General features: G+C 61.1%; 49 protein-coding genes, 1 tRNA gene and 2 riboswitches (2 of these 52 cut by a window edge). Of the genes, 22 read left to right on the forward strand and 28 right to left on the reverse strand.

The features are described 5' to 3' along the window. On the reverse strand, positions 1-1,579 hold the 5' portion of the coding sequence (locus P3T20_RS21280; protein WP_429287718.1) for a hypothetical protein. It extends 377 nt beyond the left edge of the window; the window shows 1,579 of its 1,956 coding nt (coding positions 1-1,579); the start codon lies at positions 1,577-1,579; its stop codon lies beyond the left edge, outside the window. Positions 1,580-2,534: 955 nt separating this feature from the next. Between P3T20_RS21280 and P3T20_RS21285 the strand changes: the two genes are divergently transcribed. Continuing rightward, positions 2,535-3,155 carry a hypothetical protein gene (locus P3T20_RS21285; RefSeq protein WP_429287719.1) on the forward strand — a complete coding sequence of 207 codons (621 nt, stop codon included), beginning with the start codon at positions 2,535-2,537 and terminating at the stop codon, positions 3,153-3,155. Positions 3,156-3,212: 57 nt separating this feature from the next. Here the strand turns inward: P3T20_RS21285 and P3T20_RS21290 are convergent, their stop codons facing one another. The 8 genes from P3T20_RS21290 to P3T20_RS21325 all read right to left on the reverse strand — a co-directional run bounded on the left by P3T20_RS21290 (position 3,213) and on the right by P3T20_RS21325 (position 14,633). After that, entirely contained in the window at positions 3,213-4,925 is a 1,713-nt protein-coding gene (locus P3T20_RS21290; RefSeq protein ID WP_429287720.1) for a thiamine pyrophosphate-binding protein, read from the reverse strand. A gap of 282 nt (positions 4,926-5,207) precedes the next feature. Then, complete coding sequence (locus P3T20_RS21295) at positions 5,208-6,596, reverse strand: L-serine ammonia-lyase (protein ID WP_074262924.1); 1,389 nt, start codon at positions 6,594-6,596, stop codon at positions 5,208-5,210. A gap of 27 nt (positions 6,597-6,623) precedes the next feature. Further along, positions 6,624-7,718: an alginate lyase family protein gene (locus tag P3T20_RS21300; protein WP_429287817.1), complete on the reverse strand. Its 1,095-nt coding sequence runs from the start codon at positions 7,716-7,718 to the stop codon at positions 6,624-6,626. 165 nt (positions 7,719-7,883) lie between these two features. Then, positions 7,884-10,814, reverse strand: a complete 2,931-nt coding sequence (gene gcvP / locus P3T20_RS21305) for an aminomethyl-transferring glycine dehydrogenase (protein ID WP_429287721.1) — start codon at positions 10,812-10,814, stop codon at positions 7,884-7,886. Positions 10,815-10,889: 75 nt separating this feature from the next. Next, positions 10,890-11,270 (reverse strand): glycine cleavage system protein GcvH, encoded by a 381-nt coding sequence (gene gcvH, locus P3T20_RS21310; RefSeq protein WP_074262921.1) that lies wholly within the window; start codon positions 11,268-11,270, stop codon positions 10,890-10,892. Between the two features lie 64 nt (positions 11,271-11,334). Next, positions 11,335-12,453, reverse strand: a complete 1,119-nt coding sequence (gene gcvT / locus P3T20_RS21315; RefSeq protein ID WP_429287722.1) for a glycine cleavage system aminomethyltransferase GcvT — start codon at positions 12,451-12,453, stop codon at positions 11,335-11,337. An 84-nt stretch (positions 12,454-12,537) separates the two neighbouring features. Continuing rightward, positions 12,538-12,699, reverse strand: a riboswitch (glycine riboswitch). A 46-nt stretch (positions 12,700-12,745) separates the two neighbouring features. Continuing rightward, positions 12,746-12,849, reverse strand: a riboswitch (glycine riboswitch). 154 nt (positions 12,850-13,003) lie between these two features. Next, complete coding sequence (locus P3T20_RS21320) at positions 13,004-13,351, reverse strand: hypothetical protein (RefSeq protein ID WP_074262919.1); 348 nt, start codon at positions 13,349-13,351, stop codon at positions 13,004-13,006. 229 nt (positions 13,352-13,580) lie between these two features. Then, the gene (locus P3T20_RS21325; RefSeq protein ID WP_429287723.1) at positions 13,581-14,633 is read right to left on the reverse strand and encodes an oxidoreductase; all 1,053 of its coding nucleotides are present in this window, start codon (positions 14,631-14,633) and stop codon (positions 13,581-13,583) included. Between the two features lie 145 nt (positions 14,634-14,778). On the opposite strand from P3T20_RS21325, the gene P3T20_RS21330 reads away from it, so the two are divergent. Beyond that, on the forward strand, positions 14,779-16,863 hold the full coding sequence (locus tag P3T20_RS21330; protein ID WP_429287724.1) for a UvrD-helicase domain-containing protein: 2,085 nt from the start codon (positions 14,779-14,781) through the stop codon (positions 16,861-16,863). Positions 16,864-16,982: 119 nt separating this feature from the next. Further along, complete coding sequence (locus P3T20_RS21335; protein ID WP_429287725.1) at positions 16,983-17,576, forward strand: hypothetical protein; 594 nt, start codon at positions 16,983-16,985, stop codon at positions 17,574-17,576. A 76-nt stretch (positions 17,577-17,652) separates the two neighbouring features. Here P3T20_RS21335 and P3T20_RS21340 read toward each other — a convergent pair whose 3' ends face one another. Beyond that, entirely contained in the window at positions 17,653-18,564 is a 912-nt protein-coding gene (locus P3T20_RS21340) for a c-type cytochrome (RefSeq protein ID WP_429287726.1), read from the reverse strand. A 286-nt stretch (positions 18,565-18,850) separates the two neighbouring features. On the opposite strand from P3T20_RS21340, the gene P3T20_RS21345 reads away from it, so the two are divergent. Continuing rightward, positions 18,851-18,926 (forward strand) — tRNA-Arg (locus tag P3T20_RS21345). 95 nt (positions 18,927-19,021) lie between these two features. Here the strand turns inward: P3T20_RS21345 and P3T20_RS21350 are convergent. Continuing rightward, positions 19,022-19,297, reverse strand: coding sequence for a BrnA antitoxin family protein (locus P3T20_RS21350; protein WP_429287818.1), 276 nt, complete (start codon positions 19,295-19,297; stop codon positions 19,022-19,024). Positions 19,298-19,632: 335 nt separating this feature from the next. Here P3T20_RS21350 and P3T20_RS21355 point away from each other — a divergent pair, with 335 nt between their 5' ends. The 3 genes from P3T20_RS21355 to P3T20_RS21365 all read left to right on the forward strand — a co-directional run bounded on the left by P3T20_RS21355 (position 19,633) and on the right by P3T20_RS21365 (position 22,074). Continuing rightward, the gene (locus tag P3T20_RS21355; protein WP_429287727.1) at positions 19,633-21,108 is read left to right on the forward strand and encodes an RAD55 family ATPase; all 1,476 of its coding nucleotides are present in this window, start codon (positions 19,633-19,635) and stop codon (positions 21,106-21,108) included. A gap of 6 nt (positions 21,109-21,114) precedes the next feature. Next, complete coding sequence (locus P3T20_RS21360; RefSeq protein WP_429287728.1) at positions 21,115-21,465, forward strand: response regulator; 351 nt, start codon at positions 21,115-21,117, stop codon at positions 21,463-21,465. Positions 21,466-21,549: 84 nt separating this feature from the next. Then, complete coding sequence (locus P3T20_RS21365; RefSeq protein ID WP_429287729.1) at positions 21,550-22,074, forward strand: response regulator; 525 nt, start codon at positions 21,550-21,552, stop codon at positions 22,072-22,074. 302 nt (positions 22,075-22,376) lie between these two features. On the opposite strand, the gene P3T20_RS21370 is transcribed toward P3T20_RS21365, so the two are convergent. The 5 genes from P3T20_RS21370 to P3T20_RS21390 all read right to left on the reverse strand — a co-directional run bounded on the left by P3T20_RS21370 (position 22,377) and on the right by P3T20_RS21390 (position 27,984). Beyond that, positions 22,377-23,117 (reverse strand): SDR family NAD(P)-dependent oxidoreductase, encoded by a 741-nt coding sequence (locus P3T20_RS21370; protein ID WP_429287730.1) that lies wholly within the window; start codon positions 23,115-23,117, stop codon positions 22,377-22,379. 452 nt (positions 23,118-23,569) lie between these two features. Beyond that, positions 23,570-24,874: an MFS transporter gene (locus tag P3T20_RS21375; protein ID WP_429287731.1), complete on the reverse strand. Its 1,305-nt coding sequence runs from the start codon at positions 24,872-24,874 to the stop codon at positions 23,570-23,572. A 26-nt stretch (positions 24,875-24,900) separates the two neighbouring features. Then, complete coding sequence (locus P3T20_RS21380; protein ID WP_429287732.1) at positions 24,901-25,662, reverse strand: enoyl-CoA hydratase; 762 nt, start codon at positions 25,660-25,662, stop codon at positions 24,901-24,903. Next, on the reverse strand, positions 25,659-26,825 hold the full coding sequence (locus tag P3T20_RS21385; RefSeq protein WP_429287733.1) for a CaiB/BaiF CoA transferase family protein: 1,167 nt from the start codon (positions 26,823-26,825) through the stop codon (positions 25,659-25,661). Before P3T20_RS21385 ends, P3T20_RS21380 begins: the two co-directional genes overlap by 4 nt. A gap of 268 nt (positions 26,826-27,093) precedes the next feature. After that, a complete protein-coding gene (locus P3T20_RS21390; RefSeq protein WP_429287819.1) occupies positions 27,094-27,984 on the reverse strand; it encodes a LysR family transcriptional regulator in 891 nt (296 codons plus the stop codon). Positions 27,985-28,217: 233 nt separating this feature from the next. Between P3T20_RS21390 and P3T20_RS21395 the strand changes: the two genes are divergently transcribed. The 4 genes from P3T20_RS21395 to P3T20_RS21410 all read left to right on the forward strand — a co-directional run bounded on the left by P3T20_RS21395 (position 28,218) and on the right by P3T20_RS21410 (position 32,327). After that, entirely contained in the window at positions 28,218-29,123 is a 906-nt protein-coding gene (locus P3T20_RS21395) for a LysR family transcriptional regulator (protein ID WP_429287734.1), read from the forward strand. Positions 29,124-29,269: 146 nt separating this feature from the next. Then, positions 29,270-30,613, forward strand: a complete 1,344-nt coding sequence (locus P3T20_RS21400; RefSeq protein WP_429287820.1) for an MFS transporter — start codon at positions 29,270-29,272, stop codon at positions 30,611-30,613. A gap of 7 nt (positions 30,614-30,620) precedes the next feature. Next, positions 30,621-31,643 (forward strand): amidohydrolase family protein, encoded by a 1,023-nt coding sequence (locus P3T20_RS21405; RefSeq protein WP_429287735.1) that lies wholly within the window; start codon positions 30,621-30,623, stop codon positions 31,641-31,643. A 12-nt stretch (positions 31,644-31,655) separates the two neighbouring features. Then, positions 31,656-32,327, forward strand: coding sequence for an RraA family protein (locus P3T20_RS21410; protein ID WP_429287736.1), 672 nt, complete (start codon positions 31,656-31,658; stop codon positions 32,325-32,327). A 124-nt stretch (positions 32,328-32,451) separates the two neighbouring features. On the opposite strand, the gene P3T20_RS21415 is transcribed toward P3T20_RS21410, so the two are convergent. Beyond that, complete coding sequence (locus P3T20_RS21415) at positions 32,452-33,384, reverse strand: HAD family hydrolase (protein ID WP_429287737.1); 933 nt, start codon at positions 33,382-33,384, stop codon at positions 32,452-32,454. On the opposite strand from P3T20_RS21415, the gene P3T20_RS21420 reads away from it, so the two are divergent. From P3T20_RS21420 to P3T20_RS21450, 7 genes are all read left to right on the forward strand, one after another. Then, on the forward strand, positions 33,383-33,526 hold the full coding sequence (locus tag P3T20_RS21420; protein WP_429287738.1) for a hypothetical protein: 144 nt from the start codon (positions 33,383-33,385) through the stop codon (positions 33,524-33,526). The genes P3T20_RS21415 and P3T20_RS21420 overlap by 2 nt on opposite strands. A 575-nt stretch (positions 33,527-34,101) precedes the next feature. Then, positions 34,102-34,896 carry a hypothetical protein gene (locus P3T20_RS21425; protein WP_074262899.1) on the forward strand — a complete coding sequence of 265 codons (795 nt, stop codon included), beginning with the start codon at positions 34,102-34,104 and terminating at the stop codon, positions 34,894-34,896. A gap of 27 nt (positions 34,897-34,923) precedes the next feature. Next, positions 34,924-36,339, forward strand: coding sequence for a DUF1254 domain-containing protein (locus tag P3T20_RS21430; protein WP_429287739.1), 1,416 nt, complete (start codon positions 34,924-34,926; stop codon positions 36,337-36,339). Between the two features lie 27 nt (positions 36,340-36,366). Continuing rightward, on the forward strand, positions 36,367-37,842 hold the full coding sequence (locus P3T20_RS21435) for a DUF1254 domain-containing protein (RefSeq protein ID WP_429287740.1): 1,476 nt from the start codon (positions 36,367-36,369) through the stop codon (positions 37,840-37,842). Positions 37,843-37,949: 107 nt separating this feature from the next. Further along, entirely contained in the window at positions 37,950-38,927 is a 978-nt protein-coding gene (locus P3T20_RS21440; RefSeq protein ID WP_429287741.1) for a SphA family protein, read from the forward strand. 265 nt (positions 38,928-39,192) lie between these two features. Beyond that, positions 39,193-40,875, forward strand: a complete 1,683-nt coding sequence (locus P3T20_RS21445; protein WP_429287742.1) for a hypothetical protein — start codon at positions 39,193-39,195, stop codon at positions 40,873-40,875. A gap of 43 nt (positions 40,876-40,918) precedes the next feature. Next, positions 40,919-41,479 (forward strand): dTDP-4-dehydrorhamnose 3,5-epimerase family protein, encoded by a 561-nt coding sequence (locus tag P3T20_RS21450; protein ID WP_429287743.1) that lies wholly within the window; start codon positions 40,919-40,921, stop codon positions 41,477-41,479. A gap of 18 nt (positions 41,480-41,497) precedes the next feature. Here P3T20_RS21450 and P3T20_RS21455 read toward each other — a convergent pair whose 3' ends face one another. The 8 genes from P3T20_RS21455 to P3T20_RS21490 form a co-directional block, all read right to left on the reverse strand. After that, positions 41,498-42,721: a class I SAM-dependent methyltransferase gene (locus P3T20_RS21455; RefSeq protein ID WP_429287744.1), complete on the reverse strand. Its 1,224-nt coding sequence runs from the start codon at positions 42,719-42,721 to the stop codon at positions 41,498-41,500. Positions 42,722-42,738: 17 nt separating this feature from the next. Beyond that, positions 42,739-43,881 carry a CDP-glucose 4,6-dehydratase gene (rfbG, locus tag P3T20_RS21460; protein WP_429287745.1) on the reverse strand — a complete coding sequence of 381 codons (1,143 nt, stop codon included), beginning with the start codon at positions 43,879-43,881 and terminating at the stop codon, positions 42,739-42,741. Further along, positions 43,866-44,642, reverse strand: coding sequence for a glucose-1-phosphate cytidylyltransferase (rfbF, locus tag P3T20_RS21465; protein ID WP_429287746.1), 777 nt, complete (start codon positions 44,640-44,642; stop codon positions 43,866-43,868). Before rfbF ends, rfbG begins: the two co-directional genes overlap by 16 nt. After that, positions 44,639-45,529, reverse strand: a complete 891-nt coding sequence (locus P3T20_RS21470) for an NAD-dependent epimerase/dehydratase family protein (RefSeq protein WP_429287747.1) — start codon at positions 45,527-45,529, stop codon at positions 44,639-44,641. The genes rfbF and P3T20_RS21470 overlap by 4 nt, the downstream gene beginning before the upstream one ends. Before the next feature lie 6 nt (positions 45,530-45,535). After that, the gene (locus tag P3T20_RS21475; RefSeq protein ID WP_429287748.1) at positions 45,536-48,409 is read right to left on the reverse strand and encodes a tetratricopeptide repeat protein; all 2,874 of its coding nucleotides are present in this window, start codon (positions 48,407-48,409) and stop codon (positions 45,536-45,538) included. Between the two features lie 256 nt (positions 48,410-48,665). After that, complete coding sequence (fliT, locus tag P3T20_RS21480; protein WP_254368724.1) at positions 48,666-48,992, reverse strand: flagellar protein FliT; 327 nt, start codon at positions 48,990-48,992, stop codon at positions 48,666-48,668. A 12-nt stretch (positions 48,993-49,004) separates the two neighbouring features. Beyond that, on the reverse strand, positions 49,005-50,531 hold the full coding sequence (fliD, locus tag P3T20_RS21485) for a flagellar filament capping protein FliD (RefSeq protein ID WP_429287749.1): 1,527 nt from the start codon (positions 50,529-50,531) through the stop codon (positions 49,005-49,007). A 174-nt stretch (positions 50,532-50,705) separates the two neighbouring features. Further along, positions 50,706-52,178, reverse strand: coding sequence for a flagellin (locus tag P3T20_RS21490; RefSeq protein ID WP_074262892.1), 1,473 nt, complete (start codon positions 52,176-52,178; stop codon positions 50,706-50,708). 279 nt (positions 52,179-52,457) lie between these two features. Here P3T20_RS21490 and P3T20_RS21495 point away from each other — a divergent pair, with 279 nt between their 5' ends. Next, positions 52,458-53,411, forward strand: coding sequence for an aldo/keto reductase (locus P3T20_RS21495; RefSeq protein WP_074262891.1), 954 nt, complete (start codon positions 52,458-52,460; stop codon positions 53,409-53,411). 237 nt (positions 53,412-53,648) lie between these two features. Next, a complete protein-coding gene (gene rpsU / locus P3T20_RS21500; protein WP_074262890.1) occupies positions 53,649-53,861 on the forward strand; it encodes a 30S ribosomal protein S21 in 213 nt (70 codons plus the stop codon). A 125-nt stretch (positions 53,862-53,986) separates the two neighbouring features. Here rpsU and P3T20_RS21505 read toward each other — a convergent pair whose 3' ends face one another. Beyond that, complete coding sequence (locus P3T20_RS21505) at positions 53,987-54,412, reverse strand: hypothetical protein (protein WP_074262889.1); 426 nt, start codon at positions 54,410-54,412, stop codon at positions 53,987-53,989. A gap of 343 nt (positions 54,413-54,755) precedes the next feature. Continuing rightward, on the reverse strand, positions 54,756-55,352 hold the full coding sequence (locus P3T20_RS21510) for a DNA-3-methyladenine glycosylase I (protein ID WP_429287750.1): 597 nt from the start codon (positions 55,350-55,352) through the stop codon (positions 54,756-54,758). Positions 55,353-55,524: 172 nt separating this feature from the next. On the opposite strand from P3T20_RS21510, the gene P3T20_RS21515 reads away from it, so the two are divergent. Both P3T20_RS21515 and P3T20_RS21520 read left to right on the forward strand, forming a co-directional pair. Continuing rightward, the gene (locus P3T20_RS21515) at positions 55,525-56,418 is read left to right on the forward strand and encodes a BadF/BadG/BcrA/BcrD ATPase family protein (RefSeq protein ID WP_429287751.1); all 894 of its coding nucleotides are present in this window, start codon (positions 55,525-55,527) and stop codon (positions 56,416-56,418) included. Between the two features lie 63 nt (positions 56,419-56,481). Continuing rightward, positions 56,482-57,300: a Cof-type HAD-IIB family hydrolase gene (locus P3T20_RS21520; RefSeq protein ID WP_429287752.1), complete on the forward strand. Its 819-nt coding sequence runs from the start codon at positions 56,482-56,484 to the stop codon at positions 57,298-57,300. Here P3T20_RS21520 and P3T20_RS21525 read toward each other — a convergent pair. Further along, on the reverse strand, positions 57,297-57,550 hold the 3' end of the coding sequence (locus P3T20_RS21525; protein ID WP_429287753.1) for a histidine phosphatase family protein. 436 nt of this gene lie beyond the right edge of the window; 254 of the gene's 690 nt are visible here — the last part of the coding sequence; its start codon lies beyond the right edge, outside the window; its stop codon occupies positions 57,297-57,299. The two genes, P3T20_RS21520 and P3T20_RS21525, sit on opposite strands and share 4 nt — an antisense overlap.

A 57,550-nucleotide genomic window follows, 5' to 3' on the forward strand; every position in this document is an offset into this window, starting at 1 on the left:
TGCCCAGCTTCGCACCACAAACCCAACCCGATGCCGTTTGTCCCGAACCCGTGCCGAGTTCGAGGCGCCACCAGGTTACTCCCTTGTCATCGACAGCTACATTTCCATCACCGAGTGAATCAAGCTCCGTGCTTGGATATGCCACCAGATCTGCATTGACTGGTGAACCCACCTGGCTCAATTGCAGCGGGAACGATTTCCAGGCCGGGAGACCGTTCGGAGAATCGAGACGGCTCAACCCCGAACGAGCAATCCAGACGGGATTCTGGTATTGCTGCGCATGACCTGCACCATTAATCCACGGCTGGACGTGAACCCAGGGCCCAGTTTTCGGGCTGGTAGAGGTGAGGGTGAGCTTGGCAAGCTGCACCGCTGCGCCAAGGTAGAGGTCGGCGTCAGTCGGCTTTGCGACAAGCTTCGCACCCGCCTGGATAACAAGGATGGTTCGATCACTTACCGGCAGTTGCGTTGCCCGTGCGCGACTTTTTTCGATGAAACTCTTTAGTGTTTCGTCGGCAAACACTTCAAGATGCAGCAACTGCCGACTCGGGACGGGCGGCAAAGGCGTCGAGGTTTCATAATCGATGTATTCCCCAAGCTGGCCCAACAATGTTCCCGCCTTCACCTGGATCGGCGTGCTCTCGGACGGCGTAATCACCGTGCCGACACCTATCGGCTCTTTCACGGCCTGCTGATCGTGCAGGTAGATCCACCCCCAGTCGTTTTCAGGTGTAACGGGTGCTGTACCAGTTGTGTCGTCATCTGGATGGACCCATGGGACATTCAGGTCGTCCGACCCAAAAACGCCACCACTCGTGGGCGAAACCATATGGCATGCGGTGATCTCCTTGATATGCCCCCACGGCCCACGCGTTTCACTGATTGTGATTTCGCTGCCTTCTGGCAGAAAGCCAACTCGCTCCCCCTGGATGTACCGGCTTTTGTTCTTTCCTACCGTCGGAGCCGTGTACACGAACGCACCGGATGCGCCACCGCCATTCTGCGTGTCTTTCACCCCGATACGGAACGCGTCCACGCCTGGCCACCAGCCTGGCCGCACAAGCTTACTGTCCGACAGATAGGTGCTCCAGTCTGCCATGTGCAGATAGAGACTAAAGAATGTCAGCGTCTCGTCGGCGGGCTGCGCCGCGTTACTACCCGGTGCAGCCGGCATCGTCATCTGGTGGCGCACCAGCACAAAGCCGGTCGAATACATGGACCAGCGACGATCCTGCGAGAAAAGCAGATGCGGATACGCATCGTCGAGCTTGAACGCGACGATATCGCCGTCGGCAATCACGCGTACGCCTTTGGACTGCTCCAGACGTGAGGCCGAGGCCGGGCCGAAATGAACGCCGCCGTGTGGGAAACCATTGACACCGAGAGGGAAGAAGCCGTCACTCATCGCGCCCAGTGCGCTGTAAAACACCTGTGGATCGGCGGCCTCCTTACCGTCCCTTGCGGGAAAGGGATAGCGCCAGGTCAGCGGCGATGCGGACTGGGGTGCAGCCGCGGGCGCAGCCGGAGTGATAGCCGGATGGTTCTGCGGGGCCGGTGGATGGCTTTGGGGGAGGGTCATTTTTCGGATTCGATGAAGTTAGCCGGAAAACCGCGAGGCATGTGCCGTCAGGTCGGGCCGATGATTCGGAGCAGGGAGCGTCGGGGCTCCCCCATCTTCTCGGTGGCCTCGAAAGATACGACTGAGAGCGTCTCTACGCTGTCTGTGCCGGGTACGTCGAGGTGATACGCCTCTCGACCCGGTAGGGCTTGCAGTGCGTCTTGCAGATCTGTCATTGACCTAGCCTCCCTGCGGTTGTTTTGAGAGGCGCGACCTGATTCAGCAGGACTGCAAACGTTAGGAGGCCGCGATGCGGAGCCTATTTAGCTCCTGAAGATTTTTACCCCGCGTGCCATCCCAATTCAATGCAGAAAAGTCTGCAAATTGATCGTTGATAGTCGAGGCGCAATTCGGCCGGCGAACAAACCTGGCCGCGCATACAGACGGTGTCCGCAAAAATATCCGCAATGCCAGCATTGCTGTCCTCTCGTCTGTTCGGATGCCGCGACTCTGGAGTCCATCGGACGGGCGTTGCCGGTTCGTCTCTCCACGCCTGGCCATTCGGATGACTCGTCGGTCGATCAAAAGTCCTCAACAATTACGATGGTGTATGAAATCGGTCACATCGACATTTCATACGATAAACGTCGTATAATTCGGGGGTGCTTTTGACGATACCAGTTAAATATTGCGAGGTTAAGCAGGCGGTCGTCGCCGCGCTTAGGTCCGGCAGGTTTCAGCATGAGTCGCGTCGTAACGTCGATGTCAAAAACCTTCTTACCATGGGGGAGGTGACGCCGCAGTTAGTGGAACGCGTCATCGTCAAGAGTGATGACACTGAATACGTATCGTCGCCGCATCACAGGTTCGCGTCGATCGATGTGCATGTCATCGCGTCAGGTGGCTGGTACGTGAAGTTTTACTTCGTCGGCGATCCAGACACCATGTTTATAAGCGTTCACCAGTGAGCAGGACCATGAACACAAAACTGTATGAAGAAGGCGAGAAGCGCAAGGCGATCTGTCACAGCTGTCAGCAGCTCGTGAGTTCGACCTTTGCGCGCCGCAATGTGCCGTTCAGTGACGGCAAGGGCGAGGTCAAGGACATCCTCGTCTCAGTTTGCGACGTGTGCGATGAAGTAGTCGCCATCCCCGCGCAGTCCACGCCGGCTATTCGCGAAACCCGTCAGAAGGAAGTGAAGGCCATCGAGGCGCAGTTGCCCGCTATTTATCTGGATATGCTTGATCTTGCTGCGTACACGATCGATAGCGCGAGCTCAACCGAGTTTCGCAAGGTTTTAATGATCTTGTATCTGCATCGGTTTGCCTCCGGCGAGTATCCTCGGGAGCGGTTGATGAGGGCGCATCGCTCAGCCGTGGCGCGCTTCAAGGAGCAGCGCGGAGCCGCGCGCAGACGCCTCTCCATGAAGGTCACGCCGCGCATCGCCGAAGACATCAAGACGCTGACTGAAGATACGGAGATGAATCAGACCGAGGTGATCAAATCCGTGATCTATCAGATTCAGATAGATGTGATCGAGGGGCGCAAGCCGGCTTTGATGAAGGAGCTCGGCGCGTTGGCTGTGATATCGGCCTAGCAGCCGTCGTCGCGAGAGCGTCGAGCGGCCGCGCCGACAGAGTCATTCGTACGTCAGCTATTTCCCTTCACCCCTTAACTTGCGCCCCTGTTCCCGAATCTGCTCCAGAGTCGCGCCAGGCGTGCTCGCTTCCTGCGGGATGCGAATCTCGATTACCGCTGCGCGTTTCGCCGCGAGCGAACGCTCGAGCGCCGGCAGGAAATCCTCGGTACGCTCCACTGTCTCGCCATGTGCGCCGAAAGATCGCGCGAACGCCGCGAAATCCGGATTGGTGAGGCCGGTGCCATGCACGCGGTTGGGATAGTGCCGCTCCTGGTGCATGCGGATCGTGCCGAAGTGGCTGTTGTTCACGACGATGAACAGCACGTGCAGGTCGTATTGCATCGCCGTCGCCAGTTCCTGAGCGGACATCATGAAGCAGCCGTCGCCGGCCAGCGCTACCACCGTGCGCTGCGGATAGAGCGATTTCGCCGCAATGGCCGCTGGCACGCCGTAGCCCATCGCGCCGCTGGTCGGTGCGAGCTGCGAACGGAAATGCCGGTAAGAGAAGTGTCGATGCAGCCACGTCGCGTAGTTGCCCGCGCCGTTGGTCACGATGGCGTCCTCGGGCAAGTGCGCGCGCAGCTGCTGAATCACCTCGCCCATTTGCACGTCGCCGGGAATCTGCCGCGGCACTCGCCACTCGAGGTAGGAGCGATGCGCCTCTTCCGCAGTTCCCGCCCATGCCGGTTTTGAGGAAGGAGGCGGCAGCGCCGCGAGAAGTGACGCGAGTTCAGGCATTCCGGAGACGATCGGCAAATCTGCCGAATACACGCGGCCCAATTCCTCCGCGCCCTGATGCACGTGAACCAAAGTCTGCCTGGTCTTCGGAATGTCCAGTAGCGTATATCCGCCGGTTGTGGCTTCACCCATTCGCGGGCCAAACACGAGCAGCAGATCCGCATCCGCGATGCGCTTGGCCAGCGCGGGATTAATGCCTAGTCCCACATCGCCTGCGTAGTTCGCATGCTCGTTATCGAGCGTGTCCTGAAAACGGAACGCGAGACCGATCGGCAACTGCCAGCTCTCGACGAAGCGCTGCAGGTCCGCGCTGGCCTCAGGTGTCCAGCCGCTACCGCCAGCAATCACCATCGGCCGCTGTGCGCCTTCGAGCAACTGCCGAAGCTGATCCATCTGTGCCGCAGACGGCGATGCCGCCACACGGTGATAAGCCGGCGCGCCTGGCACCACCGCACACGCGTCGCTCAAGACATCTTCCGGCAACGACAGCACGACAGGCCCTGGCCGTCCTGACGTCGCAGTATGGAACGCGTGACTCAGATACTCCGGAATGCGACGCGGATCATCGATCTGTGCGACCCACTTCGCCATCTGGCCGAACATGCGTCGATAGTCGATTTCCTGGAACGCCTCGCGGTCGAGATGTTCGCGCGCGCATTGGCCGATCAGCAGGATCATCGGCGTCGAGTCCTGGAACGCGGTGTGCACGCCAATCGACGCATGCGTCGCGCCGGGTCCGCGCGTGACGATTGCTACGCCGGGACGACCGGTCAGTTTGCCGACCGCTTCGGCCATATTGGCGGCGGCCGCTTCGTGTCGGCAGACAACGGTCTGGATCCGTTCAGTCTCGTCGTGCAGCGAGTCGAGCACGGCGAGAAAGCTCTCGCCCGGCACACAGAAAACACGTTCGACACCGTGCGTCAGCAGGGCATCGACTACAAGGCGCGCACCGGTAGTGGTGGCGGAAGCGGGAACATTCGTCAGCGGCATTGCGGTGAAGCCTCCAGTCGGATCTCGTCGGTCGGCTGGTCGGCCACGTGGGGCCGACGGGCTTCGACAGCTTACGCCGACTCGGCGGCCGGTGTCACTGGAAAGGGCAAGGGCAATGTCGGGCCGCTAATCGGGCTATTGGCACAAGCTGCCAAGGCAACGCCGCGCAGCACAGCAGCGGCGGCGCGTTGTAAGGGATGCGTTGGCTACGACTTGCATGAAGTCACCGAGCCGCAGCTGGTCGTATGGCCGTATGGCCGAACGAAGCAAAGCGGCCACAAATCAGCATTCGACAATGTTCACCGCCAACCCGCCGCGTGAAGTTTCCTTGTACTTGGTCTTCATATCCGCGCCGGTTTCGCGCATCGTCTTGATGACCGAGTCCAGCGAAACATAGTGGCTGCCATCGCCGCGCAATGCCATCCGCGCCGCGTTGACCGCCTTCACCGACGCCATTGCATTACGTTCGATACACGGAATCTGCACCATGCCGCCAACCGGATCGCAGGTCAGCCCGAGGTTATGTTCCATGCCGATTTCCGCGGCGTTCTCGACCTGCTCGGGCGTGCCGCCCATCACCGCCGCGAGTGCGCCGGCGGCCATCGAGCAGGCCACGCCCACTTCACCCTGGCAACCCACTTCGGCACCGGAAATCGACGCATTCAGCTTGTACAGAATGCCGATCGCTGCTGCCGTCATCAGAAAGTCGATCACGCCTTGCTGGTTCGAACCGGACATGAACCGTGTGTAGTAATGCAGAACGGCGGGGATGATGCCGGCCGCACCGTTCGTCGGCGCAGTGACGACACGACCGCCGGCGGCATTTTCTTCATTGACGGCAATTGCGTACAGATTGATCCAGTCCACCATCGACAGCGGATCACGCAACGCCAGTTCAGGATTTCCCGACAGGGAGCGATACAACTGCGGCGCACGCCGCTTCACCTGGAACGGACCTGGGAGATTGCCATCCGCATCCGGATTGCCGATGCCGCAACCGCGCGCCACGCACGACTGCATCACGTCCCAGATCTTCATCAAGCCAGCGCGCGTTTCTTCTTCGGTATGCCAAACGCGCTCGTTTTCCCACATCAGTTGCGCGATGCTCTTGCCGGTTGCCTTGCACAGCGCTAGTAGCTCATTGCCGCTGCGGAATGAATGCGGCAATTGGTCGACCGCGCTCAGCACCTTGGTATTCGGCGCCCCCGCAGTGACCACAAAGCCACCGCCGACGGACAGGTAAGTCGCCTCACGCAGCGTCTGACCTTGAGCATCGAACGCGTGCAGCTTCAATCCGTTCGGATGCTCGGCGAGCGCCTGCCGGTAGAAAGAAATGTGATCCTTCTGCACGAACGGCACCGGGTGTGTGCCAAGCAGCGGCAAAGAGCGCGAAGTGCGCACGGCTTCGAGACGCTGCGCGATCGTATCGGGATTGACGGTATCCGGCGCGTCGCCCATCAAGCCGAGCATCACGCCGCGATCGGTGCCGTGGCCCTTGCCGGTCGCGCCGAGCGAACCGTACAGATCCACCTTCACCGAAGCCGTACCCGCAAGCAGTCCGTCGCGTTCGAGCCCCTGGACGAACATCAGCGCCGCGCGCATCGGCCCGACCGTATGCGAACTGGACGGACCAATGCCGATTTTGAAAAGGTCGAACACACTGACTGCCATTACTGCTCCTGCATATAAAAAACGGGGTTAACGTGCCGGCAGCGGCAGGCACACGGCCAGCCACGCGGGCGGGGTCGGCGCGAGCCGCAGCGCGATCGGCGCATAGCGGCCATCGAGACGCGCCGCCAGGTGAAACAGTTCAGCCGCGTTCTTCGGATCCCAGTCACCCGAATAGCCGGGCAAGCCGGCTTCGCGACGCTTCGCATCGAACGGGACGTCCGAATGCACAAATTCGTCATGCGTTTTGGTGCCCAACGCGTAGGGCGTCAACCAGTTCAGCGCGGTGCCCAGCGTCGCGTCGTTGGTGGCCTTCTCCGGCAACCAGTTGCGGTTGTGACGGCGCGCGGCCAGCGCGGCGGTCACGAGCGGCTGCAGATCGTAAGTCACGTAATGCAGCGCATCGCGTTCCTTGAAGTCGATCGTCGAACCGTCCGGCTCGATGTTGTCGCCAATATGTTCGACAAACAGACGCTGCGCCGCGTTGATCATCTTGCGGTTATCGAGCGTGAAGGCGGCCATCGCAATCAGTTTGACCCGGTGGCTCTGCCAGTTATTGCGAAACGAGCCGGTTAGCGGGCGCGGTTGCGCGTCGATCTGCGCGATGTAACCGTTTCCAAGCTTCGTCAGAAACGCCATCGCTGCGTTACGCGTTTTCACCGGCAACGCGCTTGCGGTCATGTCGTAGGCGAGGATCAAGCCTTCGAAACGGGTTTCGTCGATCGGGTTGAAGCTCGGCTGATAGGTCGTGACCCAGGCGTACAGCAGGCGGTCGACCAGTTTCAGATAGCGGTCGTCACTGGTGGCGCGCCAGGCGAGCGCCGCGTCACGCAGGAGGTCCAGATCTTTCTCGGCTTCGACGCTCTGATCGTAGATCCCTTCGTGCTGTAAGGTGCCTTCGGTATGCAAGGTCGCCACCGCGTGCGCCTGATCGTTCAGATGCGCTTCCACGTTGGCGACCAGTGCCTTGACGCCCGGATCGGCGTTCGTGCGTTCGCTGGTTTGCAGCGCTGGCGCTGCACAGAAATTCATCGCTGCGCGGGCGTGCCGCACCGGCAGCATGACGGCGCCGCACACCAGCAGCAGCGTCGCGAGCGGCGTGCCCGCGGCCTGCCAGGACGGCATGCGCCGTGAATAGCTCGGGCTTTCCATCATTAGCACCTTTCGCACCATGCGACACTCCTTCGTTGGGCTGATTGGTGTGTGATGTTAGCCGTTCCCGGGCACGAACGACAGGACCGCGCGTCACCGTCAGGTGGCGCGCGGTTCAAGCCAGCGGATGCGACGCGGTTACTCGTAATCCGCGATGGGTACGCAGGAGCAGAACAGGTTGCGGTCGCCATACACGTTGTCTGCACGGCCAACCGGCGGCCAGTACTTCCTCGCAATCAGCGACGGCAGCGGATACGCAGCGGTTTCACGCGCATACGCATGCTTCCAGTCGTCCGCAATCACCACGGCCGCGGTGTGCGGTGCGTGCTTGAGCGGATTGTCTTCGCGGTCGGAGCGGCCATCTTCGACGGCGCGGATTTCCTCGCGGATCGCAATCATCGCTTCGATGAAACGGTCGAGCTCTTCCTTCGATTCCGATTCGGTCGGTTCGACCATCAGCGTGCCCGGCACCGGGAAGCTCATGGTTGGCGCGTGGAAGCCGTAGTCGGCGAGGCGCTTGGCGACGTCGTCAACGGTGATGCCGCTGGTGTCCTTGATCGGGCGCAGGTCGAGAATGCATTCGTGCGCGACCAGTCCGCCGGGGCCCGAGTACAGCACCGGATAATGCGGCGCCAGCTTGTTGGCGACGTAGTTGGCGTTGAGAATCGCGGTTTCGGTCGCAGCGGTGAGGTTTTTCGCGCCCATCATCGCGATGTACATCCACGAGATCGGCAGGATCGAAGCGGAGCCGTACGGCGCGCCCGACACGGCGCCGATGCCTTGCGGCGCACGCTCGTAACCGGATGACGTCTGGTTCGGCAGGAACTGCGCGAGGTGCGCGCCCACTGCCACCGGGCCGACGCCCGGGCCGCCGCCGCCGTGCGGAATACAGAACGTCTTGTGCAGGTTCAGGTGCGAAACGTCGCCGCCGAACTGGCCCGGCGCCGTGAGGCCGACCATTGCGTTCATGTTGGCGCCGTCCACGTACACCTGACCGCCGTGTGCATGCACGATCTCGCAGATTTCGCGCACGTTGGCTTCGAACACGCCGTGCGTCGACGGGTACGTGATCATGATCGCAGCCAGCTTGTCGGCGTGTTGCGCGGCCTTCGCCTTCAGGTCTTCAATATCGACGTTGCCTTGCGCATCGCAGGCGACCACCACGACCTGCATGCCGGCCATCTGCGCCGACGCCGGGTTCGTGCCGTGCGCCGAAGCGGGAATCAGGCAGACGCTGCGATGACCTTCGCCGCGCGAAGCGTGATAAGCGTGGATGATCAACAGACCCGCGTACTCACCTTGCGAGCCGGCGTTCGGTTGCAGTGAAACTGCTGCGTAACCGGTCGCCGCCACGAGCATCTGCTCGAGCTGATCGATCATTTCGCGGTAGCCGACAGTTTGCTCAGCCGGCGCGAACGGGTGAATCTGACCGAACTCAGGCCACGTGACCGGCAGCATTTCCGAGGTCGCGTTCAGCTTCATCGTGCAGGAGCCGAGCGGGATCATCGAGCGGTCGAGCGCCAGGTCCTTGTCGGAGAGGCTGCGCAGGTAGCGCAGCATTTCCGTTTCCGAATGATGGCGGTTGAACACATGGTGCGTGAGATACGCGCTGGTGCGTTCGAGCGCGGCCGGCACGGAGCTTTCCGCGGGCAGTTCGGCGTCGAGCGCGTCGATTTGTGGCACTTCGCTCACGAACGCCGCTTGCGCGAACACGGCCAGCAGATCGGCGAGGTCGCTGCGCTTGGTGGTTTCGTCGAGCGAGATGCCGACGCGCGTGTCGCTCACGCGGCGCAGGTTGATGCGTTTGGCGACCGCCGCGTCGTGCAGCGCCTGGGTGCAGGCGCCGGTTTCGAACGTGAGCGTGTCGAAGAATGCTTCGTTGACGAGCGTATAGCCGAGCTTTTTCGCACCGGCCGCCAGCAGCGCGGCGACGCGGTTCACACGCTGGGCAATCGTCTTCAGACCTTGCGGGCCGTGATACACCGCGTACATGCTGGCCATGATCGCGAGCAACGCCTGCGCGGTACACACGTTCGAAGTCGCCTTTTCGCGGCGGATGTGCTGTTCGCGCGTTTGCAGCGCGAGACGCAGCGCGGGCTTGCCCTGTGCGTCGACAGTGACGCCAACGAGACGGCCCGGCATTTGCCGCTTGAATTCGTCGCGCACGGCGAGATATGCCGCGTGCGGACCGCCGAAGCCGACCGGCACGCCGAAACGCTGCGTGTTGCCGACAGCCACGTCCGCGCCCCATTCGCCCGGCGGCGTGAGCAGCGTGAGCGCGAGCAGATCGGCGGCAACCACCACATAGCCGCCTGCAGCATGGACAGCTTCAGCCAGGGCACGGTAGTCGCGCACATCGCCGTTCACGCCCGGGTATTGCAGCAGCACGCCGAAGGCGTTGGCGCTCGCGGCATCCGCAGCCGGGCCAACCTTCACTTCGATGCCCACCGGCGTAGCGCGCGTCTTCACCACTTCGATGGTTTGCGGCAGCACGTCGTCGGCGACGTAGAACACGTTCGACTTCGGCTTGCCCACGCGTTGCAGCAGCGTCATCGCTTCGGCGGCGGCGGTGGCCTCGTCGAGCAGCGATGCGTTGGAGATGGCGAGGCCGGTCAGGTCGATGATCATCTGCTGGAAGTTCAGCAGCGCTTCGAGACGGCCTTGCGAGATTTCCGGCTGATACGGCGTGTAAGCCGTGTACCACGCCGGATTTTCGAGTACGTTGCGCAGGATCACCGTCGGGGTGTGCGCGTTGTAATAGCCCTGCCCGATATACGAGCGGAACACCTGGTTCTTGTCGGCCAGCTCACGCAGCGCGGCGAGCGCTTCGGCCTCGCTCTTCGGTTGCGCGAAGGGGCCGAGCGGCAGCGTTTCGGTGCGGCGGATCGTCTTCGGAATCACGGCGTCGATCAGCGCGGCGCGCGAGGCGAAGCCGAGGGCTTCGAGCATCGCCTGGCTGTCGGCCGAATCCGGGCCGATATGCCGTTCAGCGAAGGCGTCATGCACTTCGAGCGCGGCGAGCGAGAGAGGAGTGCGGTTCATCAGACGATCCGGGTGTTCGAGCTTCATGGGGTGTTCCTGGCGGTGCGGCCGTCCGCGTTCGTCGGACGCCGCACCTGACGGTTAAAGCGGGTTTGAAATAACTTACTCGCCGATCGACTTGCTGTACGCGTCGGCGTCGATCAGGCGGTCATGCGTTGCATCGGCTGCCGGCTTGATCTTGAACAGCCAGCTGTCATACGGCGTGCTGTTGACGGAGTCGGGCGTGTCGGCGACAGCCGTGTTGGCTTCGATGATTTCGCCCGAGACCGGCGCGTAGATATCGGAGGCGGCTTTCACGGATTCGATGACGGCGACGGTGTCGCCGGCGCTAACGGTCTTGCCCAGTTCCTGGACTTCGAAGAAGACGATGTCGCCGAGCGCTTCTTGCGCGTGGTCGGTAATGCCGACCGTCAGCGTGCCGTCTGCTTCGGTGCGGACCCATTCGTGCGATTCGGTGTATTTCAGATCGGCCGGGATGCTCATCGGATGCTCCTGTGCGGTGTGTACGGTAAAAACTTAAAAAGGAGGAAGCGCGCGCAACGAAAGCTTAAGCAGCAAGAACTTTGCCGTTGCGCACGAACGGCAGTTTTACCACGCTTGCGGGAAGGGCTTTGTCACGGATTTGCACGTGGACGACATCGCCGGGCTTCACGTCCTTCGGCACGCGTGCGAAGGCGATGGATTCCTGCATGGTGGGCGAGAATGTACCGCTAGTGATTTCACCTTCACCGTGCGGCGTGACGACCTTCTGATGGGCGCGCAGCACGCCGGCAGCCTTGCCGTTTTCCTTTTGCAGGATCAATCCGACGAAAGCGCACTGGCAACCGTCGGCTTCGAGCTTCGCCTTGCCGACGAAGTCGCGCGGCGAATTCAGATCCACGGTCCAGGCGAGACCGGCGTCAAGCGGCGAGACATTGTCGTCCATGTCCTGGCCGTACAGATTCATGCCGGCTTCGAGGCGCAGCGTGTCGCGCGCGCCGAGACCGGCGGGGCGCACGCCCTGACGCACCAATGCGTCCCAGAACTCGCAGACGGACGTGGAAGGCAGCACGATTTCGAAACCGTCTTCGCCGGTGTAGCCGGTGCGGGCAACCATCAACTCGCCGAACGGCGTGTTCTCGACGATGGCGGCGTTAAACGGCTTGAGGAGTTCGGTGGACGTACGGGTGGACGGCGCGACTTGCCAGACCTTTTCGCGGGCGTTCGGACCTTGCACGGCGACGATCGACAGATCGCGGCGCGGCGTGATGGTCAGGCCATAGCCGCCTTCGGCGTTGAGCTTGCCGAACCAGGCGATGTCCTTTTCTGCGGTGGCGGCATTGACCACCAGGCGGAAGTGGGTTTCGGAGAAGAAATAGACGATCAGATCGTCGATCACGCCGCCGTTCGGGTTCAGCAGGCAGGTGTAGAGCGCCTTGCCCGGCGCTTGCAGCTTGCCCACGTTGTTAGCGATTGCGTGTTCGAAAAACGCGCGGACGCGCTCACCGGTGAAATCGACCACACACATGTGCGACACGTCGAACATGCCGGCGTCGGTGCGCACCGCGTGGTGTTCGTCGATTTGCGAGCCGTAGTTGACGGGCATGTCCCAGCCGCCGAAATCGACCATGCGGGCCTTCAGCGCGCGATGGGTGGCGTTAAGCGGGGTGTGTTTGAGTTCGGTCATCAGGGCCTCAGGCAATCTCGACGGATAACAAAAAGGCCATGCGGCTTCATTCCTCGCGGCCAAAAGCCTGCGAGCGATGCCATGCATGACCCCTCTGTCCTCGATACCTGAGAGATTGCGCTGCCGGGCGGGTTCGCAAGTGCCTGCAAGCCATCACGGTGAAACGCGCGCCCCTTCGGTGGGCAGCCTGCCTGGCTCGATGATGGTCGATGCCGGTGGCTACTGCCGCTCTCCAGAGTGCGAAAAACCGGTGCCTGATGAAGCCCGGACGATGCCGGAATCAGACGGGTTCTTCGACGCAGCCGGTCCTTTTGCCTGAGAGTTTGTGGGTGTGCCCCTTCGGCGGCGCGGCCCGCAAAAAACATGGCGGCCAACGCTCTCTCCCGACGCGTGCGGCGAATGTACGCGAGGCCCCGAGGCTTGTCAAATGAAGGCTTTAGAGAGCTATGCGGCGGTGCAGCGGGCGGTGCGAGCGCCAAAAAAAAGCGCGGGGAATGACCCCCGCGCCTGTGCTTTCACAGCGAATTGCCGAACAGATTGACTGAGCGGCTTACTCGCCGATCGCGTGTGCTGCGCCGTCGAGTTCCTGGTTCAGCACGCGCTGCTCTTCACCCGACAGGCCACCACCATGCTGGGCAGACATGTCACGCGCTTCCTGACGGATCACGTCGAGGCGGTGATGCAGCGCGCCACCTTGCGGGGGCGGGTAGTAGCCTTGATTGACGTGATTGTCGATGCGGCGGCTCAGGTTGTCGGCACGACCGTAAACCTGATTCAGGCGCTGAACTGCGATTTCGTGCGGGTTAGGTCCCGGGGGCGGTGCCTGTTGCGGGACCACACAGGCGGCCAGCGAAGAAACCAGTGCCAGACTTGCCAGCGCACGGGTGAAACGTTGCATGCGTACTCTCCTTTTGTTGGTCGGAGTTAGCGCTTGAGCGCTTACTCCGGTCCCATGCAGTTGCCTGCGGTCGTCGTGGTCTTGATCGACGGTTAGATCGATATCGTGAAGCAACGGCTAGCCGCAGCCACACGATGACCTTAATTCAGAAACATATTGTAACGGAGCGTCCCTTTCGGAACTGTTAGCAGCGGTTGTCAGCATGTAAGCTGAGACTTGCGCGGCGATCTCAGCGGATTCGTTCAAAGGGCAGGCGCCGGCCTTCCTCTTCGCTGCGCGCGGCCAGTTCGATGATCGTCATGACGTCGACGGCGTCCTGAGGGCTGACCGGGAAACGCTCGCCATCGAGGATGGCTGCCGCCAGCGAGCGGTAGAAGCCGATATAGTCGCCGTCGCGGGTCGGCAGGGCGCGTTCGGTTTCCTGATTGCTCGCGTCCAGTACGCGCAGCAGACCCGCCGGGTTGCCGCCAGCAAAGCCGGCGTCACCCGGGCGCAAACCCGCTCGCAACTGATCTTCCTGGGTGTCGAGTTCACGCTTGACGTAGCTGCCGCGCGTGCCGTCGATTGCAAAGCGCGGCGGCGCGAGCGCGGTGAGGGTGGTCGCGTGCAGCACGACTTCGAGATCCGCGTAGCCCAGCTGCAGATGAACGTAGTCGGTGGCGCCCCCGCCATCGCGATGCGTTTTGACGGTGGCCGACACCGTGGCGGGCGTGCCGAAGAGCGCCAGCGCCTGGTCGATCAGATGCGGCCCGAGATCGAACAGCAGGCCGCCGCCACGCGACGCTTCCTCGCGCCAGCGCGGCCGCACATCCGGACGGAAGCGGTCGAAATGCGACTCGTAGTGGGTAATACGGCCCAGCTCACCGCTGGCGAGCAGGTCGCGAACGGTGAGGAAATCGCCGTCCCAGCGACGGTTGTGGAACGGCGCGAAGGTGAGGCCTCGCGCCAGCGCCAGGTTGGCGAGCGTGAGCGCCTCCGTGGCCGTCAGCGTGACCGGTTTGTCGACCACCACGTGCTTGCCGGCTTCGAGCGTGCGTTTGGCGAAGTCGAAGTGGGTGTCATTTGGCGTGGCAATCACCACGCATTGGATGTCGTCGAGCGCGAGCAGCGCATCGAGATCGGGCACGACTTTGGCGTGCGGATAGTCGGCCCGAGCCGGCTCGGGCTTGCTTGTCGCGATCGCAGCGACCGTGGCCCGGCCGCAGTGCTCGATCACCGGCGCGTGGAAGGTGGCGCCAGCAAAACCGTAACCCATCAATCCTGTTTTCAGCGGTGCAGACATGTGAGTTTCCTGCAAGAATGCGCGCCGCTTTGCCACCGCGGCGACGACGCGCGGCCTGTAATTGTGGCATGTCCGAGCCGTCACCGGCTTCGTGTTAGCATCCCTGCCCGCACCCTCAACCCGCAATACCCCCCGCCCAAACACGATGTCCGCTGGCCTGAATCCCGCTCAAAACGAAGCGGTGCGCTACCTCGATGGTCCCTGTCTTGTGCTTGCCGGCGCAGGCAGTGGCAAGACGCGCGTGATTACGCAGAAAATTGCGCACCTGATCGAAGTCAAAGGCTTCGAGCCGCGACATATCGCGGCCGTTACCTTCACGAACAAGGCGGCGGCGGAAATGCGCGAACGCGTCGGCAAGCTGCTCGAAGGCAAGACGCTGACCACTCCCGGCAAGGAAGGCCGCAAGGTGCCCGTCAATCAGTTGACGGTGTGTACGTTCCACTCGCTCGGCGTGCAGATTCTGCGTCAGGAGGCCGAACACGTGGGCCTGAAACCGCAGTTCTCGATCATGGATTCGGACGACTGCTTCGGCATGATCCAGGAACAGGTCGGCTCGACGGATAAGGGTTTCATCCGCAAGATCCAGTCGATCATCTCGCTGTGGAAAAACGGCCTGATCATGCCGGAAGAGGCGGTGGCGATTGCGGCGAACGAGGACGAGCACCAGGCGGCGATTGTCTACCGCAACTACGTCGCCACGCTGCACGCTTACCAGGCGGTGGATTTCGACGATCTGATCCGCCTGCCCGCCGAGCTCTTTGCGAAGAACGAAGCGGTGCGCGACCGGTGGCAGAACAAGCTGCGCTATCTGCTGATCGACGAGTACCAGGACACTAATGCGTGCCAGTACGAGCTGCTGAAGCAACTGGCCGGCCCGCGCGCTGCGTTCACGGCGGTGGGCGACGACGATCAGGCCATCTACGGCTGGCGCGGTGCAACCCTGGAAAACCTGGCGCAGCTCGGCAAGGATTTTCCGAAGCTGCATCTGGTGAAGCTGGAGCAGAACTACCGGTCGACGGTGCGGATTCTGACGGCCGCCAATAATGTGATCGCGAACAACCCGAAGCTGTTCGAGAAGAAGCTGTGGTCCGAACACGGCATGGGCGACACGATCACCGTGACGGGCTGCAACGACGAGGAGCACGAAGCGGAATCCGTGGTGTTCCGCCTGTCGGCGCACAAGTTCGAGCGGCGCGCGCAGTTCCGCGACTACGCGATCCTGTATCGCGGCAATTTCCAGGCGCGGATCTTCGAGCAGGTGCTGCGGCGCGAGCGGATTCCGTATGTACTGTCGGGCGGCCAGTCGTTCTTCGACAAGGCCGAGATCAAGGATATCTGCGCGTATCTGCGGCTGATCGCCAACGCGGACGACGATCCTGCTTTCATCCGCGCCATCACCACGCCGCGGCGCGGCGTGGGCAACACGACGCTCGAGGCGCTCGGGTCGTTCGCGGGTCAGGCGAAGGTGTCGCTGTTTGAGGCGGTGTATATGGGCGGGATCGAGGCGCGGCTGTCGGTGCGCCAGGTTGAGCCGTTGCGCACCTTCTGCGATTTCATGCAGCGCCTCACCGACCGCGCGGAAAAAGATCCGGCCACCGAGGTGCTCAACGACCTGATGGACGCGATCCACTACGAGGCCCACCTTTATGACGCGTTCGACGAGCGCCAGGCTCAGTCGAAATGGCAGAACGTGCTGGAATTCGTGGAGTGGTTGAAGCGCAAGGGCACCAAGCCCGAGCCGGAAGCGGGCTCCGAGGCGACCGGCTACGACAACGCGGACGGTCTCGCGGATACCGGCAAGAACCTGCTGGGCCTGATCCAGACGGTGGCGCTGATGTCGATGCTCGAAGGCAAAGAGGAGGATCCGGACGCGGTGCGGCTTTCGACGGTGCATGCGTCGAAGGGGCTCGAGTATCCGCACGTGTTTCTGGTGGGCGTCGAGGAAGGCATCATGCCGCACCGCGGCGGCTCGGACGACGCGCCGATCGACGACGCGCGTATCGAGGAAGAGCGCCGGCTGATGTACGTGGCGATTACGCGGGCGCAGCGCAGTTTGCATCTGAACTGGTGCAAGAAGAGAAAGCGTGCGCGGGAGACGGTGGTGTGCGAGCCGTCGCGGTTTATTCCTGAGATGGGACTGGACGAGGCGCCGCCGCCGACGGCGGAGGAAGCCCCGATGACGCCGAAGGACAGGTTGGCGAGTTTGAAGGCGTTGTTGCAGAAGCCTTGAGATTTAGGCGCGGGACGCGAGCAAGACCACGCGCGCGGCAGGTGCATCGACGCTTCCGGCGCGGTGGCACGCTACAGTGGTTCGGGCCTGCCTAACGGAGATCCGGAGATCCATCCCGCATGACAACCTTGCCGCTCGCGCGCTACCGCAGCGCGCTCGAAACCTATATCGACGCGAAGGACAACACGCGTCCTGAACGCATCGCCGAAGTCTTTGCGACGGATGCCGTCCTCACCTTTTCCCTGGCAACCTCGAATATTGCGTTTCCGGCCCGCACGGTCGGAACGGTGGCAATTGCCAGGACGCTGGTGAGCGACTTCGGCGCGCAATACGCGCAGTGCCGTACTTACTACGTATGCGATTCGCTGGAGGCAGTGGGCCACAAGATTGAAGCGCTGTCGTGGCTCGTGCTGATGCGCGAGCCTGCCGCCCGTGCTTTGCGGGTTGGGCATGGCGTGTACCGCTGGACCTTCGGTTCCGATGCGACCGCGGATGAAGGGCGCGTGACCGCCTTTCATATCCACATCGCGCGGATGGACGTGGTGTCGGATCCTGATGGGGCTCTGCTCGCGGCGCTGCAGGGTGGTCTGAGTTATCCGTGGCTTAAGCCTGCCACGCTCCGGGAGCATTTCGAGGCGCTGGCGCGGTCGACGCCTGCGCTGGCATTCGTGGGCGCTTTCGCCGCGCCGGCTGGCCCATCTAACGACTTGTGAAATTAAAAATCCCTGCCGGTGTTGCCACGGTGCAGGGATTTTTTTGCGTCGTGCCGGGCCGGCCGACGCCTACCGCTTACTTCGCTGCGCTGACCATGTAGTCGACGGCGGCCTTCACGTCGGCATCGGACGCGTTCGATCCGCCTTTAGGCGGCATCGCACCCTTGCCGTGCAGCGCGTAGTTGTAAATCGTGTCCATCGGGTCCTTGAGACGCGGTGCCCATGCCGCTTTGTCGCCGAACTTCGGGGCATTCAGCACGCCAGCGGCGTGACACGCCTGGCAAACCTGCGTGTAGAGCGCCTTGCCGGCCTGCGAGGCGTCCGCGCTTTGCGCTGCGTCTCCGCCAGGCGCTGCTGCCGGTGCGCTGGCGATCGAGGCGAGCGCGGCCGCTGCCTGGGACGCCGCTGCCGCGCCAGCGTCAGCCGGGGCGCCGGAAGCGGGTGCAGCCGCGGCGGCAGCGCCTGAGGCCGCTTGCGCTGCGGTCGGGGCCGCCGGTTGGGCAAAATTGCCGCCGGAATTGTTCGCCATATAGACGACGGCGCGGGCAATCTCGAAGTCGCTATAGTCGTCCGGGCTGGTGCCGCCGCGCGGGGGCATGGCGCCCGTGCCGGTCAAGGCGGTGTGCACGAGCGTGTCGTAGCCTTGCGCGATGCGCGGTGCCCAGTCCGTGGTATTGGTGAACTTCGGTGCGCCTGCCGCTCCGGTGGCGTGACAGGCCGAGCAGACCGCCTTGTAGACTTCCTCGCCGGTCTTGTAGACGCGCGGTGCGTTGGCGTCGCGAATGTCGACCTGGGCTAGCGGCGCAATGCGGGCGCTGACCTCGGCGTCGGAGAGACTGTCGGTACCGGCGCCGGTGCGCGTCCAGTTGTCCGCGTATATCGCGAGCAGGACGATGATGACAACTGGAATAGCAAAACCGGCAATGATGGCGGCAATGAGCTGCCCGGGTGTCTTGATCGGGGCTTCGTGATTTGGTGCTTCGCTCATGCTTGTCTCGTCTCCCGTGGGTATTGTGAGCGGTACAGCGTGACGCCAACGACCTTATTCTTTATAGCCACTGGCGATTATAGACGGAAGGTTTCAGCGGCGGCGAGGGCTGGCGGGGGGTATTCAGCGGGCGTTTACCCCTATCGGCGGTTTGGGCTGGGGGATATGGGCTGGATCGCCCGTGGCGTCTGCCGGGCGGTCGGTGGACGGGTCGGCTGAAACCGGGTATCCTCTCGGTCTCGATTTGGTGCCGGTTTCACGGTTTTACGGCGCTTTTCGTGTCAATGCGCCCGTAGCTCAATGGATAGAGTACTGCCCTCCGAAGGCAGGGGTTGCTGGTTCGATCCCAGCCGGGCGCACCAATCTTGACAGGGGTTCTCGCGAATCTGCCTGTTTCTGCTTTCCCGAACTACACCTAAATTACACCCGCTCGCTGACGTATGGCGCGGAGTGTGCGTCATACGCGGTGCGTCTTGAGCCAGTCGCGCAGCGCGTCATTCATGCGCGTTTGCCAGCCGTCGCCGCTTGCCCTGAAGCGATCGATTATCTTGGCGTCGTATCGAACCGTTACCGCGATTTTAGGGTGTGCAAGCTTTGGCCAGCCACCGCGCGGCTTCATTTGTGCGAACTGTTCATCGGTCGGCTCGAACGTATCAGGATCGTCCGTGATGCCGCGCGCTATCGCGGCTTCTTCTTCCGGTGTGTTACGAATCAATTTGGATTGATTTTTCATAGTGATCAATTCTCCCGGTTGTTGGCCTTGCGCTGAATGAAGCCGATCGACCTTTCCCATCCCTGAGTCGGTCCAGGCGACCGTCACGCTGTGATGTAAAGGTTCGTGATGCTGGACGTGTGCGCGCAAAACGTACCACTGGGCCAACGACTCGGGCTCCATCTCTCCATGCTTCGACCATCACAAACGATACCGAGAAGGTAAAATTTCGTTGCACCTTGTCGGGTGCGCTTTCCTGTCGGCGCGGCGAGTCAGGTACACGGTTTGCTTTCTATTGGGGGATTTGCTGATTCCGCGGCGGCCCCTTGTTTGAACCTTCGCAGACGATTCAAAAAATGACAACTCACACATCTCCAGCGTCGCGCCATTCGAACGTCGAAACGGGTGTACCGGGCCTCGATACCATTCTCGGCGGAGGTCTGGTCGGCGGCGCTTTGTACCTGATAGAAGGCATGGCTGGCGCGGGCAAGACGATTCTGTCGAGCCAGATCGGCTTCCATCGTGTCCTCCAGGGCGAGAAGGTGCTGTATATGACCTTGATCGCTGAATCGCACGACAAACTCCTCGGGCATTTGAGCGCACTCAGCTTCTTTGACGAGAAAGCGGTCGCGGAGAAAATGTTTTTCGTCTCGGGCTATCACGCGCTTATGCAGGGCGGACTTGATGGCTTCCTCAAGCAGGTTGCCTTGAGCCTCCACCAGTACCGCCCGGGTCTGCTCATCGTCGATGGCTTTCGCAGCGCACGCGAGTTCAGTGAAACGGACCTCTCGCTGTCCAAGTTCATCCATGAGTTGAACGCGCTGGTTGCCGCCATGAACTGTACGACGTTGCTGCTGGCTCCTTTGTCGGGTAATGAGCCGCATCCCGAACATACGCTCGTCGACGGCCTGATTGAGCTCAACCGTTACAGCGATGGCATGCGCCGCACACGCGAAATTGAAGTCCACAAGATGCGTGCTCGCGATCACATGCTCGGCAAGCATTTCTTTCGTATAACGGACAGCGGCCATGTCATGTTTCCACGGCTGGAAGCACGATGTGCGGAGCAGCCTGGACCGGCCGACCTCAAGGCGCGCCTCGGATCGGGTATTCCACGTCTTGATGAGTTGCTCGGCGGAGGGTTTATAAAGGGCTCCACGACCACGCTGATGGGCGCATCGGGAATCGGCAAGACGCTGCTTGGGCTGCAGTTCCTATCGGCCGGTGCGCAACGCGGCGAAAAGTCCGTCTATCTTGGCTTTTACGAGTCGCCGCAACGGCTCATCGGCAAGGCTGAATCCGTTTCAATTCCGTTGCAGGCGGCGTGCGACGACGGGCGGCTGACCGTCCAGTGGCAACCGGCCATTGAACTGGCAATAGACGAACTGGCAGCCACCGCTCTCGCTACGGTGAAGCAGACCGGCGCGACGCGTCTTGTGCTCGACGGTATCGACGGGTTTCGTGATTCAGCAATGCGCACCGGCCGGTTTGGTCTGTTCCTCAACGCATTGACGCATCAGTTACGCGCCGCAGGGGTGACAACGCTTCTCACAGAAGAAGTGCCGTTCAATTCCGATCCCGCCGTCATGCGCGGAATGCGTCTCTCGGCCATGACTGAAAATCTCATTTTGCTGCGCTATGCGGAAACCGACACTGGTCTGCATCGAATGATCTCCGTGGTCAAACAGCGCGAAAGCGCGCACGATTCTTCGCTTCGGGAGCTCGTCATTACCGAGAAGGGACTCGATGTTGTCGACGCTTTTCCGGGTGCGGCGAGTTTGCTCGGTGGCCGCGGGGCCGCCGCAGGGGTTGTTGGCCGGCTCGACAGTTGACGCGCCATGAAAACGATCATGGTCGTGGATGATGAGTTCGATCTTCTGACTATCTGGAGCCTGCTGCTCGAACAGGTCGGCTATGCCGTCGTGACAGCGCCCGACGGTGCGGTCGCGCTTGAGCTGATCCGCAAGGCCCGGCCGGACCTCATTCTCAGTGACTGCATGATGCCAGTCATGTCCGGCCCAGAGCTATGCGCTGCCCTCTTCGCAGATCCGGACCTGCAGTCAATCCCGATAATCCTTTGCAGCGCAGCCGTTGACATACCGCGACAGCCCAATCCCGTGATCGCCTATTGCCGCAAGCCTCTCTCACTCGACATGCTGCTTCCGATCATCGAGAAAATGCTGCCTTGAGCCTGGGCCCCTGGCGAGGGCATGAATTGGTCGATTGATCGCTCGCGACTCCACCACATGCCGAGCGTCCCAAAGTAAGCACCTATGTTTGCACGCGTCTCGCATAAAGATACTCGCGAGAAGACAAACAAACGCTGTGGCGTCGAGCGCTCTTTGGGACCGTTTCTTGCGCAACGTGGCGGCAGCGAAAAACGAAAACTGACCAATCGGTGGCCACAGATGTACTCTATCTTGCTCGTGGATGATGAGCCGCAGCTTCTCACCGTCTGGTCCCTGATCCTTGTCAACGAAGGATACAGGGTGACTTGCGCGAGCAATGGCATCGAGGCGCTCGAATGCCTGAAACACGACGTGCCCGACCTCATTGTCACCGACTGGATAATGCCATTGATGGACGGGCTGACCCTAAGCCGCGCGATTCGGGCTCGACCCGATCTCGCACATATCCCGATTCTCGGACAGTCAGCCACGCCACCACCGGATTTTCTCCAGCCCGGCTGGGATCTCTGCTTAAAGAAGCCAGTGGCCGTGGCGCTCTTTCTTACAACCGTTAGCGACTTGTGCACGCGCCCTCTAACGGATCCCGACGGTGCAGACGAAAGCCTGTAAAAAAACGCCCGCCTCAAGGACGGGCAATTCCATATCAGCAGGCGATATGGAGAGGAGACAAGGCTACGATAGTCGCGGCATTCGCGGATTGCAACTCTCCAAAAAAGCGCCAGCTGCTGCGGAATGTGAAGCGCCGTAGCCCACCTATTTCGGCCCGTCAGCTCGCCGGGAGCGGAGGGGAGGTTTTTAGGGGCTGCGGCCGTTGGCTCAATCAGGTCGGATGGCGTTCGGACGGCTAAGGTGATCGGGGTTGCTAGGCAGTTCCGCGTCTTCGAATTCGTGCGGCGAACATATACCCCACCTCAAGCATTCATCCCACCATCAACCGTGAGATTCGTCCCGGTAACGTACGACCCCTCCGGGCCAGCAACGAACGCCACCATCGCAGCAATCTCCTCTGCACGCCCATATCGATCAAGCGCCGTGGCAGCCTTCTGCGGCACAGCCCAATCGCCCGAAGCGGGATTCAGGTCCGTATCGATCGGCCCCGGCTGAACGTTGTTGACCGTAATACCCCGGCCCCCAACCTCTCTAGAAAGCGCCTGAGTGAACATCCTGACAGCCGCTTTGGTAGCCGCGTAAGGCACCAACCCCGGCGTAATAGCCCGCTCGCCCACCGCTGAACCGATCATGATGATGCGGCCACCGTCACTCAAACGCTTCAGCGCAGCCTTGGTCGTAGCGAATACGCCGCGGATGTTGATGTCGATCACTTTATCCATCTCCTCCAGCGTCGTGTCTTCGAACGTTTTCGGAATGGCCGTGCCGGCATTGTTCACCAGCACATCAAGCCGACCGAAGGTCGCAAAGGTCTTTTCAACCGCAGCCTCGACAGCGTTAACATCAGCAGCGTCGGCCTGAATCGCAATAGCCTTCCCGCCGTTGAGTTCAATCTCTTTGACCACGGCCGAAGCCGCGTTCGCGTCCTTCGCGTATGTGAGGGCCACGCTCGCCCCATCCGCGGCGAGGCGTTTCGCAATTGCCGCACCAATACCGCGTGAACCGCCGGTAACGAGGGCCACTTTGTGAGCTAAGTTAGACATGTCATTTCCTAAGGAGTCCGTACGCGACTCATCGCGTCACTGATTCGGTTGACGATTCATTGCCCGTTATCTTTGCCCGGAGCACTTTTAGAACGAGTACCTTCCTGGCTCCGCACCATCGCAGAGATCGACGAAAACCACCTTCGTACGCTTTGAACGTCGACGGCAGTACGGCATTCGTCTGCGAGGGTTCCAGCAATCAGGCAAAGAGCTTTGTAGCGCCACCTTTAACCGGTGGCCGTGCAAGGACTATAGGTTTCCGCAGAAGGCGCAACAAAGACCTTGTGGGCAGGGGGACATGCCTTTCAGGCATAGCAGGAGCGGGCGATATCCGTGATAGACAGCCGCGAGACAGGCGCAAGCGCTCAGAACCCGACAGTGTTTTTTTAAGTCCTTTCAGCGTATGCAGGGTTCAGCCAAACAAGGCGGCGACTCACATCGCCCCCCTCTCATTACTCATCCACGAGCGGCAGCGCAGCACGTCTCCCCACTCGCCCCGCGTTCCTGCGCTGCGCCCCAAACACCACCCCCGGCCTCATAAAAAACGTCATCCCCACCCCACAAACCATCACTCCGATAGAAAGCAAAAAAGTCACATCCCAACTCCCCAACCGGTCAACCAGATACCCCGCCACAACCGGACTAACAATCGCCGCTGTGAACCCCGTCCCACTCATAATCCCGCTCGCTGTCCCAGACCGGTCATAAGCGATATCCATCGGCACGGCCCACATAGGCCCGATATTCATCTCATTGAAGAACATCGCCGCAGCGAGAAAAACCAGCGAATACATCGGATCATGTATCAGCAGCACGGGCAGCAACGACAACCCCGTCAACGACATACAAACCGCAACCATATAACTGCGCGCCAGCTTCAAATTCCCAGTACGCCTTAGCAACCGGTCGCTGACCAACCCGCCCACGAGATCCCCAAACACCCCCGCAACGAACACCCCGGAAGTGAACAGCACCGCCTTCTTGATGTTGAGATGGAAGCTATGCATGAAGTAAAGCGGCATCCAGTCGAGCATCAACCAGAGAATCCAGTTGTAGCAAAAGTAGACCCCAGATACCGGCAGCAAGCGCCGATATAACCGCAACCAAGTCCCTGGTACTTCCGCGGGCCGAACCGTCGGCGGCGGCAAGCTGCTAATTTCCTCCGCAGTAATCCGCGGATGATCCCCAGGCTTCTCGGTATAAGTCACATACCAAAGCACCAACCACCCAGCGCTAAGCGCACCGAGCAGATAAAACGAAAACCTCCAGTTAAACGCGGTCATCAACGCGAGCACGAGCATCGGCGCCACCGCGTTCCCTAACCGCGCCGACGAGTGAGTAATCCCTTGAGCCAACCCGCGTCTGTCGCGCGTCACCCACGAAGCCATCGCACTCGTAGACGCCGGAAACGTAGCCCCTTCGCCGAGCCCCAACAGCAACCGCGCCGCAACAAGCGTCCCGAACCCACTCGCCAATCCGGTCAGCGTTGTCGCCACAGCCCAGATCAAAGCGCAGGCGATCAACGTCCGCTTGGCCCCAAACCGATCGCTAACCCACCCGCCGATAAACTGAAACACCACATACGGATACGCAAACGCCGAAAAGACAAAACCCAACTGCGTATTGCTCAGCCCCAGTTCAGACTTGAACTGCCCGGCAGCGGTACTTATGTTGACGCGGTCGACGTAGGTGATGAAGTACATCAGGCACAGCATCACAAGGACGGTGGTGGTCGCCTTGAGCTGGAATCGTTTCATGTCGGTCTCCTCACGTTTCCGTGTCGTTATTTCTTTGAGCCCGAGGTGAAAGCGACCACGGCGTCCCTGAAGCGGGCGCTGCCGTAAACCTCTTCGATCAGGTCTTCATCATCGAGCCGTTGTTCGACGACAATGCGCCGCAGGCTCTCCTTAACCGCTTTCTGCGTGACCGGCGACAACGCGATCAGCCGCTCCGCTAACGCATGCGCAGCGTTGCCCAGTTCATCCTGGCCGCAAACGTCATAGACATACCCGCACGCCAGGGCTTCCTCAGCTGAGAGATAGTCGGCGAGCATCAACATCTTCTTGACCCTGGGCACGCCGAAAGCCGCGTGCAACCGCGCAATGTTGCGCGACGACAGCGTGTTGGAAAGCGTCTTGGCGATAGGCGCGCCAAACCGTGAGGCACTGCTGCACAAGCGAAAATCGCAAGCCGTCGCTAGCGCGAGGCCGCCCCCAACGGCCCATCCATCGATCACAGCAACCGTAGGGACCGCGATACGCTCCACCGCATCGATGACCCGCTCGACGAGCGCCTCATAAGCGACGCCATCGCGTCCATCGCGGAAGTCCTTGAAGTACGAGATATCGGTGCCCGAAATAAACGACTTGCCACCCGCGCCGCGGAACAGAATGCAGCGGACCGCACCGTCGCTTTCGCACTGGCTGACCAACGCCAGCAGCGATTCATACATCGCGATCGTCATCGCGTTATGTCGTTCAGGCCGGTCAATCACAATCTCAGCCGCCCCCGACTCATGGACGGTCAATCTGACGGGTTCGTTCATGGCTTGGTCCCGTTGATTTCGGCGTAGATCTCGTCGTTGTGCTCGCCTAGCAGCGGCGGATGACGACGCACCGTCTGTGGCGTGCCGAGCATCTTGACGGCAAACCCGATGTTCTTGACCTTGCCTTCGTTCGGATGATCGATCTCCATGCACATGCGGCGATGCGCGGCGTGCTCGCTCTCGAACGCCTCTGGATAAGACAGAATTGGCCCCGCCGGAATACCGGCGGCGAGCATGACGTCGACCCACTCCGCGCTGTCGCGCTTGCCGAATTCCTGCTCCAGCGCTTCGATCAACGCCTCGCGATTCTTCAATCGTAACGAAACGCTCGCATAGTCAGGATGACTGACAAGATCAGGGCGCTCCAGTAACTCGCACAGCTTCTTCCACAGTTTCTGGTTGGTCGCGCCCATCACGAAGTAGTCGTCGCGTGCCTTCACCGCCTGATAGGGGGCGCTCATCTTGTTGCTGGTGCCGAGCGGGGTCGGCGGCACACCGGTGCCCCAGTATTCCGACATGTCCCAGATCGAGAACGCCATCACCGAATCGAACAGCGAGGCGTCGATATGCTGTCCCACGCCCGTCTTCTGGGCGCCTATGTAGGCTGAAAGCACCCCGTACACAGCAAACAATGCACAGCCGATGTCCGCCACCGGCACGCCGGCTTTAACCGGCTTTTCACCCTTGTAGCCGGTCACGCTCATCACGCCCGACATGGCCTGCGCCATCAAATCGAAACCCGGTCGCGATGCCCACGGTCCGCTCTGACCGAAGCCTGAAATGCTGGCGTACACGATCTTGGGATTGATCTCCCTGATCGACTCGTAGTCGATGCGCAGCCGCTGCACGACACCTGGCCGGTAGTTTTCGACGATCACGTCGGCGGTCTTGGCAAGCTCGTAGAAGAACTCACGCCCTTCGTCGCTCTTGAGGTCCAGTGTCAGCGAACGCTTGTTGCGGTTCATATTCAGGAAGCCCATGCTGTCGGGCCCTTTCATCTTGAAGCCCATCGCGCCGCGCGTCTGGTCGCCTTCGAGGGGTTCCACCTTGATCACGTCAGCGCCCATGTCCGCGAGCAGCATGCAGGAAAACGGTCCCGCCATGACCTGGCTGACGTCCAGCACGCGGATGCCTTGCAGCGGTAGATGCGTCGATTGCGTCATCTCATGTTTCCTCGGAAAAAATGTTCAATGGAGGCACGGTGTTAAAGCCGCGCGAAGCAGCAACCCGGCGGCACGCATAGCGCCAGCCACAGCTGCAACAAGGGATCAGAAAGAGGTTTTGGCAGCGGCGATAGCCGCAATGAGGACGCGCAATGGCATCTCGTCTCCAGGTAGTCGTTATGCGATCACTGTCGCCTACCGGGGGAGCCGCCGCAAGGACGAGGGAATCATGTCTGGTTTCGCGCCTCGCGAAACCGGGGAGGTGGCACTACGCCGGTTTGCGAAGAAGTTCGCCCACGACGTTGTGCAGGGTTTGCTGTTGCGCATGCCCTTCGAGACAGGACAGAACGTAGTTGCGCTGATGCCAGTCGCCGACAAGTTCCACCGACGCCAGCGCCTCTTCAGGATGAAAACTGCGCAATACGTCAGGCGGCATTAACCCCACGCCGAGCCCATTGCGCACAAGCGCCAGCATCGTGTCGAAGCCGGTGACGGTGAAATTGTTGGGAAACTCGCGCCCGCGGCTGCGATACGCGCGCTGCACGGCGGACAACACAGCGGACCCCTTGCCGAGGCTCACAACGGGCAAATCGAGAAACTCGTCGATGCCAACCGGCGCGTCAGGAAACCGGAAATGCGCGCGGCTATAGACCAGAACCAGCCGGTCCTCCCGGTACGGAAATTTCGGCAGATCCAGGAACCCGCTTTTGTTCTCGTAGATCCCCACGTCGATCACCTTGTCGCGCAGCAGCTGTTGCACGATCTTGCTGTTCTCTTCGACAACCTTCAGTGAGATGCGCGGGAATTTGCGCTGGATCGCAGCAATCTCACGAGCAAGAAACTGGATGACGACCGCCTTGGGCGCGCCGATGATAATGCGTCCGTCGAGCCCTTCGTTGAGTGCCCCTGCATCGCCTTCAAGTCGGTCGATGAGGTTGTCGATCTGCCGGATGTAGTCCAGCAGCTTGGTACCAGACTCGGTGATCTCAACGCCATGCGGCACGCGCTGGAACAGTTTGATGCCCAGTTGCGCCTCGAGATCCGACACGCGCCGGGACGCAGCAGCCACCGCAAGGCTGAGTTTGTCGGCGGCCCGGGAAATGCTGCCTTCATCCGCGATGGCCAGAATCAGCCGGACTGTCGTCGTGTCGAATTTCACTGTTGTCAAAGTTGCTGAAGCGGTTCGGCCCTGTTCAGCCGTGACCGCAGGTATAGGACGTCGCAGAGTAGCATTTTGCAAGAGGGCGGTGATTTGAACTCCGCTCTGGGCATAGCGGCCCAAACCGTTCAAGAGCCGCTATGCCAAGCTGGGCCAGAATCATCCGCCCGTTGCGCGGTGCACCATTCACCCGCGTTCGTGGGCCGGACCAACCGGACAGGAATACCTACGCCATGAATCTCCGAGCCCTGCAATATTTTGTCGTCCTCGCGGAGGAGTTGAATTTCAGCCGGGCGGCGGAGCGACTGCATGTGGCACAGCCCGCGCTGAGCCAGCAGATTCGCAGCCTCGAGGAACGACTGGGCGCGCAGCTCGTCGACCGGGGCAGCCGGCCGTTACGTCTGACCGAAGCCGGCAGCTATCTATGCACCGAGGCGCGGCAGATCCTCGCATCCTGTGAGCAGGTCGCGCTTGGCACTCGCGAAATTGGCCTTGGGTCGCGTGGCTGGCTCAGCATCGGCTTCACGCGTTCAACGATGTACAGCGTGCTTCCGCCTGCGCTGAAAGCGTTTCACCAGGCCTATCCCCAGGTCGAACTCAAGCTCTTCGAAATGCTGACCGAGGAGCAAGGCGACGCGCTGCGCGATCAGAGGATTCACATCGGAATTGGCAGACAGGCCACCGTGCTCCCCGGATGTACAACGTTACCGCTACTGCATGAGCGCGTAGTGGTCGCGCTTGCTCCCGAGCATCCGCTGGCCGCGTCAGAAACCGTGCGCATCGCCGATCTCGCCGACACCCCGCTGATCCTGTATCCGAAGTATCCGCACGCGCAATTCTCGCGATTCGTCGAATCGTTGTACCGCGACGCTGGCATTACGCCGCCGGTCGGCTATCGGGCGTACGAGATTCAGACGGCCATCGCGCTCGTTGCCGCAGGACTCGGCGTGACCTTTATCGGTGAATCCGTCGCGCGGCATGGCCGCTCCGACGTGGTCTATCGTCACCTGGACGGGCCGGTCTCGTCGCAGATCACCACGCTCACCGCACGCTTTCGCACGGACGATACCTCGCCGCATCTGCGCGCTTTCCTCGATTGCCTGCCCGAGTGCGACAGCAAGGAAAACGTCGAACTATAAGAAAAGACTTATACAAGAATAAGGAACACGTCTTGGACGCCCGTTGGCCCGGTTCCTTATGATGGGATTGGACTCGCGTCAAGGTAGTACTGTTGTTCGACCGACGCCTGAATAAACAGGCGCGCAGAAACATGATGGAGACGATGATGACCGATGCGATCGAAGCGGAGACCATGCGCAAAGTCTATAGGCGGCTGATGCCCCTATTGTTTGCGATGATGTTCTTCAACTACCTGGACCGGATCAATATCGGCTTCGCCGCGCTCGACATGAACAAGCAGTTGGGCTTTAGCCCGGCCGTGTTCGGTTTCGCCGGAAGCATCTTTTTCTTCGGCTACATGCTGCTCGAGGTTCCGAGCAACCTGCTGCTGCATCGCGTCGGCGCCCGTCGCTGGATAGCGCGCATTCTGCTGACCTGGGGCGCCGTAGCGGCCGCCACCGCATTTGTTTTCAACGACTCCAGCTTTTACATCCTGCGCTTCCTGCTGGGCGTGATGGAAGCGGGCTTTCTGCCCGGCGTGGCGGTGTATCTGACCAAGTGGTTTCCGGTGCGCTACCGGGCCCGGGCGGTGGGCGGATACATCATTGCCGGCTCGTTCTCTGCCGTGCTGGGCGGTCCCATCTCCACCACGCTGATGACCTACGGCAACGGCATCCTAGGGCTCAACGGCTGGCAGTGGATGTTCATTCTCGAGGGCGTGCCTGCCATGCTGCTCGGTCTGCTGACGCTGCGCATCATGACCGAGCGCCCGGCGGAGGCGGCGTGGCTCAGACCTGAACAGAAACAGTGGCTCGAATCCACGCTGGAAGCGGAGCGCGAAGCGCTCGGCGGACAGACGCATTTTTCCTTTCTGCGCGTGGCCGGGGATATCCGCGTCTGGAGTCTGGCATGCCTGTTCGGCTGCGCGCTCGTCGGAATTTACGGTCTGTTCCTGTGGTTGCCGCAGATCGTCAAAAGCCTCGGACACCTGAGCAATATCGAAGTCGGCTTTCTGTCTGCCGTCCCGCCGCTGCTTGGCGTGCTGGGCACCTTCCTCATTAGCCGTAGCTCCGATCGCACCGGCGACCGGAAGAAGCATCTGGCTTTCGTGTATGGAATGAGCGCGCTCGCCATCGCCGGCAGTGCCTATGCGCCGAACCCGGTGATTGCCTACGTGCTGCTTTGCGTAACCGGACTCTTCATTTACGCGGGTAATCCGCTGTTCTGGAGTCTCGCTTCGTCGTTCCGCTCCGGCGCTGCGGGCGCCGCGACGATCGCGCTGATCAACACCGTAGCGCAGGTCGGCGGCCTGGTCGGTCCGTGGAGCATTGGGCTCGTGCGAAACGCGACGGGCAAATTCGATCTCGCACTCCTGACGATTGCCGCGTTTCTCGTGATCGCCACGATCATCGCGTTGGTGATGCGCGTGACGCCGCGTGAAAGCGATCTGGATTCGGTGCCGCCCAGCGACACGCACCCCGAAAATCTCCCCATCAGCCGCAACACTTAAAACCGCAATGATCATCGATTGCCACGGCCATTACACCACCTCGCCGCCCGAGCACGAAGCATGGCGCGCCAAACAGATCGCAGCCTTGAAGGACGGCACGCCGGTGCCGCCCCGTCCGGTCATCACGGATGAACAGATTCGCGAGAGCATCGAGCGCGGACAGCTGCGCGTTCAGCGCGAACGTGGCACGGACCTCACCATCTTCTCGCCGCGCGCAGCCGGGATGGGCCACCATCTGGGCACGGAAGACGCGAATGCGCGCTGGTCGCAGGAATGCAACGACCTGATCCATCGCGTGTGCGGATTGTTTCCGCGCAACTTTGTCGGTGTCTGCCAGTTGCCGCAAGCGGTCGGTGCAGCGCCGGCGAATTGCATCGCCGAGTTGCGTCGGTGCGTGGAGGAACTGGGCTTTATCGGCTGCAACCTCAATCCCGATCCATCGGGTGGTCACTGGAACGGCTTACCGATGACCGACCGCTCGTGGTACCCGCTGTATGAAGCGATGGTTGAGCTCGAAGTGCCGGCGATGATTCACGTGTCGTCATCGTGCAACCCGAATTTTCATGCGACGGGCGCGCACTACATCAATGGCGATACCTCCGTCTTCATGCAGTTGCTGAGCGCCGATCTGTTCGCCGATTTCCCGACGCTGCGCTTCATTATCCCGCACGGCGGCGGCGCGGTTCCGTATCACTGGGGACGCTATCGCGGCCTTGCTCAGGACATGAAGCGGCCGCTTCTCACCGAATACCTGATGAAGAACGTGTTCTTCGACACGTGCGTCTATCACCAGCCAGGCGCCGAGCTTCTCGCCAAGGTGATTCCGGTCGGGAACATCCTGTTTGCCTCGGAGACGATCGGGGCAGTGCAGGGCATCGATCCCGAGACCGGTCACTACTACGACGACACGCGGCGCTATATCGACGCGATTCCGTGGCTCACGCCCGCGGACCGGCAACGTATCTTCGAGGACAACGCGCGCGCGGTGTATGGGCGCCTGTCCAGTCAACTCGAACGCCAGCTTTCCTGAAAGGAGACTACTGTGACGAACCCCATTGGATGGCACCACAACGAATCCGCGCCGCAAGCCAGTCCGCAGATTCTCGAGACGTTGCGCGGCCTGGCCGTTTCGCTGCTGAGCGACAACATGGCGCGCGCGAGCGGCACGGTCGGGCTGCAGCCCTATCACCGGCCCAGGCCGATGGCTGGAACCGCAGTGACGGTCCGCACGCGCGGTGGCGACAACCTCGCGATTCATCGCGCTTTCGATTTTTGCCGGCCGGGCGATGTGCTGGTGATCGACGGCGGCGGTGACCTCTCGCAGGCGCTGATGGGCGAGATCATGTCTAGCTTTGCCGAGAGCCTGGGGGTTCAAGGTCTGGTGATCGACGGTGCCATTCGCGACGTCGGCGCGCTTCGGCAGAGCGATTTCCCCGTGTATGCGCGTGGCGTGACACACCGCGGTCCGTACAAGAACGGGCCTGGTGAGATCAATGTGCCGGTGTCGGTGGGTGGCATGGTCGTGCATCCCGGCGACATCATCGTAGGAGATGAAGACGGTGTGCTGGCGATCCCCGTTGCCGAAGTCGAGGCGGTGATTGCCGGGGCGAAGAAGCAGGGGGAGAAGGAGGAGGCGGCCCTGCAATCTATCGCGAGAGGTGAGTTCGACCGCTCGTGGGTCGTTCCGCATGAAACGCGGATGATGGGCGGCTGAGCCTTGGAAAAACCGCCCGGCACGCGGCGCGGCGGCGGGCAGGTCAGGCCGCGTGCGCGCCGGTGCGTCACTGCGTACGGCACCGCGTAGGGTACGGCGCGTGGCGCCGCCCATCACCGTCCCTTCATTTACCCGTTGCCGCCGCGTCCGCATCGCCCTTGAACATGGTCCGCCAGTCGTCCTTCATATCGATCAGCAGCCAGCCCTTCACATTCGCTTCCTGCAGCCCCTTATCCAGCTTCCCGCTGCGTGCCGTCTGATCGTAGGCATATTCGCGCTGCGCGTCGGTGTGATGCAGCAGGGCCGCAAAACGCGGACCGTTGCCCGAGGTGGTCCATTCGAGCATCGGCAGGTCGCCGTCGGCATTGCCGAACGCCATTAGCGGCCGGCGCCCCATCACGGCCTGAATGGTCTGCGCTTTCATCGCACCGTCGTTGAGCGTATCGACCTGCGCGAGCCGGGTCAGTGTCGCCGTGCCGTTCGTCAGCCCGTACTGATAGCGAACCGTGCTGCCGATCACGTCTTCAGGCGGCACGCCGTACATGCTCTGCGAGATCGTGCGAACGAATTCGACGCTGTCGGCCGAGACGATGTACGTTCGGAAGCCGTTGGCTCGCAGGTAAGCGAGCAACTCGACCATCGGCTGATACGCGAGCGCTGTATAGGGCCGGTTGAAGCGCGGATCGCTCGCGCTGTCGAACCAGTCGTGCACCATCGAGGCGAAACTGTCCGTCGTCATACCCGCGTGGGTGGCAGCCAGCAGCTTCATCGCGCCGGCGTTGCCGCTGCTTGCTACCGGTTTCAGATTACCGCGCAGAATCGACCGGAACGGCTCCTGGCGTTTCCACTCAGGATGATGCGGCGCAAGCGTCTTCACCTGTTGCAAGGTGAAGACAAGTTGCACAGAGGCCGGCTGTTCGACCCAGAGCGTGCCGTCCAGATTGAACACTGCAATCCGCTCGGCGCGCGGCACGAAATCCTTCGATTCGGGCGTCGTCACGCGCGTGACGAAATCGATGATCGAACGCTCCGCCGGCGTATCGTTCCACGATGCCATGGTCGAATTGCTGGAAGGCGCGCGGGCGGGACGCGACCCTTGCGTCCCGCTCGGGTGGGGCGTGGTCGTGCACGCGCAGAGAACGACGACGGTCAAGCCGATCCAGGATCTGCGCATCAAGCCAATCATGAAAGCCTCGTGAGTATGTGATGTCGTGCGGCGCTTGATGCGCCGTTAGTCTTTTCGCGCCTACTAGATAGCACATCCAGCGCGTTTATTTAACGGTTTGCCACGTATTTTGCCGGCACCGGGTGGCGGTGGACACCTGCGCGTCAAGTTCAGACCCTGGTTCGCCGGCCCTGACCGGGTCACGACACGCTCCAGGAAAAATTGTTTTTATATTCGAATCAATTCCTTGAAATTGATGTCGCTATTTCAAAAGGAGATTTGTTTTGACCGTTTTAAGCATAATAAAAACTGGAAAGACAGGCTTTCGTTCGTGTTACAAATTTATTTCCATATTTTTTGAAAACGTTTGCTAGTATTTTTAGGCGATGACAGTGATCGACTAAAACTCCTGACATCTATTTTTGGCCCCCGCGAGACTCGCCCGGGGCGTGCTTTGGCTTTCAGGCTATTCCCCCACGCGCAAGTGAGAAGGGGTCATCAGCGCTTGATCCAGTATTAACCGATTACCCGATTTAATAGTCAGACTTCTATTTGCGTCATGCAAATGGATACGCTCGTTTGTCCATTGCCGTAAAGCCGGAAAATCCAATGACCACGAAGCGATGTCTTGCAGCGAGCACGGTGTTGTGGGCGGCGGCATTCTCGTCAGGCGCTTATGCGCAGGCTTCGGCAGACGACGCCAACAAGAGCAATAACCCGCTGAATCTGGCGCCCTCATTCAACATCCAGGACTACTACACCCCGAGCCTGTTCGGCGTCGGCGGCCACACCAACGACCTGCTGCTGCGGCCGACCGTTCCGGTGGGGCCGCTCGGACCGATCGGAGTGCCGGAGATTTTCCGCGCGACGGTGCCGATCAGCACGCGCCCGGACCCGACCGGCGGCTACAACACGGGCCTCGGCGACATCAACCTGTTCGACATTTTTCTGCTGTCGCAATCGGACGTGCAGATTGGCGTCGGTCCACTGATCACCGCGCCCACGGCCACCGACCCCAGTCTCGGCACCGGCAAGTGGCAGGGCGGTCTGGCAGCCGTCGCCGTCAATGCGACCCCCGCGCATCTGCTCGGCGCACTGGTTCAGTGGCAACACTCGTTTGCCGGTCAAAGCGGCCGGCCGACTACCCAGTCGCTTACTGCGCAGCCGTTCGCCATCTTCAACCTGCCCGGCGGCTGGTACATCCGTTCCACCGGTATCTGGAGCTTCGACCTGCAGCACGGCACGTACTACATCCCCGTCGGCCTTGGCGCGGGCAAGGCATGGAAGAGCGGTTCGACCATCTACAACGCGTTCATCGAACCGCAGTATTCCGTCGCCCATTCCGGTGCGGGCCTGCCGCAAGTGACGATTTTTGCCGGAATCAACCTGACGTTCGGCAAGTAGCCAACCCCCTCTGGGAGATGCCTATCCATGAAAATATCCAGGCTCCTGCGCCTTGGCGCGATATCGGCAGGGATGACGCTCATGACGCTGTCGCACCAGTACGCCGGTGCTCAGGCGAGTACCGCTGCAGCGACGATAACCGCATCACCCGAGGAGGCGCGCGGCATCGCCAAAGATGCGTACATCTACGCCTACCCGATGCTGTTCAACTACAAGACGCTGTACGAGCAGGTACTCGATCCCGGCTCGAAGTCTTACGTAGGCGGCTTCGGTAAATTCCGCAACTATTCCCATCCGTACGGTCCCGAGAACAAGGAGATCGTCACGCCGAACAACGACACGCCGTACTCGTGGGCGTGGCTCGATCTGCGTCGCGAGCCCTGGGTGCTGACGGTGCCGGCGGTGAAGGACGACCGCTACTACGTGTTCCAGTGGATCGACCTGTTCACGTATAACTTCGCCTATGTCGGCTCGCGGGCTACGGGCAACGGCGCGGGTCATTACCTGTTTGCAGGCCCCGACTGGCACGGCGATACCCCGAAGGGCATCGACAAGGTGTTCCGCTCGGAGACAGACATCATCCTCACCTTGGGCCGCACTGCCTTGAATGGCCCAGCCGATGTGAAGAATGTCCAGGCGATCCAGAAGCAATACCAGCTCACGCCGCTTTCCGCGTTCGAACATACGAGCGCACCGCCACCCGCGCCGAAGGTCACGTTCCCGAAGTGGGATGAGGCGAAAGCGACCTCGATCGATTTCATCTCGTACCTGAATTTCATGCTGCAGTTCACGCAGCCGACGGCGCCATCTGAAGTGGATCTGATGCAGCGCTTCGCGAAGATCGGCATCGCACCGGGAGAGCCGTTCGATCCCGCCGCGCTGCCTCCGGCGACGCGCGAGGCCATCGAACAGGGCGTCGCCGACGGCAAAGCGGCGCTGGCCGACGCCGAGAAACACACGACCAGCTCTTACGATCTCTTCGGCAGCCGGCAGGATCTGAACGGCGATTACATGAAACGCGCGGTCGCCGCGGGGATGGGCATTTACGGCAACACGAAAGAAGAAGCGGTCTACGTCGGCACGCGTGTTAATGCCGATCACGAGCAATTGCTGGGCTCGCAACCTTACCTTATCCACTTCGACAAGAAAGACCTGCCGCCGGCGAAGTTCTTCTGGTCGATGACGATGTACGACCTGCCGGGGCGCCATCTGGTGGCGAACCCGATCAACCGCTATTCGATCGGCGACCGTACCAAGGGCATCAGATACAACCCCGACGGCTCGCTCGATATCTACGTCCAGCACACCACGCCCGGTGCTGATAAGGAGTCCAACTGGTTGCCCGCTCCCGAGGGTGCCTACAACGTGATTGCGCGCATCTATGGACCGGACGCGTCGGTATTCGACGGTACCTGGAAATTCCCCGCACCGCAAAAGCGATGAACTCAAATGGACGAGTCGGAGCCCGACATGAATAAGAAAGCTGCAACGTGGGTCACCGCGGCGGTGCTGGCGTCGCTCGCCAGCCCGATCCTGGCGCGAGCGCCGAGCGGTTCGCAGGCGCAGGCTGCAACCGCGCTCTCGGTTCCGGGCCCGGTTCCAGGCTATGCCATCTCGGAGGCCTACGCCCGGCTGGTGGCGCGCCAGACCTATTTCTGGGCGTGGCCGATGGTCAACGTCTACAACCGTCTGCTGGCCATGCAGAAGGTGCCGCAGTCGGGCCTGAATGGCGGCATCGTGCCGGTTGCGCCGCCTAACCACCTGTCGATGCTGCACGACTATATCGAGCCGCAGGAGCGCTTCGTCGCGTGTCCGAATCAGGATGTGGTGTACGGCTCGGCCATCTTCGATCTGAACCAGACGCCCGTGGTGGTGCAGGTGCCGGATTTCGGCGAGCGCTTCTGGGTATATCAGGCCGTTGACTTGCGTACCGATGGCTTTGCCAGTCTCGGCAAGCTGTACGGTACGAAGCCAGGCTTCTATCTGTTCGTCGGACCTGACTGGCATGGACAGGTGCCCAAGGGCATCCGCCAGGTGTTCCGCTCCGGCACGGCAGTGGGCAGCTTCATTCCGCGCGTATTCATGGACGACACACCGGAAGACCGGGTGGCCGTTCAGGCGGTCATCAGCAAGGTGGGTCTGTACCCGCTGAGCGAGTACGACGGCAAGATGAAGGTGACCGACTGGTCGAAGCTGCCGAGCTTCGGCTCGGGTGACGCGAGTGCCGAAGAGATCAAATGGGTCGACCCTGCAAAGTTCTGGGACGAACTGCCGACGGTGCTCGAGCAGACCCCGCCGCAACCTGGCGAGGAGGCGTTGTACGCCCAGGCGAAAGCGCTGCTGGCTGCCGCGCAGAAAGATCCTGCCATCAAGTCCGCGATCGTGGATGAGGCTGCGCAGACGGACGCCAGGCTGGTCGCGCCGCTCTTCAACTTCAACACGTTCGGCAAGCCTTTGCCTGCGCACTGGAACACCATCAGCAACGGCGCGGAATTCGGTACGGACTATTTCACGCGCACGGCGGTGGCGAAGTCGAACATTTTCGTCAACAAGCCCAACGAGACGAAATACTTCTATGCCGACTCCGACGCATCCGGCGCGCGCCTCAACGGCGCGCAGCGCTATACGGTCACTTTCCCGAAGGGGCAACTGCCGCCGGTCAAGGGCTTCTGGTCCTTGACGCTGTACAACGCGCATCACTTCTTCTCGCCGAACGATCAGAAGCGCTATTCACTGGGCACCAAGAACAAGAACCTGCAGTACAACGACGACGGCTCGCTGACGATCTACGTGCAGAGTTCGACGCCGGGCGCCGGCAAGGAAGGCAACTGGCTGCCAGCGCCGGCCAACGAAGATTTTTCGCTTTACGTGCGGGCCTATTGGCCGGAACCGGCGGCGCTGGATGGCACGTGGACGCCACCCGGCGTTGTGCACGAAGCACAGTAGTAGATCGGGTTTAAGTTGGAAATGACATAAGGGATACGAAGTAAACAATAACGATGCGGGCAACTGTCCTGACCACGGGAGGTCAGGCGAAATTTGTGAGGATCGCCATGAATAAGCGTCGTCTCGTGTTTCGCGGTGGTTATCTTGCCGCGCGGTTTTCTGCTGGCGCGTTTGCTGTTGCCGCCGCCGGCCTGGCGTTTTCACCGCGGGCGCTGGCGACTGAAGGCGGTGTCGGACGCCCCATCACCGGCATGCAGATCGCGCCGTATGCCGGTATCGTGCCGCCCACGGACGACTGGATCATCTCGGTCACCTCGATCTACTACGAGGGCTCGCTTGGCGCGAGCAAGACGTTGCCGATCGCCGGGAAGGTCACGGCCGGCCTCGACTACCACATCTCGTACAACATCGTGAACGCGATCAAGACCTGGGGGATCACCGCAGGGGGGTGGAATTTTGCGTCGTCGTTTGGCGTGCCGCTGCAGTACACCGATGTTTCTTCCTTTCACGGCCGCTTGCCCGATGACCACGCCACGCAGTTTGCCGATATCTTCTTTACTCCGGTGGTGGCTGGTTATCACCTGACCAAGACCGACCACATCGCACTGAGTGTGCAGATCTATGCGCCCACCGGGGCGTACAACACCAGCCGGCTCGCCAACGCCGGGCAGAATACTTGGACGTTCACGCCGACCTTCGCGTACACCAAGTTGCTGCCGAAAGAGAACATCGAACTGTCGTTGAATTACGGGGTCGAGTTCTACACCGTCAATGACCAGACGCAATATCACAACGCGCCGATCAGCGTGCTCGATCTGCTGGCGCTCAAGCGCTTCGGTTCGGGCTGGGGTGTCGGCGTGGTGGGTGGCTATATCCAGCAGTTCGGTCACGACAGCGGCGGGATCGCGGACTTCGTGGGCGGGGCCGAAGGGCATTCGGTGGGCATCGGGCCGATGGTCACGTGGAACGGCAAGATCAGCAAAACCCCGGTCGGCGCGACGCTGCGCTGGGTGAATGAATTCAATGTGAGCAACCGGCCGAAGGGGAATTCCGTGGAATTGTCGGTGAACGCGACGTTCCAGTAGGGGGGGCTGCGGGCCGGTACGCCACATCCAGACTGGGCACGACTGGGCCTCGAATTACGATGATTTGCGCCCGTCAGCAAGGCGTATCGGAGAGCACCCCCATTCTCGTCTCATCGCCCAAATTGGACCCAAATCTGCCGTCAGTTTGACGACTGGCAGCGCCTGGGTCTCGGCCATACTACGGAGAATGCAGATTGGTATGGGCTGGCGACGCGTGGGCGGAAGCTCCAGTTAGCGGTCGCTGATTGAGTTGCGGGGAGCAACAATGACGACGAACGGTCAGGTGGAGATGAACGCGAATATTTTTCAGGTCTTCCATGACGAGTCTGAGCGTCAACGGCTGGATCATGGTTTCAGCGAACTGGACAATAGCGCGAGTCTCAAGCCGGAATGGCGCGAGTACTCGGCCATCCGCGATTTCTTCCTGAACCGCTCCGTGGATGAGAACGAACTCTATGGTTTCCTTTCACCGGACTTCGCCGATAAAACCGGACTTACCGCACAGGGCGTGCGTGAATTTATCAGCAGCAATCCTGATGGTGAGGTGTACACCTTTTCGCCGTCCCTTCAGGACAGCGCGTGCTATCTGAATGTGTTCGAGCAGGGTAATCGTCTTTACCCGGGTCTCGTCGAGGCGGCCGAAATCTATCTGCAGGCCGTGGGCCTTGACGTTGATCTGCGAACGCTGTCGATGGATTCCCGCTCCACGGTGCATTTCAATTATTTCGTCGCCAGGCCGTCCTTTTGGCGGACATGGTTTGCGCTCACGGAAAAGCTCTACGACCTTTTCGAAGGCGACGACGCCACGTTCCGCGCGCAATTCCGTGCGCGTGTGCCGAATCGCCCGCAGGTTGCGATGCAGGTGCTGCTCCTCGAGCGGATCGCGTCTCTTGTGCTGACCTTGTGTCCAGACATCAAGGTTTGCGCCTACGACGCGAATCTGATGCCCTCGTCGAATCCCGCCTATCGGACCTATGACGATCAACTGGTGTTTCTCAACGATCTGAAGGTGCAGTATCAGTCGGCACCGGAGAAAAGTCGGCTGGACAGTTTCTACGCACTTCGAGGGGCTGTCCTGCAGGTGTGCGAGGGCAAACGGCTGGCACGGGCGAAGGACGGGTTTCTGGAAACCCCGCTGCGGGCTTCGCACGATATGCTGTATGTCTGCTTCACTCACGTGGCGAAGCCGGTTGAGTACCCCTCGTATGTTTCGACGTTTTCTCTGGGCGGAGCTCAGGGGCCAGGTAAAACCAATCTGCGCGATCTCGCGCCCGAGTGGGAACCGTATCACCCGCAACTAGGCGGGGTCGCGGGCAGCTTCGCACTGAAAAACTATATCGTCGAAAATCAGATTCAGGCGCGGCATGTCGGCATTTGCCAGTACCGGAAATTTGTCACTGCGACGCGGATCGACGCGACACCTGGCAAGGCTATTCAGGTGGGCGATAGCTGGGACTGTCACGCGCTTGACGATGTGCCTCTTGCCGAACTCATGGCGCCCGGCGAGCGCGACTTCCTCCTTGTGAGGCCGGCGTTGCTCGAAGGCGGATGCCTGAACCAGTACAACAAGTTTCACCTCGTGCAGGACTTCCTGCGTTTTGCGGCAGAGGCGGTAGAACTCGGCGTGCTGCAGCCGGTCGATGTGCCGAAGTTCGTTAATGGCGAGGTGTTCATCGTAGGCGGCATCGAGCTGGGCGTTTTTCCCATGGATTTCTGGGTACGCACCATGACGTCGATCGAATCGGTCGTGCGGGCATGCTTCGCACGCTTTCCTGGAAAGCGGCCGGGTTACCAGGCGCGCGCCTGGGCGTTTTGCGCAGAACGGCTAGGTAGCTATCTTCTGTTGAAGCATCTCACCGCGACCTACGACGCAAAGGTCTGGGAGCAGAAGTTCATTGGCCAGCTCAACCTGGTGACTGGCGATCGCCGCACCATGCACGTGGCTTGAAACAGATAGAACGAACCCCCGGCCACTCTTTCAGACCATACGTATGGCAGATAACCCGTTAAGCGCACTGTCCATAACGGGCGCATTTGTAGCCCAAAGCACCCCAAGGGGCGACGCCCGCGGCAGCTTCATGCGGCTATTCTGTGCGAACGATTTCGCAGAGGCTCACGGTGCGCGGCAGATCGTACAGATCAACTGGTCGCACACGGCCCTGGCCGGCACGGTGAGGGGATTGCATTTTCAGCCCGGTGCCGATGCGGATGCGAAGTGGGTTCGGTGCGTAGAAGGCCGCGTGTGGGACGTGATCGTCGATCTCCGCCCCGACAGCGCCACGTTTATGCAATGGGAAGCCGTGGAATTGTCCCCGGAGAATTGCCGGGCCGTGTTCATTCCGGAAGGATGCGCACATGGCTTTCAGAGCCTCGAGCCCGACAGCCGCCTGCTTTATCTGCATACCGCCTTTTACAAGCCGGCGGCCGAGCGAGGCGTTGCCTTCAATGATCCGCAACTCGCCATCACGTGGCCACGCGAGGTGACGCTGTTGTCGGATCGGGATCACGTGCTGCCAACGGTGCAGACGTTATTCGGTCAGGCGGCGGGCTAAGCCGCCGCACCGTTCGCGTCACAGATACCTGACGCGAGGCAACGCTACCGCGAATCGCACCTCTGAACCGAGCACCGGCTTCTGTTGTGCGACGACCTCATCCGAGATATTCCACGGCAGGATCAATACCACTTCCGGTTTCGCACTGGCGAGTTCTGCCGGCGAGATGATCGGGATGTGGCTGCCGGGCATGAATTTGCCCTGCTTGGACGGCGCCGCATCGCACACATAGGGCAGCAGATCCGGTTTTACGCCGGCATAGTTGAGGAACGTGTTGCCCTTCGCTGCCGCTCCATATGCACCAACCTTGGTGCCTGCGTCCTTGCAGTCGAGCAGAAAGCGCAGCAGACCGTTCTTGGCTTCGTCGACGCGTTGCTGGAAATCCCGATAGGTGTCGAGCCGCGTGATGCCGTGCTCATGTTCGAGCGCGCGAATGCGTTCGACGGAAACGTCATCCACGCGTGGATCGTCGGCATGACAACCGAATACGCGCAGACTTCCGCCGTGCGTTTTCAACTGATCGGCGCGGCAGACGCGCAAGCCCGCCGCGTGGAAAATATGTTCGACAGCCTGCAGCGAAAAATACGAGAAGTGCTCGTGATAAACGGTATCGAACTGCACTTCGTCGATCAGGTTGACGAGATGCGGAAACTCCAGCGTGATGGTGCCACCGGGTTTCAGAACAGTCTTCAGACCCTTGGTGAAGTCGTTGACATCCGGCACATGGGCGAACACGTTGTTGCCAACGATCAGATCCGCCAGTTGACCACGTTCGACCAACGTGCGCGCCAGTTGCTCACCAAAGAATTCGCGTAGCACCGGAACGCCGAGTTCCTCCGCGCGTGCCGCTGTACTCGCGGTCGGTTCGATGCCCAGACAAGGGATCTGCGCTGCGACGAAATTGCGCAACAGGTAGCCGTCGTTCGACGCCACCTCGATCACAAACGAGTCGCGGCCGAGCGACAGCTCTTCGGTGATCGACGCAGCGTAGTGCCGCGCATGCGCCAGCCAGCTTTCCGATACCGAAGAGAAGTACGCATAGTCCGCATCGAACAGCGCCTCGCGCGCGGCGTAATCTTCCGTCTGCACGAGCCAGCAGGCATCGCAGACAAAAAGCTTGAGCGGATAGTAGCGTTCCGGCCGCGTCAGATCGGCCTCGGTCAGATAGGCATTCGAAGGCGGTGCGAAGCCGAGATCGAGAAATGGGAACGTAAGGGGTTGACCACAGTGGCGGCAGTTCAAGACTTCAATCCTCGCAATTACCCGGCAGCGAACGTGGCCCCATGGGCCGTCATCCTGCCGATCCTGGCTTCGTATTGCCCGATCTGTTCGAGCGTGATGTGTCGCACGCTTTCGCCGCGTTGCCGCGCGCGGTGCCACTGCGCAATCCAGACGAGCGCTTCTTCCAGTTTGAGCAGCGACTCCCAACCGAGCTCGCCGCGCGCCTTGCTGGCGTCAAGCAGCAGGAGGCCGGCTTCGTGCGGAGCGTCGGCCTCTTGCTGTACGACGAAACTCGCGCCTTCGCCGAGCGCGGAGGTCAATGCCTCGGCGATCTCGTCGACGGCTCGCATATCGTCGGGACGCGGCCCGAAATTCCACGCGCCCGAGTAGTGCTCAGGCTGAGCATGCAGACGTTCGGCAAGCGCCAGATATCCTGCAAGCGGTTCAAGCACGTGCTGCCACGGCCTCACTGCGTGAGGGCGGCGCACGATGGCCGGTTCGCCACGGTCGAACGCGCGCAGCAGATCCGGCACCAGCCGGTCGACTGCCCAATCGCCGCCGCCAATGACATTGCCGGCCCGCGCACTAGCGATTCCAGCGCGCGTTGCAGTGCCGTCATTGTGGCCGTGGCCATGTGCGAAAAACGATTGCCGGAACGCCGCTGTCACGAGTTCCGAGCAGGCCTTGCTGTTGCTATACGGATCGCGGCCGCCGAGCGTGTCGCTTTCAATATACGCGCGGCGCGTCTCGAGATTCTCGTAGCATTTGTCCGTTGTGACGTTGACCACGGCGCGCACGCTCTCGACATGACGCGCGGCATCGAGCACGTGGACGGTGCCCATCACATTCGTCGAATAGGTTTCGACCGGGTCCGCATACGATTGCCGGACCAGCGACTGCGCGGCGAGGTGGAAGACGACCTCAGGGCGTGCATGCTGCATCGCGTTGCGCAGCGCAGCCGCATCGCGCACGTCACCAACGATGTGTTCGATTTCACGCGCGACTTCAGCCTCTTCGAACAGGGACGGCTGCGTCGGCGCATCGAGCGAGAACCCGGTCACGTGCGCGCCAAGCCGCTGCAGCCAGAGGCACAGCCAGCTTCCCTTGAATCCGGTATGGCCGGTCACGAAGACCCTGCGTCCGGACCAGAAACTCGGCGTCATCATCACCAGGTCTTCCATGGCGCCTTGCCGGTCGCCCAGATCGCGTCGAGTTGCATCTTGTCGCGCAGCGTATCCATCGGTTGCCAGAAGCCGTCGTGCCGATACGTCTGCAGTTCGCCCGCTGAGGCGAGTTGTTGCATCGGCTTGTCTTCCCAGGGCATCGAGTCGCCTTCGATGAAGTCGAGTACGCGCGGCGAAACCACGAAGTAGCCGCCGTTGATCCACGAAGAGCCATCCTGCGGCTTTTCCGCGAAGCCGACTACGGCGTTTTCGTCTTCTGCGAACTGCAGGACACCATAACGTCCCGGCGGTTGCACGCCGGTCACGGTCGCGAGACGGCCGTGGCGCTTGTGGAACTGCACCAGTTCGGTGATGTTGACGTCGCCTACACCGTCGCCGTATGTAAAGCAGAACGCCTGCTCGTCTCGCAGCAGGTGCGATGCGCGTTTCAGACGGCCGCCTGTCATCGAGTGTTCGCCGGTGTCGAGCAGCGTGACGCGCCATGGTTCGGCGTAGCGCTGGTGTACCTCCATGCTGTTGTTCGCGAGGTCGAAGGTGACGTCGGACGAATGCAGGAAGTAGTTGGCGAAATACTCCTTGATGACATAGCCCTTGTAGCCGCAGCAGATGATGAAGTCCGTCATGCCATGTGAGGCGTAGATCTTCATGATGTGCCAGAGAATCGGCCGGTCGCCGACGGTTACCATCGGCTTGGGCCGGGACTGCGTCTCTTCGGACAGTCGCGAGCCGAGCCCGCCAGCGAGAATCACGACTTTCATGTTGGTTCGCTTGATGAGAATGACGATTGAGCCGTACCTGAGTCCTTCAGTGCGCGCTCGAGTTTGTCTCGCGCGCCCCAGAAAGCCATGGGCTCGTAGTCAGGGTAAGGATAGTGGCCGAGTTCGAGCGCAATCTTCGCTTGGCGCTCCTGCAGGAATTGCTCGACGAGGCTGCGCACCGAACGCGGTGTACCGGAACAGACGTTGACGATTCCGACGTTCTGCTGCCTGAGCGCCAGTGCGACCAGTTTTGCCGCGACCTCATTCACGGGAAGGTAGTCGCGCAACTGTTCGCCACCCGACATCCGGAAGCTTGCTTCACCTTGCGCAACGGCTTTCTCGAGTTGCGGAAGCAGGGATGTAGCGGCTTGCCCTTCGCCATGCATGAAGAACAGACGGGCCCACGTTAGCGCGAAGCTGGACTCGCCATTGCGCTGCAGATATTCGAGCTGCCGACGCAGCGCATCTTTGGCGAATCCATACGGCGTGATGGGCGATGTCGGGTCCGTCTCGCTGAGTGCGCCGCTGCGCAATCCATATTCGAGGCACGTGCCGGCAACCAGCAACGACTTCAGGCCGGCCGCGCTCAGTTGCCGAAGGAATGCATAGTGCGCCGGGAGCTCCACTTCGAAATGACGCAGCGCGCGATAGTTCGGCAGACCGCCCCACGCGAGGTGAATCAATACGTCAGGCTTCCCAAGCAATCCAAATGCATTGGGCGGCGCCGACGCGACGTCGAGTGTCACCCATCTGACGTTGCGGATCTGTGGCGTATCCGGGCGCTCGCCTCGAACTGTCGCGACGACTTCGATGTCATGCGCGGCGAGTGCGGTGAGTACGTGTCGGCCGACAAATCCTGTGGCGCCGGTGATTGCGACTTTGATCATCGTGCGTCAGACGTTGGACACGTCGAAGGATTCCGCGGGCAGGCCGGCGCACCACCGCCGCCACATCACACGCAGTGCCCGTGTGGCACTTTCGGCGATGATCTGCGGCTGGAACATCGGCGATTGCTGGCAGCGCGCACGCAGGCCCGAACGCAGCACGGCGAGTGCCGCGACATCCGAGGCCAGCGCGACACCGCGGCGTACATAGTCCTGCTTGTCGGTCGAGATGAAGTTTTCGAGTCCGACGTGAGACATTGCCGTCAGTCCGCTGCGACCGGGTACCGTCTGGCCGGGCAATGTGAGTGTCGGTACACCCATCCATAGCGAGTGAAGGACGGTGGTGAGGCCAGAGTACGGGAAGCTGTCGAGACAGATATCCACATGATGATGCTGCTGAAGATAGACCGGCACACTTGCACGCGCCTGGTACTCGACGCGCTCAGCCGCAATGCCGTCCTCAGCGAACCATTCGGTGAACTTGCCGCGGCTGCCGTCGCCCGGCATACCGCCGATCATCATCCGGGAGTTGGGTACGGCGTGAAGCAATTCGGACCACAGGGAGATCACCTCGCGGCGAATCTTGTCCACACGGTTGAAGCTGCCGAACGTGACATACCCTTTGTACATCGCCGGCAGCAGGTTGGGCGGCGGGCTCATCTGGTCCGCCAGAAACGGCGCGACCGCGGGAAGATACACGATCTTCTCGGTGAACTGGTTTCTGAACTGCTCGGAGGGTACCCAGAACCGGTCGGCGAGGAAGTAATCCACCGCGCTCAGGCCCGTTGTGCCCGGATAGCCGATCCAGCAGACCTGAACGGGCGCTGGCTTGCGTGCGAGCGTGAGCAGCTTGTTATTCGCCGTGTGTCCGGACAGATCGATAAGGATATCGATCTGATCCCCGCGAATCAGATCCGTCACGTAATCGTCTTTCTGACCGAAGAGGTCGTACCAGGTGCCAAAGAGTGTGCAAATCCGTTCCGTGACATGGTCGCGTCGCGGCGTATTCGAGTACGCGTACAGCGAGAGACTCGGGTCTTTGGAAAGGTGTATCAGTAGCGGCTCGATAAAATTGGCGACCGCGTGGTGACAGAAGTCACCGGAGATAAAGCCGACCCGAAGTTGCCGGTCGGGGTCTTTCGAATTGTCGTGCTGTGGCCAATGAGGCTTGAGCGGCCGCTCGAAGTGGTCGCCGAAGCGGATGTGTTCGGCAAATACTTCGGCAGGCGTGACATCTTCCCGCGCGGTGTAACAGAACGCCAGATTGTTGTACGAAAGATCGTGATCCGGATCGAGCTTGATGGCACGGCGGAAACAGTCGCTCGCTTCGACGAGTCGACCGAGCTTGATATAGAGCACGCCGAGCGTGCAATGGGCAAGAGCGGATTTCGGCGCTACCTGCATCGCCTTGAGACAGACCTCTTCCGCTTCCAGCACGCGCGAGAGAGACATCAGCACGATGCTCAGCACGCGAAGCCCTTCCAGATGATTCGGGTCCAGCTTCAACAGGCTTCTCAACGCTGCTTCAGCTTCGACGTGCTTACCTCTTGACTCATGGATTGCGGCCGACGCTTGCAGAAGATCGATGTCGTCCGGCCACAGCTTGAGAGCCGTAGGCATGTATTCCATCGTTTCGTTGTACTTGCCGAGGCTGTACAGGATCAGGGTCAGCAGCTTCCAGCCGAATCCGTGGCTGGGATAGCGTTTGATGAGTCCTCGCGCGGCGATGAGCGCTTCGTCGGTGCGTCCGGTGTTGTAGAGCGCGGCATAGCCCTCGAGTTCTTTTCTGTCTGGCACAGCCTCGGGCGCTGAGGACGAGGCGGCTTCGGGCGTGGCTCCGGATTCCGGCGCGGCATCAGCATCTGCAGCCGGAGCCGTGTTCGCATTCGCGGAGGGCTGCGTCGACCGGATCTTGTAGGAACCCGTCGTCGACATCGCCGTCATGATCGCAATCAGCTGATCCACTGCAGGGCCGCTCAGCCCGCGCTGCTGCCCCATCTGCAGCGCCATCCAGGCCGCCTTCATCTGCCCGGCCTGCACCAGGGCGTCGACGTAATTGGCCCAATACTGCATCTTGTTCGGGTCGCTTCCCAACGCCCGCTCGAGGTAAGGCACAGCAGCCTCGGCTTGCCCCAGCCGGATGGCGATGACGCCCAGCTTGTGATTGGCATCCGGATGATCGGGGTAGACGGCGAGTACTTCCTGCAAGGATTTGCCGGCATTGACGAAGTCCCGCTTTGCGTCGAGCGCCAGGCCTTCCTCCATCGCGGCGGCCGCCCGATGGTAGCGTTTGAGTTCGTCGTCGTACGGCAGGAGGGAAGTCGCTCTGGTAAGCGGCAACAGTGCTCCGGCGAGGTCGCCTCGTCGCAGGTGCGCATAAGCGAGCGTTTTCCAGCCGTAGCCGTGCTCGGGCAGCAACTGCACCATCTGTTGCGCGAGTTGCTCGACGCTGTCGTTGAGCCCCTTGGCGGAAAGCGTTTCGAGCGTCGCAATGAATTCGTTTGCGACCGCATCCATCGGTTCAGCGGCCGGTTCACCGCCAGACTGCTCCGGGGCGGCGGCAATGGCGTCGAATACCAGACCATGCTCCCGCGCCGATTCAAGCACCTGAGCTGCCCGCTCGCGTTGTCCTGCGAGAACCAGCGCATCGGCATAGGCGGCCCAGTAGTCGCGCCGTTCAGGGCACAGGGCAACTGCGGTTTCGAGGAAACGCAGGCCCTCCGCGGGCCGCTTCAGCTGGACGACGAGAATCCCGAGGTTATGGTTCACCTCCGGATGGTTCGGCTGGGTCTTGAGGATGGCGCGATAGAGCTGTTCCGCTTCCGGGAACTGCTCTGCTCGATGGTGGACCACCGCTATCTGCAAGTCGACATCGGTACTCATTGTTTCCCTTTCTGGCGCGCCCGAACAGTCGTACGGCGATCTTGATGTAGAGAGTCTAGAGATCTTCGGTTTCTGCGATCCGGCGAGTAAAGGGCAGATTTGCCCGCTTTTCGCGCCTGGTCCCGCCTGTTTCAGCCGTGCTGACGGAGGACGAAAAAAAGCCCGCGCGAAGCGGGCTTGAGGCGAACGAGCACGCCTGAACGACAGCGTGTTGTTGTTATTCTGTGATGGAAAACCCTAAGGAACAGCGGCTGTTCTATCTCCGCAGCAGCGCCATCCGTTGATACTGGCTCGCCGAACGGCTGCGCTGTATCGCCGCGTGATATTCCGTTTCCATTTCGTCTCGCGATGACCTGGCGTCTTGCATCAGTGCGTTGTCGAGAGACTGGATCCGGCGGATCAGTTCGAGCGAAGCCGTGGTCTGCTGTGCGCGGATCGACATCAACAACGGCGAGCGCACGTCGGCCAGACGCGATGCTTCCTGCCAGTCGGCGAGGCTCGCTGCATGGCCGATAGCGAGAGTCAGTTCGTAGACCCGCTCGACGAGCTGGGTCTGGTCCATATCGTTGCGTTCTGCCGTCATTTAAGGGCTCCTTTACTCCGAGCTTGCGGTCGCCATGGCGCCCGCGCTGTTAGCACCGCCGAACAACTGGGTCAGGTATTCCGAATCCGAGTTGGTCGTCGCCATCAGGTTGTTCAGCGCGGTGAACTCGTTGTTGTACTGCGAGGTCAATTGCGCCGTGTAAGCCGCCAACGCCGTCTGCTGGGTCTGAACGCTCGTCATGTCGTCGCTGAGCTCGGTCGAACGGTCGGCAATGACGCCATTCGTCCCCGTGAACGCGTTGATGCTGGTGTTCAACTGCTCGGCGATGCCGTTCGTCCCGTTGAAAACCGACGCAACCTGCGCGGGATCGTTGGTGACCGCGTTGGTGAGCGTGGTCGTGTCGATCGTCAACTGGCCGTCCGATTGCAGCGAAATGCCGAGTGCGCCGAGCGTCGAGCCCCCGGTGGTGCCGCTCACGATATTGCCCAGCGTGGTCTGGATCGTGGTGAGCATCGAGTCGCCCACCAGTGCCCCGTTCGCGCTCGATCCAGCCGACGAGAACGACGACAGCGACGACATGGCGCTTACGACGTTGTTGTACTCCGTGACGAAGTTCTCGATATCGCTTATCTGGGTCGACGTGTCCGTTGCGACGGTGATTGTTTGCGTCGAGTTAGCCGACTCGGCTGCGGCGGCCGTCAGATTGATCGTCACACCGGACAGGGCCGACGTGATCGAATTGCTGGCGCTAGTGGCAGCAGTCCCGTTGATCGTGAACTCGGCGTCTGCTGCGGATGTATTCTGGGTCCATGCAATGCTGCCCGCGGAGGTGACCGATGACTGGCCGCCCGTGCCACCCGAGTCATTGCCCGCGGTCGACGTGACGCCGAGGCTCGATATCCCATTGTCGCCGGACACGTTGCTGACGCTGACGTTGATGACGTTCGATGCGCCCGTCGCCGTCGAACTGAGCACCAGGTGGGAACCATTCGAGCCGGTGACGACGGAGGCCGAGACGGCGACGCCCGAGGTCGAGGCCTGACTGTTGATGGCGGCAGCGATGCCGCTCAACGAATCGTCCGACGAGGTGATATTGACGTTCATCGACTTGCCGCCGATCGACACGGCCAGCGTCCCGGTGCCCATGGCCGCTGCCTGGTCGGTGCTGAAGGCGCCTGACGACATGCTCTGCGAGGCTGCGACCTGCGACACGATCATTGTGTATGTGCCGGCCGCGGCGCCGGTGCCGGCAGTTGCCGTGATGCCCGTGCCGCTCGCGGTCGCGGTAAAGCTCGACTGCAGCGAGCCGTTGAAGAGCGGCGCGAGACCGATCTGCAGTTCCGACAACACGGCCGAGAGCGATCCGATCGCGGACAGCTGAGCTGTGTCGTTTGCCGATTCGGTCTCCAGCGCTGCTGTCTGACCCGCAACCTTCGCGTTGACGAGTGTCGACACGAGTGAGTTGACATCCAGCGAGGAATTGCCCGTCGAACCGGAAATGAGCGACTGTCCCGCTTCTGCCAGGGCCGCGGAGGCGGCGGCGGATGCGCTAGACGTCGCGCTCGAAATAGTTGACATGAATAAACTCCGTACGTGGCGTGGACCACGCGACTGGTGTCGTGTCTAAGGTGCCGGGTCCGTATGCGAGGCGGGAGGACGAGCCTCCCGTTTCAAATGCTTTCGCGGATGAGCCGGTTGGTGTAACGACCGGCTCACCCGCGTCTACTGCTCACGCTATTGCTAACTTACCGATTACTGCAGCAGCTTCAGAACTTGCTGCGGGTTGGAGTTGGCTTGTGCCAGCACCGAGATACCCGCTTGTTGCAGCACCTGTGCCTTGCTCAGGTTAGCCGTTTCTTGCGCGAAGTCCGCATCGGTGATCTGCGATTGTGCGCTCGACAGGTCGGTGGACTCATCTTGCTGCGACGTCGAGATGCCGGTGAAACGGTTCTGTGCTGCACCCAGCGTTGCCTGAATGTTGCTGATGGTAGCCAGTGCGTTGTCGACCGTTTCCATCGCCAGGTTGGCGCCTTGCGTCGTGCTGATGTTGATCGCCGAAACCGACGTCGGTGCGTTGTTGACGTTGACGCTGTACAGCAGCGTACCGGACGTTTGACCGCCGCCGACACCCGTACCCGAAGCCGTGCTGCCGAACGTGCTGGTCGGCGTGGTGGCGAACGAGATGCCCGTGCCGCTGGTGGTGAACAGGCCGGCCGTCGCACCCGTCGTCAACTGGTTGCCGTTCTGGTCGACGAACTCGATGCCGCCGTTGCCGTTTGCTTCGACCGTAACCGAGGTGATTGCGTTAGCCGTGCCAGCTGCAGCGTCAAGGCCCGTGTCCGGATCGACGTCAATGCCCGAAATCGTGCCGAACACCGTGCCAGCCGCCGTCGTCGACGACGAAGCAGCCGCAGCAGTCTGAATGCCGGTCATTTCGCCGGTCAGGCTCAGGCCGTTGGTTGCGGCGGCGCTGGTTGCCAGCGAAAGCGACTGAATACCGCTGCTCGACGTCGTGGTCACGAACAGGTTCGAAACAGCCGTGCTCGACAAAGCCTGGTTGTTCTGGTCCGTGAACGTGAAGCCGCCCGTGCCGTTCGACACCACGTTGATTTGCGTGATCGCGCCAGCAGCACCGCTGGTGTTTTCTGCGCCGGTCGAGGTCAGGTCGAGACCCGTGATCGTGCCGAGCGTGTTGCCGGCTTGCACGAAACCACCACCCAGCGAAGCAGCCGACACGCCTTGGCTCAGGTCGAGGGCAACAGTCTGGCCGACGTTGGAGCCGACTTGAACGTTGATCAGGCCAGCCGAACCGTTCAGCAGGTTGATACCGTTGTACGTCGTTTGCGAAGCTAGGCGGTTCACTTCAGCAACTTGCTGCGCCACTTCCTGTTGCAGGGCTGCCTGGTTGGTCGACGACAGCGAGCCACCTGCTGCCTCGTTGGCGAGCGAGCGGATCGTTTGCAGGCTTTGCGTGATCTGGCTCAAACCGGTCGAAGCCGTTTCCACCATCGACACGCCGTCGTTTGCATTCGACACGCCCTGGTTCAGGCCGTTGATTGCCGTTTGCAGCGTTGTAGAAATCGCCAGGCCAGCAGCGTCATCTGCCGCGCTGTTGATACGCTTACCCGACGAGAGGCGAGTAATAGCTTGCTGGAGCGCATCGCCCGAGCTGTTCAGGTTTTCCTGAGCCACCAGCGAGCTGATATTACTGTTAATGCTGAGCATGAAAATCTCCCAAGAGGCTGTTGCCCTAAAGTTACTGCCACGTTGACATGGGCGGTGCACTCGTTCATTGCTGGCCGCCTCTGAGCAGGATGTCGGCGTGAGAAAAAAAAACTTGAGGGACTTTGTTCAACTCGGACCTAATTGTCTTACCAGGAATTACGGTGCCGGACGGTCGAAAGCCGGTTTAAGCGGCCTGTTGGCCGGCTGTTGGCGCCGACGACGGAGGTTGAAAAGTCGGCGTATTCTTTTTCTTTCCAAATCGCATTCCCTGGAGAAATCATGCAAAGACGCAGGATTGGCAATTCGGAATTGCAGGTGGCGCCGGTCATGTTCGGCGGCAATGTATTTGGCTGGACCGCCGATGAGGCGACCTCGTTCGCGATCCTCGATGCCTTCGTCGACGCCGGTCTCGACTTTATCGACACCGCCGACGTTTATTCCGCCTGGGTGCCTGGCAATCGGGGCGGGGAGTCGGAGACGATTCTCGGCAAGTGGTTTCGCCGCAGCGGCAAGCGCGACCAGATCGTGCTGGCTACCAAGGTGGGCAACCACCCGGAGCGCAAGGGTTTGAGCGCCGGCAACATCCAGGCGGCCGTTGAAGATTCGCTGCGGCGTCTGCAAACCGATTACATCGACGTGTATTTTTCGCATAAGGACGCGGCCGATACCCCGCTCGCCGAGACGCTGGGCGCCTATCAGCGCCTGATCGAGGCCGGCAAGGTGCGGGTGATCGGAGCGTCGAACTACAGTGGCGCGCGTATCCGCGAGGCGCTGGCGGTGTCGCGGCAGCACGGTCTGCCGGAATACCAGATTATTCAGCCCGAATATAATCTGTACGACCGCGAGGCTTATGAAACCGATCTCGAACCGGTCATTCTGGAAGAGCACCTCAGTGCGGTCGTGTATTACAGCCTTGCAAGTGGCTTTCTGTCGGGCAAATACCGTTCGTCCGCGGACCTCGCGAAAAGCGCGCGTGGCGGCGGCATCAAAAAGTATCTGAACGAACGCGGCACGCGCATCCTCGATGCGCTCGATACCGTGGCCGACCAGCACGGCACTACGCCCGCCACGGTGGCGCTGGCATGGCTGATCGCCCGTCCCAGCGTGACGGCGCCGATTGCCAGCGCGACTTCCGTGCAACAACTCGAGAGCCTTGCGGCGTCAGTTCACCTGATGCTGACCGGCTCGGACATGCGTCTGCTGGATGACGCAAGTGCCTGGCGGAATGGCTAAAATGGTGGTAGGCACGGTATTTTCCTGATATCATCGGGAGTGAATTGAGATCTTTGCCTGTTTCGTGGTGAACTCCCCACCTCTCTTTTCCGGCCTCCGTGGCCGCTTTGCCTTTCGTTTCGTTCATGGTTTCGTTTGCCTGTTATTGGCCATGTTGCGAAATGACCGGAGGCCGGCGCGTACGTGGCACACACCACTGCGCAATTACCCGTATCCAGCGATTTAGTTAGGAATTACATGACGACGATTCTTCTGAAGGAAAACGAGCCGTTCGAAGTGGCGATCCGCCGCTTTCGTCGCGCAATCGAAAAGAATGGCCTGATCGCAGAACTGCGTGAACGCCAATCGTACGAAAAGCCGACGACGGCTCGCAAGCGCAAGAAGGCTGCTGCTGTGAAGCGCCTGCACAAGCGCCTGCGCAGCCAGCAACTGCCGAAAAAGCTGCACTAAGCACGCTTTTCAAGCACAGCCGAACGGCGGTGTGAGCTTCGCAAGAAGCCACACCGCCGTTTTGTATTTGGGGGAGCAATTCCAGCGAGGCTTCCGAAGATGTTTCTGGGAAGCCTTATGGCGGCTCAGGCGGCGGTTTTCAGCTGCGCTGTGGACAAGCCGAACTGACGGGCAATCGAAACCAGCCGTTCCTGCCATTCCCACGTGCCGAATACGTCGTGCACGTTTTGTAGGCAACTTAGCAGGTCGATGGTGGCTGGGTCGAAGATATTGATATGGGCTCGCAGCAGCGCTTTCTTGAGTGCGGCCACTCCGACATCCATATAGGCAGGCACTTCGATCGGGGTTTTGCCGATATAGCGCACCGGAATGCCTTCCATTGCCGTCATATAGTCGCGCGGCTTGATAAAGCTGCCGACCGGGCAGCCACCGCAGTATCCCCGATAGGCTCCGCCGCCACGCGGCAGAAGTGCGGCGCGCCCCTGACCGTCAAGATGGCTGACGGCTTTGTCGAATATCTCCTGATACGTCAGGAAGTTTGGATTTTTCATGGTTGTTCTCCCCCTGCGTCTACGCGCAGCGGTCATTCATGGGTGGTTCAAGCGCAGTTGTTGTCCCTTCAATCGTTATAACGACTGACTCAGGTAAAAACGTAGCGGTGCAGCGCGCAAGTCCGCAATTTTGACACGATTCGAGAGATCTGCAGGTGGTGGAGTGCCCGCAAAGCCAAGCTGGGTAAGGCTGTGAGGGGGCGGCACGGGCGCGCTCAGGACTTTCCCGCAGACGCTGGGTTTTGCGTCCGAAGTGTGGCGAAAACCACACGAGGCCGGGGCGCAGATCCGAGACCGGCGACGCGCCTGGCGTACCTTCGGCCCCGGAACTCGCGGATGCGCCTCAGCCGGCCTTCCGCTTGCGCCCCTTTTTGCCGAGGGCGGCGCAGCGGGCGTAGCAATCGCAGTCGGTCTGATGGTCGTTCACCATGCCGACGGCCTGCATAAACGCGTAGCAGATCGTCGAACCGACGAACTTGCAGCCGTAGCGCTTGAGTCCCTTGCTCAGCGCGTCGGAAATCTCCGTTGAGGCCGGCGCGTGCTGGTACGAGGTCCATTCGTTCTGGATGGGCGTGTCATTAACGAAAGACCAGATGAACTGCGCCAGCGACCCGTGTTCCGCCTGGATCTGTTGCACGGCGCGCGCGTTGGTAATGGCCGCTTCGATCTTGCCGCGATGCCGTACGATCGATTCATCGGCGACCAGCGCGTCGACATGCTTTGGCGTGAAGCGGGCCACCTTGTCGATATCGAAGTTGGCGAATCCCCGACGGTAGCCGCTGCGTTTGTTGAGGATCGTGGACCATGACAGACCGGCTTGCGCGCCCTCCAGTACCAGCATTTCAAAGAGATGTTGATCGTCGCGCGAAGGGACACCCCACTCGGTGTCGTGGTAGTGTGCGAGCGCTTCGCTCGATACCCAGTTGCATCGCTGTGTCACGTTCCGGCTCCTGCATTTGATGTGTCGAAATCCCGGCGCGTCCGGGCTTTGCCAGCATAGCGGAACGCCCGCGCATCGCAAGCCGGCCGTTCGGCCAGTTGCCGGATCCACGCTGGTCTGCCACGCTATGCGGCATTCCGGTTCGGCAACTCTTTTCACCCACACTCACTTGATGAATACAGACCTCTTTCTGATCGGCGTCGACGGCGGCGGCAGCGGCACGCGTGTCGTACTCGGTGACGCCCACGGCCGCGAACTGGCTCTGGCGGCGAGTGGCCCGTCCGGCCTGGGCCTCGGTATCGAGCGTGCCTGGCAGGCCATCCTGGCAGGTTGCACGGAGGCTTTCCGGCAGGCCGGCGTCGCCCCGCAATGGGAGCGTTGCGTATTGGGCTGCGGGCTGGCGGGATTCAACAACCCCGACTGGCTTGCTGCGTTTCACGCCCAGGCGCCGAAGCTAGCGGGTCTCGCCGTGGAACACGATGCCTACACGACCCTGCTCGGCGCGCACGGCGGGGCGCACGGTGTCATCGTGGCGCTCGGCACCGGCAGCGTGGCTGCCGCGGCAGATGGTGTCGGCGAGTACCGGATCGCCAGCGGTTTCGGCTTCCCGTCTGGTGATGAGGCAAGTGGTGCCTGGCTCGGCTTGCGCATAGTCGTGTACGCGCAGCAGGCGCTGGATGGCCGCGCGCCGCTGGATGCACTGGCCCAGGCACTGCTCCAACGGGTGGGCGCGCAGGACCGCGACGGCCTGATTGTCTGGCTTTGCAACGCCAATCAGACCGCCTACGCGAGTCTCGCGCCCATCGTCATCGCGCATGCCAGCCATCCCTTCGCCGCGCGTCTGCTCAAGGAAGCCGGAGAAGAAATTGGCAAGATGATTACGGCGCTAGACGCGTCCGGAGAGCTGCCGGTGGCCTTGTGCGGTGGCCTCGGCCAACCGTTGCGCGACTACGTACCGCAGCATTTGCAGGCCAGGCTGCGCGCGCCGCTGGGCGATTCGGCGCACGGTGCGTGGCAGCTTGCGCAGCAGGAAGCCGCGCGGCTCGGTTTGAATCTGGCGGGCTAATCCGGGGAAAGCGTCGCAAGCAACGATAAAATAGCGCCTTCGATGCTGCCGGCTGCTCACACCATGTACCAAGTCATTGCCACCGATCTCGACGGCACCCTGCTCGACGGAGACCATCAACTCGACCCATTCACCGTTGCCACGGTTCGGCGGCTGGAGGCGGACGGCCTGCAATTCATCATCGCAACCGGCCGCCATTACCGCGACGCGGCGGGCATCCGCGATCTGCTGGGCATCCGGCCGTACCTGGTCACGTCAAACGGCGCGCGCGTGCATGCGCCGGACGACATCATGATTTACGGGGACGATCTTCCGCCCGCCACCGTGCACCGGCTCGTGCAGCCGGAAATCGCGGGCGCGCATGGGCGGGTGATCGTCAATCTGTTTGCAGATCACGATTGGCTAATCGATCGGGACGCGCCAGAACTTTTGCGTCTCCATAAGGATTCGGGCTTTAGCTACGAAGTGACCGATCTGCGTCGGCATCACGGCGAGGGCATTGCAAAGGCGCTCTATATTGGCGAGCCGGCCGATCTCGCACCGGTCGCGGCCAATCTGCAACGCGAGTTCGGCGACACCCTCTATGTCACCTACTCGCTGCCCGATTGCCTTGAGGTCATGACATCGAACGTGTCGAAGGGCCGCGCGCTGAAGTTCGTGCTCGACCGCCTCGGCGTAGAGACCGGCCGCTGTATCGCGTTCGGCGACAACATGAACGACATCGACCTGCTCGAAACCGCGGGCCATCCGTTCATGATGAAAAACGCCAACCCGGATCTGATCACGCGCTTGCCGAACGTGCCGCGAATCGGCAACAACTTCGAAGCAGGCGTCGCTCGTCACCTGCGCAAGCTGTTCGCCATGGACGATGAACTAGCCTAATGCACTGCATCTGAAGCCGCGGCGGGCGCCAACGCCGCGCATGGGCAATCCGTAGACCGCCCATTCAGCCCTTCGTCGCTATGCTGGAAGCTCGCACGCGGCGAGCCGCCCTGCCAGTCGAGCTTGACGATATAAATACTGTCGAAATCGTCGCTGTGCCACTTCGGCACGTCTGCGGCGTTGCCGCCATGAGCGCTCACCATCTGGCGCACCAGCTTCTCGATCAGTTTGTGCTCCCATGCCACCACCA

This window comes from Paraburkholderia sp. GAS206C (genome assembly GCF_050435645.1).
In the GTDB taxonomy this organism is placed as follows: domain Bacteria; phylum Pseudomonadota; class Gammaproteobacteria; order Burkholderiales; family Burkholderiaceae; genus Paraburkholderia; species Paraburkholderia phenazinium_B.

What these genes read in the sequence shown, in the direction of transcription:
- P3T20_RS21285 (WP_429287719.1), top strand. Translation starts at nt 2,535, where the DNA reads ATGAACACAAAACTGTATGAAGAAGGCGAGAAGCGCAAGGCGATCTGT.
- P3T20_RS21290 (WP_429287720.1), bottom strand. Translation starts at nt 4,925, where the DNA reads ATGCCGCTGACGAATGTTCCCGCTTCCGCCACCACTACCGGTGCGCGC.
- P3T20_RS21295 (WP_074262924.1), bottom strand. Translation starts at nt 6,596, where the DNA reads ATGGCAGTCAGTGTGTTCGACCTTTTCAAAATCGGCATTGGTCCGTCC.
- P3T20_RS21300 (WP_429287817.1), bottom strand. Translation starts at nt 7,718, where the DNA reads ATGCCGTCCTGGCAGGCCGCGGGCACGCCGCTCGCGACGCTGCTGCTG.
- gcvP (WP_429287721.1), bottom strand. Translation starts at nt 10,814, where the DNA reads ATGAAGCTCGAACACCCGGATCGTCTGATGAACCGCACTCCTCTCTCG.
- gcvH (WP_074262921.1), bottom strand. Translation starts at nt 11,270, where the DNA reads ATGAGCATCCCGGCCGATCTGAAATACACCGAATCGCACGAATGGGTC.
- gcvT (WP_429287722.1), bottom strand. Translation starts at nt 12,453, where the DNA reads ATGACCGAACTCAAACACACCCCGCTTAACGCCACCCATCGCGCGCTG.
- P3T20_RS21320 (WP_074262919.1), bottom strand. Translation starts at nt 13,351, where the DNA reads ATGCAACGTTTCACCCGTGCGCTGGCAAGTCTGGCACTGGTTTCTTCG.
- P3T20_RS21325 (WP_429287723.1), bottom strand. Translation starts at nt 14,633, where the DNA reads ATGTCTGCACCGCTGAAAACAGGATTGATGGGTTACGGTTTTGCTGGC.
- P3T20_RS21330 (WP_429287724.1), top strand. Translation starts at nt 14,779, where the DNA reads ATGTCCGCTGGCCTGAATCCCGCTCAAAACGAAGCGGTGCGCTACCTC.
- P3T20_RS21335 (WP_429287725.1), top strand. Translation starts at nt 16,983, where the DNA reads ATGACAACCTTGCCGCTCGCGCGCTACCGCAGCGCGCTCGAAACCTAT.
- P3T20_RS21340 (WP_429287726.1), bottom strand. Translation starts at nt 18,564, where the DNA reads ATGAGCGAAGCACCAAATCACGAAGCCCCGATCAAGACACCCGGGCAG.
- P3T20_RS21350 (WP_429287818.1), bottom strand. Translation starts at nt 19,297, where the DNA reads ATGAAAAATCAATCCAAATTGATTCGTAACACACCGGAAGAAGAAGCC.
- P3T20_RS21355 (WP_429287727.1), top strand. Translation starts at nt 19,633, where the DNA reads ATGACAACTCACACATCTCCAGCGTCGCGCCATTCGAACGTCGAAACG.
- P3T20_RS21360 (WP_429287728.1), top strand. Translation starts at nt 21,115, where the DNA reads ATGAAAACGATCATGGTCGTGGATGATGAGTTCGATCTTCTGACTATC.
- P3T20_RS21365 (WP_429287729.1), top strand. Translation starts at nt 21,550, where the DNA reads ATGTTTGCACGCGTCTCGCATAAAGATACTCGCGAGAAGACAAACAAA.
- P3T20_RS21370 (WP_429287730.1), bottom strand. Translation starts at nt 23,117, where the DNA reads ATGTCTAACTTAGCTCACAAAGTGGCCCTCGTTACCGGCGGTTCACGC.
- P3T20_RS21375 (WP_429287731.1), bottom strand. Translation starts at nt 24,874, where the DNA reads ATGAAACGATTCCAGCTCAAGGCGACCACCACCGTCCTTGTGATGCTG.
- P3T20_RS21380 (WP_429287732.1), bottom strand. Translation starts at nt 25,662, where the DNA reads ATGAACGAACCCGTCAGATTGACCGTCCATGAGTCGGGGGCGGCTGAG.
- P3T20_RS21385 (WP_429287733.1), bottom strand. Translation starts at nt 26,825, where the DNA reads ATGACGCAATCGACGCATCTACCGCTGCAAGGCATCCGCGTGCTGGAC.
- P3T20_RS21395 (WP_429287734.1), top strand. Translation starts at nt 28,218, where the DNA reads ATGAATCTCCGAGCCCTGCAATATTTTGTCGTCCTCGCGGAGGAGTTG.
- P3T20_RS21400 (WP_429287820.1), top strand. Translation starts at nt 29,270, where the DNA reads ATGACCGATGCGATCGAAGCGGAGACCATGCGCAAAGTCTATAGGCGG.
- P3T20_RS21405 (WP_429287735.1), top strand. Translation starts at nt 30,621, where the DNA reads ATGATCATCGATTGCCACGGCCATTACACCACCTCGCCGCCCGAGCAC.
- P3T20_RS21420 (WP_429287738.1), top strand. Translation starts at nt 33,383, where the DNA reads ATGGTCGAATTGCTGGAAGGCGCGCGGGCGGGACGCGACCCTTGCGTC.
- P3T20_RS21415 (WP_429287737.1), bottom strand. Translation starts at nt 33,384, where the DNA reads ATGGCATCGTGGAACGATACGCCGGCGGAGCGTTCGATCATCGATTTC.
- P3T20_RS21425 (WP_074262899.1), top strand. Translation starts at nt 34,102, where the DNA reads ATGACCACGAAGCGATGTCTTGCAGCGAGCACGGTGTTGTGGGCGGCG.
- P3T20_RS21430 (WP_429287739.1), top strand. Translation starts at nt 34,924, where the DNA reads ATGAAAATATCCAGGCTCCTGCGCCTTGGCGCGATATCGGCAGGGATG.
- P3T20_RS21435 (WP_429287740.1), top strand. Translation starts at nt 36,367, where the DNA reads ATGAATAAGAAAGCTGCAACGTGGGTCACCGCGGCGGTGCTGGCGTCG.
- P3T20_RS21440 (WP_429287741.1), top strand. Translation starts at nt 37,950, where the DNA reads ATGAATAAGCGTCGTCTCGTGTTTCGCGGTGGTTATCTTGCCGCGCGG.
- P3T20_RS21445 (WP_429287742.1), top strand. Translation starts at nt 39,193, where the DNA reads ATGACGACGAACGGTCAGGTGGAGATGAACGCGAATATTTTTCAGGTC.
- P3T20_RS21450 (WP_429287743.1), top strand. Translation starts at nt 40,919, where the DNA reads ATGGCAGATAACCCGTTAAGCGCACTGTCCATAACGGGCGCATTTGTA.
- rfbG (WP_429287745.1), bottom strand. Translation starts at nt 43,881, where the DNA reads ATGGAAGACCTGGTGATGATGACGCCGAGTTTCTGGTCCGGACGCAGG.
- rfbF (WP_429287746.1), bottom strand. Translation starts at nt 44,642, where the DNA reads ATGAAAGTCGTGATTCTCGCTGGCGGGCTCGGCTCGCGACTGTCCGAA.
- P3T20_RS21470 (WP_429287747.1), bottom strand. Translation starts at nt 45,529, where the DNA reads ATGATCAAAGTCGCAATCACCGGCGCCACAGGATTTGTCGGCCGACAC.
- P3T20_RS21475 (WP_429287748.1), bottom strand. Translation starts at nt 48,409, where the DNA reads ATGAGTACCGATGTCGACTTGCAGATAGCGGTGGTCCACCATCGAGCA.
- fliT (WP_254368724.1), bottom strand. Translation starts at nt 48,992, where the DNA reads ATGACGGCAGAACGCAACGATATGGACCAGACCCAGCTCGTCGAGCGG.
- fliD (WP_429287749.1), bottom strand. Translation starts at nt 50,531, where the DNA reads ATGTCAACTATTTCGAGCGCGACGTCTAGCGCATCCGCCGCCGCCTCC.
- P3T20_RS21490 (WP_074262892.1), bottom strand. Translation starts at nt 52,178, where the DNA reads ATGCTCAGCATTAACAGTAATATCAGCTCGCTGGTGGCTCAGGAAAAC.
- P3T20_RS21495 (WP_074262891.1), top strand. Translation starts at nt 52,458, where the DNA reads ATGCAAAGACGCAGGATTGGCAATTCGGAATTGCAGGTGGCGCCGGTC.
- rpsU (WP_074262890.1), top strand. Translation starts at nt 53,649, where the DNA reads ATGACGACGATTCTTCTGAAGGAAAACGAGCCGTTCGAAGTGGCGATC.
- P3T20_RS21505 (WP_074262889.1), bottom strand. Translation starts at nt 54,412, where the DNA reads ATGAAAAATCCAAACTTCCTGACGTATCAGGAGATATTCGACAAAGCC.
- P3T20_RS21515 (WP_429287751.1), top strand. Translation starts at nt 55,525, where the DNA reads ATGAATACAGACCTCTTTCTGATCGGCGTCGACGGCGGCGGCAGCGGC.
- P3T20_RS21520 (WP_429287752.1), top strand. Translation starts at nt 56,482, where the DNA reads ATGTACCAAGTCATTGCCACCGATCTCGACGGCACCCTGCTCGACGGA.